39 protein-coding genes are annotated in these 42,067 nt (G+C 41.3%); 20 read left to right on the forward strand and 19 right to left on the reverse strand.

From position 1 onward, the window contains the following. Nucleotides 1-166 precede the first annotated feature (166 nt). The gene (locus AACW06_RS14610) at nt 167-631 is read left to right on the forward strand and encodes a hypothetical protein (protein ID WP_192075625.1); all 465 of its coding nucleotides are present in this window, start codon (nt 167-169) and stop codon (nt 629-631) included. Nucleotides 632-738: 107 nt separating this feature from the next. On the opposite strand, the gene focA is transcribed toward AACW06_RS14610, so the two are convergent. Next, on the reverse strand, nt 739-2,190 hold the full coding sequence (gene focA / locus AACW06_RS14615; RefSeq protein WP_192075626.1) for a formate transporter FocA: 1,452 nt from the start codon (nt 2,188-2,190) through the stop codon (nt 739-741). Nucleotides 2,191-2,440: 250 nt separating this feature from the next. Between focA and AACW06_RS14620 the strand changes: the two genes are divergently transcribed. Together AACW06_RS14620 and AACW06_RS14625 are read left to right on the forward strand one after the other, a co-directional pair. Beyond that, nucleotides 2,441-3,346 (forward strand): LysR substrate-binding domain-containing protein, encoded by a 906-nt coding sequence (locus tag AACW06_RS14620; protein ID WP_192075627.1) that lies wholly within the window; start codon nt 2,441-2,443, stop codon nt 3,344-3,346. Between the two features lie 222 nt (nt 3,347-3,568). Then, complete coding sequence (locus tag AACW06_RS14625) at nt 3,569-4,060, forward strand: DUF1097 domain-containing protein (protein ID WP_192075628.1); 492 nt, start codon at nt 3,569-3,571, stop codon at nt 4,058-4,060. Between the two features lie 165 nt (nt 4,061-4,225). Here the strand turns inward: AACW06_RS14625 and AACW06_RS14630 are convergent, their stop codons facing one another. After that, nucleotides 4,226-5,863, reverse strand: coding sequence for an ATP-dependent endonuclease (locus AACW06_RS14630; protein ID WP_192075629.1), 1,638 nt, complete (start codon nt 5,861-5,863; stop codon nt 4,226-4,228). A 257-nt stretch (nt 5,864-6,120) separates the two neighbouring features. Between AACW06_RS14630 and AACW06_RS14635 the strand changes: the two genes are divergently transcribed. From AACW06_RS14635 to AACW06_RS14645, 3 genes are all read left to right on the forward strand, one after another. Next, nucleotides 6,121-7,863 carry a bifunctional metallophosphatase/5'-nucleotidase gene (locus tag AACW06_RS14635; RefSeq protein ID WP_192075630.1) on the forward strand — a complete coding sequence of 581 codons (1,743 nt, stop codon included), beginning with the start codon at nt 6,121-6,123 and terminating at the stop codon, nt 7,861-7,863. Between the two features lie 522 nt (nt 7,864-8,385). Next, nucleotides 8,386-9,333: a TerC/Alx family metal homeostasis membrane protein gene (locus AACW06_RS14640; protein WP_192075631.1), complete on the forward strand. Its 948-nt coding sequence runs from the start codon at nt 8,386-8,388 to the stop codon at nt 9,331-9,333. A 381-nt stretch (nt 9,334-9,714) separates the two neighbouring features. Further along, entirely contained in the window at nt 9,715-9,906 is a 192-nt protein-coding gene (locus tag AACW06_RS14645; RefSeq protein ID WP_053312113.1) for a hypothetical protein, read from the forward strand. Nucleotides 9,907-10,038: 132 nt separating this feature from the next. Here AACW06_RS14645 and AACW06_RS14650 read toward each other — a convergent pair whose 3' ends face one another. Next, nucleotides 10,039-10,605 carry a PhnA domain-containing protein gene (locus AACW06_RS14650; RefSeq protein ID WP_192075632.1) on the reverse strand — a complete coding sequence of 189 codons (567 nt, stop codon included), beginning with the start codon at nt 10,603-10,605 and terminating at the stop codon, nt 10,039-10,041. Nucleotides 10,606-10,808: 203 nt separating this feature from the next. On the opposite strand from AACW06_RS14650, the gene AACW06_RS14655 reads away from it, so the two are divergent. After that, nucleotides 10,809-11,891, forward strand: a complete 1,083-nt coding sequence (locus AACW06_RS14655; protein ID WP_192075633.1) for a site-2 protease family protein — start codon at nt 10,809-10,811, stop codon at nt 11,889-11,891. A 101-nt stretch (nt 11,892-11,992) separates the two neighbouring features. Here AACW06_RS14655 and AACW06_RS14660 read toward each other — a convergent pair whose 3' ends face one another. Further along, on the reverse strand, nt 11,993-12,781 hold the full coding sequence (locus AACW06_RS14660; RefSeq protein WP_192075634.1) for a M48 family metallopeptidase: 789 nt from the start codon (nt 12,779-12,781) through the stop codon (nt 11,993-11,995). A 204-nt stretch (nt 12,782-12,985) separates the two neighbouring features. Between AACW06_RS14660 and AACW06_RS14665 the strand changes: the two genes are divergently transcribed. The 3 genes from AACW06_RS14665 to AACW06_RS14675 all read left to right on the forward strand — a co-directional run bounded on the left by AACW06_RS14665 (nt 12,986) and on the right by AACW06_RS14675 (nt 15,443). Beyond that, a complete protein-coding gene (locus tag AACW06_RS14665) occupies nt 12,986-13,438 on the forward strand; it encodes a hotdog fold thioesterase (RefSeq protein ID WP_192075635.1) in 453 nt (150 codons plus the stop codon). After that, the gene (locus AACW06_RS14670; protein WP_168524650.1) at nt 13,439-13,672 is read left to right on the forward strand and encodes a DUF3389 domain-containing protein; all 234 of its coding nucleotides are present in this window, start codon (nt 13,439-13,441) and stop codon (nt 13,670-13,672) included. A gap of 82 nt (nt 13,673-13,754) precedes the next feature. After that, nucleotides 13,755-15,443, forward strand: coding sequence for an SgrR family transcriptional regulator (locus AACW06_RS14675; protein ID WP_192075636.1), 1,689 nt, complete (start codon nt 13,755-13,757; stop codon nt 15,441-15,443). A gap of 176 nt (nt 15,444-15,619) precedes the next feature. Here the strand turns inward: AACW06_RS14675 and AACW06_RS14680 are convergent, their stop codons facing one another. Beyond that, the gene (locus tag AACW06_RS14680) at nt 15,620-15,790 is read right to left on the reverse strand and encodes a hypothetical protein (protein ID WP_192075637.1); all 171 of its coding nucleotides are present in this window, start codon (nt 15,788-15,790) and stop codon (nt 15,620-15,622) included. A 127-nt stretch (nt 15,791-15,917) separates the two neighbouring features. Between AACW06_RS14680 and AACW06_RS14685 the strand changes: the two genes are divergently transcribed. Continuing rightward, nucleotides 15,918-16,805, forward strand: a complete 888-nt coding sequence (locus AACW06_RS14685; RefSeq protein WP_192075638.1) for a LysR family transcriptional regulator — start codon at nt 15,918-15,920, stop codon at nt 16,803-16,805. A gap of 78 nt (nt 16,806-16,883) precedes the next feature. Here the strand turns inward: AACW06_RS14685 and AACW06_RS14690 are convergent, their stop codons facing one another. Beyond that, nucleotides 16,884-19,571 carry a bifunctional acetate--CoA ligase family protein/GNAT family N-acetyltransferase gene (locus tag AACW06_RS14690; RefSeq protein WP_192075639.1) on the reverse strand — a complete coding sequence of 896 codons (2,688 nt, stop codon included), beginning with the start codon at nt 19,569-19,571 and terminating at the stop codon, nt 16,884-16,886. 219 nt (nt 19,572-19,790) lie between these two features. Here AACW06_RS14690 and AACW06_RS14695 point away from each other — a divergent pair, with 219 nt between their 5' ends. Both AACW06_RS14695 and AACW06_RS14700 read left to right on the forward strand, forming a co-directional pair. Then, nucleotides 19,791-20,360 carry an SPOR domain-containing protein gene (locus AACW06_RS14695; RefSeq protein WP_053312104.1) on the forward strand — a complete coding sequence of 190 codons (570 nt, stop codon included), beginning with the start codon at nt 19,791-19,793 and terminating at the stop codon, nt 20,358-20,360. Nucleotides 20,361-20,537: 177 nt separating this feature from the next. Next, nucleotides 20,538-21,539 (forward strand): D-alanine--D-alanine ligase, encoded by a 1,002-nt coding sequence (locus AACW06_RS14700; RefSeq protein ID WP_192075640.1) that lies wholly within the window; start codon nt 20,538-20,540, stop codon nt 21,537-21,539. Here AACW06_RS14700 and AACW06_RS14705 read toward each other — a convergent pair. Beyond that, on the reverse strand, nt 21,523-22,485 hold the full coding sequence (locus AACW06_RS14705) for a tyrosine-type recombinase/integrase (protein WP_192075641.1): 963 nt from the start codon (nt 22,483-22,485) through the stop codon (nt 21,523-21,525). The genes AACW06_RS14700 and AACW06_RS14705 overlap by 17 nt on opposite strands. 101 nt (nt 22,486-22,586) lie before the next feature. On the opposite strand from AACW06_RS14705, the gene AACW06_RS14710 reads away from it, so the two are divergent. The 4 genes from AACW06_RS14710 (at nt 22,587) to AACW06_RS14725 (ending at nt 27,916) form a co-directional block, all read left to right on the forward strand. Then, nucleotides 22,587-22,958, forward strand: a complete 372-nt coding sequence (locus tag AACW06_RS14710; RefSeq protein ID WP_192075642.1) for a DUF3319 domain-containing protein — start codon at nt 22,587-22,589, stop codon at nt 22,956-22,958. A 6-nt stretch (nt 22,959-22,964) separates the two neighbouring features. Beyond that, entirely contained in the window at nt 22,965-23,276 is a 312-nt protein-coding gene (gene yciH / locus AACW06_RS14715) for a stress response translation initiation inhibitor YciH (RefSeq protein WP_192075643.1), read from the forward strand. Nucleotides 23,277-23,623: 347 nt separating this feature from the next. Next, a complete protein-coding gene (locus tag AACW06_RS14720; protein WP_192075644.1) occupies nt 23,624-24,751 on the forward strand; it encodes an efflux RND transporter periplasmic adaptor subunit in 1,128 nt (375 codons plus the stop codon). A gap of 9 nt (nt 24,752-24,760) precedes the next feature. Beyond that, complete coding sequence (locus AACW06_RS14725) at nt 24,761-27,916, forward strand: efflux RND transporter permease subunit (RefSeq protein WP_192075645.1); 3,156 nt, start codon at nt 24,761-24,763, stop codon at nt 27,914-27,916. Nucleotides 27,917-28,276: 360 nt separating this feature from the next. Here the strand turns inward: AACW06_RS14725 and AACW06_RS14730 are convergent, their stop codons facing one another. The 10 genes from AACW06_RS14730 to AACW06_RS14775 all read right to left on the reverse strand — a co-directional run bounded on the left by AACW06_RS14730 (nt 28,277) and on the right by AACW06_RS14775 (nt 37,257). Continuing rightward, nucleotides 28,277-28,552: a hypothetical protein gene (locus AACW06_RS14730; protein ID WP_192075646.1), complete on the reverse strand. Its 276-nt coding sequence runs from the start codon at nt 28,550-28,552 to the stop codon at nt 28,277-28,279. Nucleotides 28,553-28,711: 159 nt separating this feature from the next. Continuing rightward, a complete protein-coding gene (locus AACW06_RS14735) occupies nt 28,712-28,867 on the reverse strand; it encodes a YoaH family protein (protein ID WP_168524669.1) in 156 nt (51 codons plus the stop codon). 44 nt (nt 28,868-28,911) lie between these two features. After that, nucleotides 28,912-30,072, reverse strand: a complete 1,161-nt coding sequence (locus tag AACW06_RS14740) for a conjugal transfer protein TraF (RefSeq protein WP_192075647.1) — start codon at nt 30,070-30,072, stop codon at nt 28,912-28,914. A 60-nt stretch (nt 30,073-30,132) separates the two neighbouring features. Continuing rightward, nucleotides 30,133-31,014, reverse strand: a complete 882-nt coding sequence (locus tag AACW06_RS14745) for a DUF2861 family protein (protein ID WP_192075648.1) — start codon at nt 31,012-31,014, stop codon at nt 30,133-30,135. Then, nucleotides 31,014-31,673, reverse strand: coding sequence for a response regulator transcription factor VxrB (gene vxrB, locus AACW06_RS14750; RefSeq protein WP_192075649.1), 660 nt, complete (start codon nt 31,671-31,673; stop codon nt 31,014-31,016). The genes AACW06_RS14745 and vxrB overlap by 1 nt, the downstream gene beginning before the upstream one ends. Next, the gene (gene vxrA, locus AACW06_RS14755) at nt 31,648-33,102 is read right to left on the reverse strand and encodes a sensor histidine kinase VxrA (protein ID WP_337923491.1); all 1,455 of its coding nucleotides are present in this window, start codon (nt 33,100-33,102) and stop codon (nt 31,648-31,650) included. Before vxrA ends, vxrB begins: the two co-directional genes overlap by 26 nt. A 147-nt stretch (nt 33,103-33,249) precedes the next feature. After that, nucleotides 33,250-34,626, reverse strand: coding sequence for a Re/Si-specific NAD(P)(+) transhydrogenase subunit beta (pntB, locus tag AACW06_RS14760; RefSeq protein ID WP_053312095.1), 1,377 nt, complete (start codon nt 34,624-34,626; stop codon nt 33,250-33,252). Nucleotides 34,627-34,637: 11 nt separating this feature from the next. Next, complete coding sequence (locus AACW06_RS14765) at nt 34,638-36,191, reverse strand: Re/Si-specific NAD(P)(+) transhydrogenase subunit alpha (protein WP_192075650.1); 1,554 nt, start codon at nt 36,189-36,191, stop codon at nt 34,638-34,640. Nucleotides 36,192-36,596: 405 nt separating this feature from the next. Continuing rightward, nucleotides 36,597-36,878, reverse strand: coding sequence for an HlyU family transcriptional regulator (locus AACW06_RS14770; RefSeq protein WP_192075651.1), 282 nt, complete (start codon nt 36,876-36,878; stop codon nt 36,597-36,599). 10 nt (nt 36,879-36,888) lie between these two features. Continuing rightward, a complete protein-coding gene (locus AACW06_RS14775; protein WP_192075652.1) occupies nt 36,889-37,257 on the reverse strand; it encodes a late competence development ComFB family protein in 369 nt (122 codons plus the stop codon). 243 nt (nt 37,258-37,500) lie between these two features. Here AACW06_RS14775 and AACW06_RS14780 point away from each other — a divergent pair, with 243 nt between their 5' ends. Then, nucleotides 37,501-38,736 (forward strand): GGDEF domain-containing protein, encoded by a 1,236-nt coding sequence (locus AACW06_RS14780; RefSeq protein WP_053312091.1) that lies wholly within the window; start codon nt 37,501-37,503, stop codon nt 38,734-38,736. Nucleotides 38,737-38,921: 185 nt separating this feature from the next. Then, nucleotides 38,922-39,134, forward strand: coding sequence for a transcription antiterminator/RNA stability regulator CspE (gene cspE / locus AACW06_RS14785; RefSeq protein WP_053312090.1), 213 nt, complete (start codon nt 38,922-38,924; stop codon nt 39,132-39,134). Nucleotides 39,135-39,333: 199 nt separating this feature from the next. Here cspE and AACW06_RS14790 read toward each other — a convergent pair whose 3' ends face one another. Then, nucleotides 39,334-40,260: a GGDEF domain-containing protein gene (locus AACW06_RS14790; RefSeq protein ID WP_192075653.1), complete on the reverse strand. Its 927-nt coding sequence runs from the start codon at nt 40,258-40,260 to the stop codon at nt 39,334-39,336. A gap of 365 nt (nt 40,261-40,625) precedes the next feature. Here AACW06_RS14790 and AACW06_RS14795 point away from each other — a divergent pair, with 365 nt between their 5' ends. Beyond that, nucleotides 40,626-41,894 (forward strand): O-acetylhomoserine aminocarboxypropyltransferase/cysteine synthase family protein, encoded by a 1,269-nt coding sequence (locus tag AACW06_RS14795; RefSeq protein WP_192075654.1) that lies wholly within the window; start codon nt 40,626-40,628, stop codon nt 41,892-41,894. Nucleotides 41,895-41,944: 50 nt separating this feature from the next. Here AACW06_RS14795 and AACW06_RS14800 read toward each other — a convergent pair. Further along, nucleotides 41,945-42,067, reverse strand: a 123-nt coding sequence (locus AACW06_RS14800) for a transposase (RefSeq protein ID WP_192074488.1), incomplete at its 5' end; no start/stop codon positions are given.

The raw sequence follows: 42,067 nt of genomic DNA on the forward strand, positions 1-42,067 counted from the left end.
CCCATCGTTTATCAGTTAGCATTGTCCTTGGCATGGTGAACTCAGTTGTGATTTGTTTTTGGCGAAATGATTATAACCTTCACCATGCCGTTCAAAAAATCATCACGAAAGATCAACAGACCCTAGTGATTATCACCTCCAGCGTATTTTTGAAATACAACAGTTGATGGATGAACAAGGTCTTCTTGGAACTCTAAAAAAACGCTGTGAGCAGTCTGGCCTAACTGTATTGGTCGATTATGACATCAGCCGACACTTTGTTGCTCAATATCCCTATCAACATTTAGAAGCTCAATTGTTTCTACTATGCGATGAACTGACAACGTATCGCGTTTATCTTGAAGGTGTTGTAAGGCATTCTTTTGCGAGAGATTTAGAGTCAGTAAGGTATGAACCATACCGTATTGGGAATTCTGCGTTAAATCGTATGAATGCACTTATCCAACAAAACGAGAAGTGGTCTTTTTTGGTATCGAGTATAGAGCTGCTCAGAGAGTGTATTGAGGCCACGCATTGCGAGCAATCACCACAGATGATCGAGTCATATTTAATCATTTTTGACACTCACTTAGCGCTATTAAATCGTTGGTTTGATCCCGAGCAATCACATGCGGGGCGATGGTGGCGCTAGCTACTACAAACTACTATTCGTTACGACCTACTACCAATAGATAGACCCCGCAAGCGGGGTCTTTTTGCTTTTAGTCAAGCGACTTATTTCCTGACCAAAATTGAGGGCTAAGCGATTTCTAAAGAGCGTTCTTCCACAACCGTTAAGCGTTCACCATAAATAGGACGTAATGCTTGAAGTACGTGATTACGAGTCAGCATTCCGACAAATTTACCATTGTCTAGAACGGGCAGGTTTTGCGGCTTGCTGACTTTCATGCTTTTTGCGCGCTCCTCTAGTGATAGTGAGCTAAAGCGAGTGGCAATACCCATGCTTGTCGTTGGGTATAGCTGCTCTTTATCAATACATAAGAATTCTGCAATATCGATTAGACGGTCAGAAGCATCGATAGCCACAACGTCACGACTCATCAAATCAACCACTTTTTGGTCTGCTGTTGGAATGTAATCTTGGCACCATAAGTCGACCATCACATCGTGAGCGGAGAAAAATCCTACTAAGCGACCTTCCACATCGACAACTGGAGCACTATCAAGCTGGTTATCTAAAAGCATATCAACCGCAACAGCCGTTGGCATTTCAACGCTCAGAGAGATTGGTTGGGTATTCATGATGTCTTGGACCATTGTTGTTTTGTTCATTTTAGTTTCCTTAACTGACGTGATTGTTGCAGTTTTTGTAATAGATTGGATGTTGGCAGCTTTGAGTTGTGGACGTCGGAAAATACTCCAGTTGGCTAAACCAACCAGCACCGCTCCGCCAACGATATTGCCTAACGTTACAGGGATTAGATTTGCGGTAATAAAGTGATAGATGTTGAGATCGGCATAGTGACTTGCATTCACCCCAATTTGTTGCCAGAAACTGTCTGGAGCAAAGTTTTGAATCACAATACCTAAAGGCACCATAAACATGTTAGCGACACAGTGTTCAAATCCACTGGATACGAACATCGCGACAGGCATGATGGTCATCGCTGCTTTTGTCATGGCATTGGCAGAGCTGAAAGTGAGCCAAATTGCAAGACAAACCAGTAAGTTACAGAGAATTCCTAATGAAAATGCTTGAATTATGGTGTGATGCAACTTGTGTTGTGCAATATTGAGCGCATTTAGTCCCCATTGCCCACCATCCATTTGATAAAGGCCTGCACCAATAACTAAAACCAGTAATAACATGGCACCAATGAAGTTGCCGACGTAAACTTTGCCCCAAATAGACAACATTTTGCCGAAGCTGATTTGCTTGTTTGCCCAAGAAATGCTCGATAACACGGAACTTGTGAACAGTTCACCACCGCAAATCACAATTAAGATAAGCCCCATACTGAAGGCCAAACCACCAGCTAATCGACTTAATCCCCAACCAGCATTGGCACTACCCGTTGTGACCGTAATGTAAAACAAAAAGGCTAAGCCAATAAATGCGCCAGCCATAATAGCCAAGCTTAAAGTCATACCGCTGGATTTCTTAGCTTTACTTAAAGCGAATTTTTCCGCTTCAACCATCATCTCAACAGGTGAGAACAGTTGTTTATTTTCAGAGTAGGCCGCTGACATAGTGTCTCCCAAAACTCATTTTCATATTTACCTCCTAGTTAATGTAAGAGTAAAAACAATGCATCATGCTTTGCTTCCTAAACAGACTAACCAGTTGAGTATGTAGTGGTAAAATTGATAATTTTTAAAATCATTATCAAATAATTTGATATGCATAAATGAAGGTGTAAAATGAAACCGCTTGCGCACATATCACCTTAAAAACTAAGGTTAAATACGCAGAAGAAAATGAAACTAAATAGGATTAGCAGTGCGGTATTCACTCAAACAATTAGCAGTATTTGACGCCGTTGCCGATAGTGGTAGCGTCAGCCAAGCTGCAGACAAATTAGCGCTAACACAATCAGCGACCAGTATGTCGCTTGCACAACTGGAAAAAATGTTAGGGCGACCTTTGTTTGAAAGGCAGGGAAAGCAAATGGCATTGACCCATTGGGGAATGTGGTTGAGACCCAAAGCAAAGCGTTTATTGCAAGACGCTCAGCAAATCGAAATGGGGTTTTATGAACAACATTTACTTAGTGGGGAAATTCGATTAGGGGCCAGTCAAACTCCAGCCGAACACCTAGTCCCAGACCTCATCAGCATTCTTGATAACGACTTTCCAGAGATGCGAATTGACCTAGGAGTACAAAGTACGAAGGGGGTGATAGATGGCATACTTGATTACAAATATGACCTTGGTGTTATTGAAGGCCGTTGTGACGATAATCGAATTCACCAAGATGTATGGTGTCGAGATCACCTGACCGTGGTTGCATCAGCACATCACCCGTTTGCAAAGCGTGAAACGGTGAGTCTTGCGCAACTTGAGCAAGCAAAGTGGGTACTTCGAGAACATGGATCCGGCACGAGAAAAGTATTTGATAGTACCGTTCACAAACTCATTGCAGATTTAGACGTGTGGCGGGAATACGAACACGTTCCTGTGCTACGCAGCATGGTTGCCAATGGTCCTTATTTGACATGCTTGCCATATCTAGACGTTGAACGCTTTATCAATGCTGGGAACTTAGTGGCTCTCAATGTGCCTGAATTGAATATGGAAAGAACGCTTTCTTTTATTTGGCGTGCCGATATGGCTGAAAACCCTTTGGTTGAATGTATTAAACGTGAAGGGTTAAGAATGATGAAAGGTAAACCAAGCGTCCTTTAACTATTCACATCTTACAAAAAAACATATTTTCTAAATCTGTTGATTTACCGTTTGCGTCTATTTTTTTGTGAGAAATATGGGTTTATTGCAATATTTATGTGATTAAAGTCACTAGATATTGATTGGTTATACTCTAGTATGCCCACTTGATTCACTGATGCCATCGCAGTACTGCACTTTATTTTAATCTCGTGCAGTTTGTTTGGCTCAAATGAGGGTGCTATGAGTACATTATTTGCCATTTCATTGACCACTGGAATTCTTTCCGGTGTTTGGGGTTGGGTTGCCGTTTCATTAGGGCTGCTTTCGTGGGCTGGTTTTCTTGGCTGCACTAGCTATTTCGCCTCTCCAACGGATGGGATAAAAGGGTTAGCAGTAAGTTTGATGACCAATATCAGTGGTGTATTTTGGGCAATGGTGATTATTCATACATCAAGTTCAGTTAGCCTAGATATTTGGGGTTACGTCATCACTGCTATAGTGGCATTTTTAATGTGCATTCAAGCTTCCAAAACATGGCTAAGTTACATCCCCGGTACCTTTATTGGTTCTTGCGCAACATTTGCCGCAGGCGGTGATTGGCAAATCGTGGTTCCTTCTCTTATTTTGGGCGGTGTATTCGGTTACGCAATGAAGGCAAGTGGAATGTGGTTACATCAGCGATCAAAACAGCCGGATCTTAACGACAAAGCCGTTGCCGAAACACAGTCTTAATGGTTTTCCCTATAATGTATTGTGTGGCGTTGGTTTAAGAAAAGGCTACCCCCGACTGATTTGTATCGATTCATCAAAATTGTTGATATTAGTCTTCGGTATTTATTGTCCCTATATAATGCCGAATGAATATGGTACAAGGCACACAGCAATGTGTGCCTTTTTTTAGAATTGAGTATTGCCGTTAGCCATCGTAATGACACGCTTTAGTGTCCAACGTAAAAGTATGGGAATACATTCAATACCTTGTAGTTCACAGTGGGAAACAATAGCTAAAGCTAAGTCTGGCTTCGCGTGTTTCTTCAATACGCGCGTGACCACTTTCTTCGCTGGAATAGGGTGGTCGTACGGAATTTTGATCATATCTTTGAAAAAGTTTTCAAACCCATGAGAATAGAGGAAATGCTCAATATCTCGGTCAGGTAATTCTGTCAGACGATGTCTTTCCTGATCGCCAGATAGCATTCCACGAACAGTTGCCGAATATTTTTTGCCGGCAGGGTCTCCATCCGTGACCACATGCCAATCAATTCCAAAGGCTTTTGCCACTTTAATTAACGATTTCAAGCCTGACTGAGCAAATTCTATAATTTGAACACCCTCAGCGGCTAAGTTGTAGCCACATTGACGTGCTAGTTCACTGAATAGCCATACTTCCGTTTCGCCTTCAACTAATAACCAGCAACGAGCAAACAAGGCTCCAGAACGATGAAAGCGTATATGAAATCCAATTCTACGTAGTTCATCTTGGTTTAAACCTCGAGAAGGCATTGATGTTACAGTGGTGCGATCAGAAGTTCTCACCAAACGGCGAATAGAGTGTAAAGGTACCGAACCCAGCAGCTCACCACTGTTAGTGGTGAGTATTTTTTGCATTGGAAGTAGTTCAAGTAAGCTCCAAGCGCGTGCTAAATGAGTTGGATGCAAACGACCTTCGGGATCTTCCAAAATAAGCAAAGGTCGAGCGCAACGTCTTAAGTCTGTTGGTCCTTTTGCTTGAAGGTAGGCATTGAGCAGCCCCATCAATAAAAGACGAGTTTGTTTATTTTTTGTTTCTTCAACAACCTGACTTATGTTCTTGTCTGTTTTAGGGCTAGAGTAAACTAAACTATCACGTTGTTTCCTCGGATTTTTGCGAGTTTGACTTTTGAATGAAAAATAATGATTGACCAAAATATTCATCGAATTAAGGCTGCTTTTCATCTCACCTTTATTGACATGCCCAGGAATGGCAAGTAAGCGACGACAGGTATTATCGATACGTTTTTCTACCCGTGCATTTTTTCCATTGCCGTTAATGAATGGGCGTTCAAAACGTCTTGAATCTTTTAGGCGGATCACAGGATGAAGGCTCATCAACTCTTGGGCGAGTTTTTCTGAATGATGCAAAGGGAGCGGATTACCCTCAATATCTAAAAAAAGATATTGAGTAGTAACTTGGTGATGATCCAGTGTGCCACTTATCCGATAAAAAATACGCTTGTCACCGTTTTCATCATCGACCCAAAGTGGTCTTAATTTACGATAACGCCCTGATCGAGATTCATTTTTTTCGGTTGAAACAAAACTTAAAATAATTTGTAAATGCTGGGTTTGTTGGTGGGCGATAGAGTAGTCGACATGGAAGTCCTGCATTTCAAATTGATAAGGTACTCCGTTGGCGGGTAAAACGACAGATAATGCGTCTAGTAATGAGGACTTACCCCACGTGTTTTCACCTATTAAGGTAGTGAGTTCATCAAAAGAGAGCGATAAACGTTTAATTCCTCTGAATCCAGAAATTTCAATTCGCTCTAAATGCATAGGCTGACTCCTTTTATAACTCAAAGACTTACTGTATGTTCAGCTTCTTTTTATCAAGCATAATTTAAATTTTTGAGATAAGTAGCTTGTTGGCTCACATATCAAATGTTTATGTGAACGCTACAGGCAGAAATAATGTTAGGGAAAGGTGATGCAACACGCTTTGTGTAAATTAGTTTTCAAAGCCGTTTCATAAAAGTCACGATTCTGTCATGATTTGTAGGCTAGGATGGAGTGGAAAAAGAAGAGATAGATAAATGATGCATAAAAAGAACAGACCAGCATCAATTATGCTGGCACATATAAATGACACTCACTCATATTTTGAACCTACGTCGTTACAGCTTTCATTGAATATAAAACAACAGACGTTGACTCCCTATGTCAGTGCGGGCGGCTTTGCTCGGATAGCGACCAGAGTGGCTCAATTGAAAGATGATGCCGCGCGCATGAAGCTCCAATTTCTGTTTTTGCATGCAGGAGATTGTTTTCAAGGTACTTTGTATTTTTCCTTATTCAAAGGAAAAGCCAACGCCGACATGCTTAATGCGCTTCATATTGATGCGATGGCTTTGGGTAATCATGAACTGGATATGGGCAACGAGCCGGTTGCGCATTTCGTTGAGCGAATTCAATTTCCATTACTTGCGGGTAACTGGGATTTATCTAGTGAAAGAAAAGACAAACCTTACCCTATAGCATCAAGTCCACAAGTCATCAGCTACGATTCTCAAGGCCAGTATGCACAATGGATAGAAAAACAAGTAGGTGAGGAAACTATTGCTATCTTCGGTTTATCACTCGATAAAATGACCGATATTGCTAACCCTGATCCAGATACGCCTTTTGCCAATGCCATTGAAACGGCGAGAAACACAATTAAGCAACTGCATCGTAAAGGCATCAACAAAATCATTTTGCTCAGTCACTTGGGTTATGAAGCTGATATTGAACTGGCACAGCAGGTTGATGGTATTGGTATTATTGTTGGCGGGCATAGCCATCGCTTACAAGGGGATTTTAGTGCATTAGGCTTAAAGAAAGACGATGACTATGGCTTAAGAATTAATGATACCTATGTCGTACAAGCTGGATACTACGCATTAAGTTTGGGACATTGCCAAGTGGATTTCTCTACTGAAGGAAAAGTCGTTGGGTTTTGCGGAGGAAATGAGCTATTACTTGGCCGCCGTTTATTTTTAGATGCGAGCATGAATGAAGCCGGAACGGATGAAAGTCATCTAAGCGCCTGCGAGTTTCTCAACAATCATCCCAATGTTGTGGTGTGTAAGAAAGACCCTCTGGTTCAAGGTATCTTGATCGATAAATACATGCCAAGAGTGCGCCAGTTACAACAGAATATCATTGCCCATGCTGATCGCTCGCTAAGGCATGTTCGTATCCCTGATGAAATGGGAGCGAGTGAACTAGCCCCGTTAGTGGCAAAATCTTTTATGTATGCGATGAAAAAGCGCGGGCACCCAGTACAGTTTGCAATTCATAATGCAGGTGGAGTGCGTAATTCACTCAATGCGGGTAAGGTATCCATTGCCGATATTGCCGGAAACTTGCTGCCATTTGCCGTTCCTATCGGTGTGTATCACATTCAAGGAAAAGTGATTGCGCAAGTTGTCGAAGGTGCAATAAATAACGCATTAGGTAATGGTGTCAACGGCACTGGATCAGGCAGTTATCCATACACGCATAATTTATCATTTGTCTATCATCACGATTGGCCAATTGGAAACCGAGTGACTGATGTAAAACTGTTTGATGAGAAATTAGGTTGGCAACTAATTGATTCTGAAAAATATTATTGTGGTTCTTCTTCTGCCTATACGATGAAAGGCAAAGAAGGTTACGATGCATTACTGCAAATGCAAGGTGAAGGCATTGTTTCGAATGTTTCAATGGCCGATGCATTTATTGAACTGCTTACCGCCCACCCAGAGACGTTAAATACTCTTGAATCGTCGCGAAGACATAACAGTACTGTGTAGTATTACTGTTGTGGCATAGAGTTTGCTCAGTAGTTATTAGTCTTAGAGCATCTTCAACCTTTGAAGGTGCGTGGAGATGCTAAGGGGAGAACTATGTGGAGTAGAGATTGGGCTGACATCGTCATTGTTGTTGCTTGGGTTGGCATTTGGTCAGCATTAGTTTACTTACTGCCATTTGCAGGTGTTTAGACGTGAGCTCCGTTGAAGATCTTTGAAATTATTAAGGAGCAATATATTGCTCCTTTTTTTGATTTAATCTATGGACGTTGTACGATGACAAGCCTAAAATCTATGCCGATTGGGGAGTAGTCGCCTTATGTTTATTTATCGTCATCTCGTTAAGCATTCGCTTATCCGGTAAGTATAAGTTAGTGTTTTTTTTGTAAAACAGAAAAACGGCAACTTCGACGAGACCAACGCATACAACACTGTTCATTATGACCAGTGGTTACTTGTCTGCGGAAGGTTTCGAACAGCGCGATTGCCTTGTGAACCTTCTGTACATTGGAGGACGCACATATCATGACCCCAGAAATCTACGTTTGTTTCGGTTTACTCACTATACTACTTATCTCCGTTGATATTTGGCAAACCCGTAGTGGTCGAGTATCAATCACTAAAGCGGCTATCTGGAGTGCTGTATGGTTGATATTAGCCTTTGTATTTGCAGCAACTATCTATTTTTATTGGGATCTTTACGCTCCAACCAGTACCTATTCTGCTAATAAGGCAATGATTTCATTCATCACGGGTTATTTGCTAGAGAAATCACTCAGTGTTGATAACTTGTTTGTTTTTGCGATTGTTTTTCACCAATACGCCGTACCAGAACATCTTCGCCCTCGCGCATTGCTATGGGGAGTGATTGGGGCGCTTATTCTGCGAGCGGTAATGATCATTGTCGGTGCTCAATTATTAGAGCAATATCATTGGTTGCTATATGTGTTCGCATTATTTCTTATGTGGACCGGGATACAACTTGCGCGTGAAAAAGGCGATGGGCAGCTAAATCCAACGCCAGAGAAATTCATTCGACGCTGGTTTAAAGTCACTGACAGTTATGAAGGTAACACGTTGATTGTTAAACGTGATACACAGTGGCTTGTGACTCCGATGCTAATTGTTATTGGGGTGCTTGCGTTTATGGATGTGATGTTTGCTTTGGATTCAATACCTGCCATTTTTGCAGTGACACGAGAACCTTTTTTGGTGCTAGCCGCGAATGTTTTTGCACTACTCGGCCTTCGTTCATTATATTTTGTTCTGCAGGGAATGATGGACAAGTTTACTTATCTCAAACCTGCGCTGTCATTCATTATGGTGTTTATTGGTATTAAGATGACATTGGTTGGCTCAGAGTGGGAAATACCGACACAACTCTCTGTGAGTGTTTTGCTTATCACTATGTCGGTTGCCATTATTGCTTCAATTTATAAGCAGAAGCATTCACCGTTGTTAATCCCAAAATAGGTGTAAGGCGTGAGAGAGTAATTACCAGTACTTGCGACATAGAGTTGTTTGGATATGGCATGCTCTCTGTATACACTTCACCCACTGTGAAGGCCTGCCGTTATTTTAGTTTAACTACGACAAAAAGAGATAAAAAGATAAGTGTAAACGACTTGTGAATGCCGGTGGGAGGCGTCAAAAATTAAGATTAAAATTCACACAAATAACGCCATTCTGCATATAAAACTAAAAATTATGAATATAAAAAACCACCACTGTTAATATGTTGTTTCATTAGAATAACTAATCTGAACTTGGAACTTTTGTCATTTTTTAACCAGATAAATATCACCTAGAATTCATTTCAACAAAGTAAGTTACCGAATATAAAGAGAGGCTATCATGGCACAAGCAATGAATCTGGGTACTATCACTGCACCTACCTCTATGGACAAAAAAACCTACACGGTTAACTTCAAAGGATTGATCAAACATTTAGTTGATATACTTTTTGTAGACAGCAGCGCCCCTCGTAGTTACTACGAGAATGACTTGTCTGGTCACATGCAAAAAGATATCGGTTTATACCGTTAATTAGCTATTTATTAGAATTAAAAAAGCCGTCCCCGAAAGAGACGGTTTTTTCGTATATAGCGATAACTAATTGGTAGAAAAAAGAAAAGCGTAAGCGCTAAAGTTGTCGTTACGCTTTGTTGTTATCTGCAATTATTTTTTACGGCAATATTCTGCAATGATGTACATCGATTGACCGTTAGCTTTACCTGAAATCAGTTTCGGGTCATCACCTAAGCTAATACCACGAACCACGGTACCTTGCTTGATCACCTGACTAGAACCTTTGATGGGTAAGTCTTTAATGATAGTGACGTCGTCACCTTTTTTAAGTTCAACACCGTTTACATCACGCGGCTTTTCGGCATCATCATCCATGCCAATTTCAGCCCATTTTGTTGTTTCTTCTTCAAGGTACATCATGTCAAGTAGGTCTTGAGCCCAACCTTCAGTGACGGCAAGTTGCTTGAGTTGACGCCAAGCCATCACTTGAACCGGCTGCTCTTGGCTCCACATGCTGTCATTAAGACAACGCCAGTGGTTCACATCTACTGTTTCTGGGTTCTCGATTTGACCTTTACAGGTATCACACAGCATAACAGCATGGTCAACAGTAACCATAGTATGTGGCGCTACCACAAATGGTGATAATGGAGATTCTGATGAACAAAGCTCACATTTTGATTGGCAGCGTTCAAGTAAAGTTGCTTCAGTAGACATAGTACCCACCTTGTAAAAATATGTAAGCGCGTATTATCCACTTTGCGCCTAGAAATAAAAGGGGTATTACTGAAAAGCGCTCTTTTTGAAGGGAATTGCACTGAATATGTCATCAATAGTCAGTAGTTCTGTTTCGTGCTTTACGCTGTTATTGCTCAAAGGCATAATACGCGTAGTTTTTATATTCATAGTTAGGTATCGGTTTGGAACTGCTAGCAACGCCATTTTTAGGAAAATCTCTGCGCCTTGAGGGATCATTGTCAGGTTGGCAACAACTGTTTTGGGATAATCATTTGGTCGCTCAATGTGATGCTTCAAGTGAAGCTGGCCCGACAACTATCCATCAATTTCAGTTGCTCAATGGCGAAACACTAAACCATTGTGAATTAAAGGTGGAACTGACTTGGCAGCCATTTTCTTTACACTACCAAGCCTCTGTTAATGGTGACGTTGTCACGCAAGGTGAGCGTGTTGAGAAAGATATAGAGGCTCAAACTCCTTATAGTGCACCGAAAGTAGAAAAACGATTTAGTTTGATTGGGCTAGTTTCGTTAGGGATGAAAGCTTTAAAAAGTGCCAAGTTAATTAAAATAGTCTTTGCATCAGCCAGTTTAGCCGCTTACTCGTGGCTCTTTTCGTTTCAATTTGCGCTTGCGCTGATCGCCTGCTTGATGTTTCACGAATACGGACATATTCGCGCCATGAAGTATTTTGGCATGAAAACTAAAGGTATTTATCTAATCCCATTTTTAGGTGGCCTTGCACTGAGTGATGATAAGATCAACACTCGCTGGCAAGATGTCGTTATATCAATCATGGGACCATTTTTTGGCTTAATTCTCTCACTCATTTTAGTTGTATGTTATTGGGTGACTGGCGAGATGTTTTTTGCTGGATTGGCGGTTTTTAATGCGTTTCTGAATTTGTTCAACCTGTTGCCAATTCTTCCTCTGGATGGTGGACACATTTTAAAAAGCGTTAGCTTTTCAATGAACAGCAAACTCGGTATCGCCTTATGTGCCTTAGCTGCTGTGGGCGGTGTTGTGTTAAGTTATTCACTTGGATTGACTTTATTTGGTTTTTTGTTGGCAATGGGAACGCTAGAAATTGTCATGGAATGGCGACAACGGCATCAGAGCCATTTGCTACCATTGAATCGTTATGGGCAGATATTTTCTGCGCTGTGGTATATCGGACTAGTGGTTTCGCTAACGACCATTATTTGGAGTTTTGCCAACACGGGCGATGCAATGCTGCAACTCCCTCTGCTCATTCTTGGTACTTAAGCTGTTATAAAAAATAGACACCTTCAGAAGGTAAAGAAAAGGAGCATGCAGTGCTCCTTTTTTACATCAATAATTTCGAACATTTATTGTGATTAATAGCATTACCCACATTTAGGACGCGTAGCTGACGAAACTGGTAAGGCTTTAATCTTCTCTTCTAAATCATGGATTCGCGTACTATGCGAAGGGTGGGTTGATAGCAATTCAGGAGGCTGGCTTCCACCTGATACCTTTGCCATATTTTGCCATAAAGAAACACTCTCTTTAGGGTTAAAACCTGCTTTAGCCATCAGTTCAAGCCCTACAATATCGGCTTCTGATTCTTGTGTACGCCCATAAGGCAAAATGACGCCATATTGCACGCCAACGCCCAGCGCAGCCATTGTTGCTTCCTTATACTGGGCATACTCCGAAGCACCAATCGCTACCTGTGTAATTTGTAACCCTGCATTTGCAATTTGAGACTGAGACAAACGCTCGTTACTGTGGTTGGCTAAAACGTGTGCGACTTCGTGGCCAATCACCGTAGCCAACTGATCTTGATTAGTTGCTACCTTGAGTAAACCTGTATAGACACCAATTTTCCCACCAGGCAGTGCAAATGCATTGACCTGATCACTTTCAAATACCACGACTTCCCAGCTGTCAAAACTTGGTTGTTTAGGGACATAATCTGTCACCGTTTTCGCGACACACTGAACATAAGCATTGGTTTTAGCATCGTTATTGATCGGGATCTCTTTCTTCATTTGTTCAAAAGATTGATCACCTAAGCTGCTCATATCTTGATCAGAAAATAGGATTAACTGGTTTCGACCAGTGGGCGAAGAACTACAAGCAGCAAGTGCCATGCAGCTTAATAGCACTGAAATTTTGAGGCTGTTTCCCATAAGATAGTTTCCTTTTAGATGAACGATTACTCATCTCATAACTCATTACATTTTAAAAGAATCATATCATCGAGAAGCTAGTTTGTAAGTCGGCAGTTTTTATATTGTGCAAATTTATTTAACGCTCTTCATCTAAGTGTCGAATGCTTTTTTCTTGGTTTTAGGTATAAAATGAACGTCTTTAAAAATAGATGAGATAGACACATGGCCATTTGGAAGAAGCCGATTGATCTAGAAACCTTGAACGCGACCTCTAAAAACACATTGATAGAGCATCTCAATATTATTTATAGCGATTACACCGACAATTCTTTATCTGCGACGATGCCCGTTTGTCATTTTACTCATCAGCCACTTGGTATGCTACACGGTGGAGCTTCGGTTGTGCTCGCGGAAACATTAGGTTCATTGGCGGCAAATTTTTGTGTCGATCAAGACCACTACTGTGTTGGGCTGGATATCAATGCCAATCATGTTAGAGCGATGAGAGAAGGCCATGTTATCGGTACGGCAACGCCAATTCATTTAGGTGTTTCCACACAAGTGTGGCAAATCAATATTACTGATGAACGTGAGCGCTTGGTTTGTAGTAGCCGTTTAACTATAGCCGTAAAGAAAGTACGTCATCCGACCAAAACAGAAAAGGTAGACCATTAAATGGTGATTGATTTTTCAGGTGGAAAACTTATTGCCACGGCGCATGAGCTGGTGGTTCGTTTGAACGGTGATCATAAAGTGACACTGCAAGCACAAACGGACGCCATTCAACTTATTGGCCAAGGAGCCAATGTGGTTTCAGTCAATTGTTCAGAGGCTAAGTGGTCCATTAAATTAGATAATGAGCAGCAAATTAAGCAACTGTCTCAACAGCTAGGATGTGATATCGCTTAAAGAATGCTTTGAGCCCCTTGCATCGTAAACACAAAATGAGGAAACTACCTCAGTTTTATAAAAACTGAGATTTCCTCTTTATATGAGTAGCCCGCGACTTCGAGTTCAATTTGAATCATTATTTGAACACTTTAATGGCCAAGATGTTGGTGTTCAATTAGAAGATATTACCGATATTCTATTCTGCACACGTCGTAACGCCCGTATCGTTCTGAACAAAATGGAAGAACAGGGTTGGATCGAATGGCACCCCGCAGCTGGTCGCGGAAAATTGTCTGACCTGAAATTCAAACGTAGTCGCAGCGATGTTAGCGAAAACCTTGCTCGCCGGTATCTGGATGAAGGTAAAATAAGTCAAGCCTTCTCTGTTTTGGATCAAGATGCAGCAAAACTGACCCAAGTTATTCAAAGTTACTTGGGGGTTCAGCATCAAGAAGGGCTGCAAGTGGTACGCCTACCGTACTATCGACCACTTTCGATACTCAATCCTTTAAAGCCGATGCGTCGTTCAGAGCAGCACATCGCGATGCAAATCTTCAGCGGCTTAACCCAGCTTGATGAAAATGAGCAATTACAACCCGACCTTGCGCATACGTGGGAAGCCATTTCTGCAACGCATTGGCGTTTTTATCTACGCCCAGGGGTTAGGTTCCATAATGGCGATTTACTGACCACAGAATGTGTTGTAAAAAGTCTTTGGGAATTAAGATTTCTGAACCTGTTTTCTCATTTAGAACGTATTGATTCGCCTTCAAATTGGGTGATAGACATCTTTTTACAGAAACCGGATAGCCGTCTTCCTCTGCTGCTTGCAGAGTCTTGTGCCAAAGTTTTACTGGCTGAATCAAATCGTAGTGAAAATTTTGACTTAATGCCTGTTGGAACTGGACCGTATAAAGTGGTGCTTAATGACGAAAAGCGCCTAGTATTACAAGCCTTCGACGGTTACTTTGGCTTTCGTCCATTGTTAGATAGAGTCGAAGTGTGGGTCATTGATGAAGCGTATTCATCGATGGTTTTTCCAAGTCTATCGCACCCAATTAAAACTAAGCGTGGTTCCTTTACGGAGGACGTAGACCTAGACCCCGGCTGTACTTATTTACTGTTAAATAGAAAAAATGGGGTCGCTGCGGATGATGTATGGGCAAACTACTTAACCAATAAGCTCAGTACATTAAACTTATTTCGACAATTACCAGAAGAGAAGGTTGTCGAGCTGGGTGTGCTGCCAGCGTACGGATTGAAACCGGGTTGGTATCACCAGACCTCAAGTGATACTTCCATAAAACCACCCAACGAGCGTTCAATTACCGTCGCGTACCATGCTCATCACCCTATGTTTCCTAGCTTGGTTAAAACCATACAGCAACTACTCAAAGATGATGGGATTAACGTAGAGTTGATCAAATATGACTTAACTGTTGAAGACACAAGTTTGGTTGATATCTGGGTAAAGCCGATGGGCATTGCCAATCATCGAGAAGATGCACTTGCAGGATGGTTGTTGGATTATAGTGATATAGAACATTTAAGCCGTGCAGAGGATTTTTCTTACTGGGCGGGGTTGGTTGATTTATGGCGCGCAGATAAACACGCCGCTTTCCCTGCGAAAGAGATTGGTAAGTCATTAGTTGAGAAATATCAAGTGATCCCAATGTTCCACTGTTGGTTAGGTATCAGCAAAGATCAGTGTGGTTCTCTACAAAATGCAAAATGTAACGCATTAGGTTGGTTTGATTTTAGTAATGTTTGGGTGAAACCTGAGTGGTAATTTAAGACGATGAAAGTGATGATTTTGCGATGTCCATCCATTTTTTGATCTGGGTCGATAAAAAGGTAATAAATTGGTTAAATACTATCTTAATCTTGTAAAGATGCTAGACTTTATTTGTCCTTATTTTATTCCGTAAATTTACATTTTTATTGAGGTTATGTATGGAACTTGGGTTAATCATCGCTTTTATCGTTGCAGCTGCTGTAATGGTTAAAAAAGAGATGGCCGACAATAAATAAACAATTCATTTTTACTTTTAATCCCATTTTTTGAATGAATTTGTCTAAGGCCAGTGTAAAGCTGGCTTTTTTATATCTTTTCTCTGAAGTAGTATTTTCGCTCATCCATTACCTCTATAATTTTTCACTTTTATTCAACGCGGTGAATACCACTACATAAGCAAATAGGGCATACTTCTTAGCAGTTATAGCCAAACAACTAATTGCTGATTTCATGGAAGGGTGACTTATTTTGCAAAGTCCAATTACTTTAGAAGCACTTCATATTCTAGATGCTATCGATAGACGTGGCAGCTTTGCGGCTGCGGCAAATGAACTCAACCGAGCACCTTCATCGCTCAGTTATCAAATACAAAAACTTGAACAAGATTTAGATATCATGATCTTTGATCGCTCAGGACATAAAGCCGCATTTACCGAGTCTGGATTGCTTATTTTAGAGCGAGGGCGTGCCATTCTTACTGCTACAGAAAAATTAGTTAATGACGCGACACTACTTGCCAATGGTTGGGAGTTAGATCTGACGGTTGCCTTTGATGGGATCATACCGATCAATAATTTCTTTTCTATGGTGGAAGCCTTAGGTAACGTAAGTAAAACTAGAGTACGGCTTCAAGAAGAAATTTTAGCGGGTTGCTGGGAATCTTTGTCAACTGGTCGCTCTGATCTACTGATTTGCCCAAGAATAGAAACTTTGCCACAAGACGTTAAAGCCGAAACGATTGGTTCTATGTCGATGATTTGGGTAGCTGCAAGTTCGCACTATGTCCATAAACGAAACGGGGCATTTGATGAAGTAGCACGCGAAAAATATCGAGTTATAGCGATTGCTGATACCGCTCGTGAGCAACCAGCGATGAGCGTTAATATTTTGCAGAAACAACCAAGACTAACTGTGACAAATTTTAGTGCCAAATGTGAAGCACTGATCAACGGGTTAGGAATAGGAACACTACCGAAGCAAATAGCTTTACCTCTAATAGCGGAAGGCAAACTAAAAATCATAGATGGTTCTCCAGAATCTCCTGTTGAAATTATTATGGCGTGGCGTCGAAATAAAATGGGTGAGGCCAAATCGTGGTGCGTACAGTACCTTAAGAAAAACTGGTCGTTAGGCTAATCGGAGCGCTTATTTCTCAGCTCGTGGGCAAATGATCATATGAAGGCGGGAAGATCAAGGTCGATCTTCCCTTGTGACTCAGACCTTATTTAATACTAACACCATGTCAGCTGTGCCATCTTCAAAATGAATGTCGACTTCAAAGCCCAATTTTTGAGCAAGCGTCAGCATTCCTCGGTTTGTCGGCATGGTCATCCCTGATATTTGTACAGTACCTTTTAAACGACAGTAATCGATGACTTTTTGCAACAAAATTTTTCCTAGGCCGTTTCCTTTAAGATCGGTGCGGATCAAAATAGCAAATTCAGCATCGGTATTTTCTGGGTTAATTAGTGCTCGAGAAACCCCAATAATCTTGCCTTCACCATCATTATTGTCAACGGCAACAAAAGCCATCTCTCTGTCGTAATCAATTTGGGTAAAGTTGGCTAATGCCTCGTGGTTGAACTCGCCAACATCAGAGAAAAAGCGCTTGTATAAATCTTCTTTCGAGACGTTATGAATAAATTCTGCGTGCTGTGGTTCATCTTCCGGCAAGATAGGCCGTAACATCACAACAGAATTGTCTCGTAGCGTCACCCGTTCCTCTAGTTCACTTGGATAAGGACGAATCGCCAGCCTACTGTGTCCATCACCTTGAAATGGTTTTAATACTAAATCAGCATCAAGGATCGTAAATTGGCTTCCATTAGCAAGTACTGGATGTATATCCAGCTCGTGAATTTGTGGACAATCTATTATCATTTGCGAAATTCGCACCAGAAATTCAGACAAGCCATTAACATTCATCGGTTCTGGTAATTTTTGTAGCCTAATTTTGCCTCCACGAATTGCCCTTACAATCAAATAACGGGCTAATGTCATATTGAGTGGCGGCAAAGCGGCTGCAGCGTCAATGGCTTCATCCCATTCTGATCCACCTTGCCCTAGCAAGATCACCGGGCCAAAGGTCGCATCTGTTTTAACCTTAATACGTAACTCTTCTCCGCCAGCGAGTTTAGCCATTCCTTGAACCAATAAGCCATGAATATTAGCAGATGGATAGGAGAGCTGCGTTCGGTCTAAGATTGCTTGAGCGGCGTTTGCCACTTCATGGCTATTGCGCAAGTTAAGCATCACGCCTTGAACATCGGACTTATGGGCAATATCTGGTGATCTCAATTTCACTGCGACAGGGTAACCAATTTGTTCCGCAATATGGACTGCTTCACTCGCATCAGAAGCTATCCATGTCGGCAACACATCAAAATTAAAGCATTTAAACAGCGTGCCTATTTGATGAGTATCTAAATGCAAAATGGATTGCTCGCCAAGCTGCTTATTAATCCACTGTTGTGCGGTGTGGATTTCTGAAACATGAACGGGCTCTGCAGTAGTTGGGGTTTCCATCAACTGTTTCTGATTGCGCCTGTATTCAACTAGATGCATAAAAGCGACCACGGCACTTTCTGGAGTACGATACGTTGGAATACCTGCCTGAGTGAATATTTGTCTAGCAGGACGAGCTGTTAATTCGCCAGACCAATTAGTTAAGATATTGAAATGTTTATGCCTTGGATGCGCTCTAATCGCATCAACAACGGCTTGTGCCGTCTGCTCTGATTGCGCAATAGCTGAAGGACTATGCATGATAAGAATTGCATCGGCTTCATCACTATCTAGCAGTGCATTAAGCGTATTGACGTACCTTGTGTGATCCGCATCGCCAACCATATCGATAGGATTACTATGTGACCAGCTATCAGGTAAACATTGATTCAATTTCTCAAAAATATGTTCTTCAAGCTCCGCCAGCTTTCCACCGCGCTCAAGCAAAGTATCCACCGCCATAATCGCAGGGCCGCCACCATTTGTAATGATGGCCAATCGTTCACCTCTAAGTGGTACTGAGTGGGTAAGAGTCTCTACCGCGGCAAATAATTCATGGGTATTATTGACTCGTAGCATACCAGTTCGCTTAATCGCGGAGTCATAAATAATGTCTAGAGTATCATCACCCCCGGTATGAACTTGCGCTGCTTTACGACCCGCCAGAGTACGGCCGCCTTTGAGCACCAATATTCTTCGATTGCGTGAAGCCGCTCGTGCAGCGGACATAAAACGCCTTGCATCTTTTATTGTGTCAACATACAGAAGGATCGCGTCGGTATGCCTATCTGTACTAAGGCAATCAAGTAGATCGGCAAAGTCAATGTCACTGGCGTTGCCTAACGAAATAAATGCGGAAAATCCAATTTGTTTATCGTTAGCCCAATCCAAAATTGTGGTACAAACGGCAGCGGATTGAGAAATAAACGCGATATTGCCTTTCAATGCCGTTACTGGAGAAAACGAGGCGTTGAAATTAAGCCAAGGCAAAATCAAACCTAAACTGTTGGGGCCGAGTACACGAATTGCTGCTGATTTGGCGATTTCTGAGCACTGTTTTTGGATCTCAATGCCCTGATCGTCAAGTTTGTACATATCAGACGAAAGTACAATGACAGATGAAATTCCTTTTGCCGCTAATTGCTTAAAAATGGTTACGTTTCTTGTCGCATGGGTACAGAGGATTGCGATGTCAGGAACGATAGGTAATGCATCAATAGTTTTGTAAGCTAAAACACCACAAACTGACGGGTAATAGGGGGTAACAGGCATGATTGCGCCATCGAATCCACCTTGCAGTAAATTCTTCATAACAATGTTGCCTGCGCGAAAAGGCCTGACGGACGCACCAATGACTGCGATTGATTTCGGTTTTAAAAATGGGTTTAAATTATTCATGTAGCTACACCATTCATTAGTGAACTGCTGCTAGCTTAACCAACAAATGGTGAACTTATTGGCGATATTCGTTTGAATGTGATCGTTTTGGCAGCGGACATATGCGACTTTGTGCCACAAATCACAGTGTAAGGATATATAATTAAAAAGCGCACTTGATTCTGGGCGTCGCTATCGGCATGATTTATAGTAATTTCTACTTAAGGCGTTGAACATTTCATGAAAAAAATAGCAATTGTCGGTTTATCCGTCCTTTTGGCTGCTTGTGCTTCAGATACTTACATTACTGATGTGACATCTGAAAGTCACCGCGAAGAGTACAAAGTCGCCTCTGTACAGCAACCAGTAATGACTCAAGATGGTATGGCGAATGGGATTTCTGAAAGCAACGTTGAACCAAACGTTGTAAAAATGCCGCCAAAAGCTGTAGAAAAACAAGTCGCTCAAACTAAACCTGCGGTTGCTATTATTCCACCAACCGCCAAACAAAAAGCAATGAACCCACGTTTTGGCTACACGATTCAGGTGGTTGCTGTTGGTTCACAAACCAAAGTTGATCAATTCGCGAGCAAATTGCCGACTGCTGACAATCAACCGATTTGGGAAAACTACAAAGTCGTAAATGGCACTAAGTGGTATACCGTTCTTTATGGGGATTATGCAACACGTTCGGATGCACTAGAAGCTATCAATACGCTTCCCGCTGAATTCCAGGCAATGAAGCCGTTCGCGAAAAGCATCGATGCTATTAAGAATTCTGAGTTTCCAACGCTCAACAAGTTAAATTAACCTCTGTTGAATTATACCGACTACTGATGTTAAAGAGGGGCGAAAGCCCCTTAATTGTTTGGTATTTAAGCAGTTAAGTCCAAAAATAACATTTGCTTAGCTAAAATTGTGTAACTTCTTGCTGAATTGATTATGATGTTTAATTAGCTTATCTAGTAACATCACGGACAGATTTTAATGACAACAACAATTCTTCTACTGTGTGGTGGCGGTTCTTCTGAGCATGAAGTATCGCTTGTTTCTGCTAACTACTTACAAGCTCAACTTGAGATGACAAAGAGTTTCAATGTTATTCGGGTTGAAATGAAAGATGATGGTTGGTACAGCGAGCAAGGTGAGTTGAGTTATTTAGATACCAATGCTGCAACGTTAAACACTAGCAGTAGTTCGACAACAATCGACTTTGTCGTGCCATGTATCCATGGATTTCCAGGGGAAACTGGCGATATTCAATCCATGCTTGAATTAGCTGGCATTCCTTATCTAGGCTGTGGTCCTGAAGCCAGCTCTAACAGCTTTAATAAAATCACTTCCAAGCTGTGGTATGACGCTCTGGGCATCCCAAATACGCCTTATTTATTTTTGACTGACAACAATGCCCAAGCTTATCAGCAATGCGAAAAAGCATTATCAGAGTGGGGCGCCATATTTGTAAAAGCTGCACGGCAAGGCTCATCGGTTGGGTGTTACAAGGTCACAAATGTTCAGCAGTTAGCTACAGCGATTGATTCTGCATTCAGTTATTCAGAGCAGGTGCTGGTTGAAAAGGCGCTCAAACCACGTGAACTAGAAGTTGCGGCTTACCAAATTGATGATGTTCTGTATTTATCTAAACCAGGAGAAGTGATTGCTCCAGAAGGTGCGTTTTATACTTATGAAGAAAAATACAGTGCAGACAGCCATTCAATGACGGAAATTGAAGCAAAAAATCTTACGGATCAGCAGTTAGCATCGATAAGGCATTGTGCAGAAAAAGTGTTTACGCATATGAAGTTAAGACACTTATCTCGAATTGATTTCTTTTTAACGGCCGATGGTGCAATTTATCTAAATGAAGTCAATACCTTCCCAGGCATGACTCCGATTTCAATGTTCCCGAAAATGCTAGAACATAACGGCCATTGTTTTCATGAATTTCTTGCAAACTGCGTGACAACGTCACTTAAGACCAAGGTTTAATCGTTTTAAATTTCATTTTCTCCTGTTCTGCGGTGTGAGTTTTACCAATATATTGGGCTGGCATCGCAGGGCTTAACCACCGTCCAAATTGTTGAATATCTCTCATCTTATAACCTTGCTTCGCTAATTCTTGCGCCGCTCCTATCCGTGTCGATTGGCCTGAAAATTTTAGATTCATCAGACCTAGCTGTTTACCTGCATTACGCAAAATACGAAAAATCGACGCATCATTGAGCGATATTGAAGAAATATTACCGTGACGATCTATAGAGCAAAACACAATACCTTCATTTCTGTTAACAATGGTCAGCCAACGATGAAGCGCTAATGAAGCCCTATCGGAAAGGGAGTACTTTGCTTCCCCAACATGTACTGTTATCGCTAACTCATTATCTATACTGATTTGTTTACGCTCGAAGAATTTAAGTTCTCCTCGTTTTAGCACGCATTCAAACATCACGTAATAAATAGCGAGATCTCGGATGTCTTTTTTATATTCAGAACGTGAGAGTCGCTCATCCAAGGCGAATAGATGCTCTTGGGTAAATGGCATTGCTTGTTTTGCGTCATCTAACTTCTCTAGTCTGAGGTTGGCAAGTGACATTTGAACTTTACGATTTGTGGTTGGATCATTTAAAGAGAGTAATGAGTGTATGACACCAATGGTGACAGCGTAACGCCTTATGGTCGAGTATTTGTGAGTTCTTGCTTCATATTCAATAAATTGCCTAACCGCTGCCACTGACGCTGGCAAAGAAGATACATGCTTGGAAATACAGAAAGAAACAAAGTGATTCCAATCTTTTGTCATTGCGAGTAAAGAATTTCTGGAATATTGATTTTGTACTAGTTGCTGGAACTGCTCTAAACTAATGGGTGAAGAAAATTCACTAAGCTTTTGTTTTAAAATAATAGGATCTGTGATGACGGGAATGTTTTTTCTCATCTTAATGCACTATAACAACAAAAATTATCAATAAATATACTTGATAACGGCGTAGATACAATTATTATTTAATTAACCACAATTAAAAGACCAGATAAAATATGGCTATTTCGATATATCGAGGTTTTAACCTTAAATCGGCTCCTAATTCCACTGAAATATGGCAAGTGAAAATTAAAAACCATGTTTTGACTGGAAACCTTGCTGCGGTGAAAAAAAGCATAGACTGGTGGTGTGATACAGCATCTATTATTGATCCGCGTGAATTCAATTCTGTTGGACAAAAACGGAATGTAACCTCTGTGCACCAAGAACAATTTGGTGGATTTACTCTTAAAAACGATACCGGTGAAGCTAATGCTTGGTATTGTATTTTTAATGGTCGCTTAATTAAAGGTTCTAAAGTGGCTATTCAAAAACATATCGAAGCTTTTTTGCTAGCAAAGCAAAAAGCAGAACAAATGAAGAAGTAATAATTTATGACGCTTGTATATTCAACTGATTTAGGTCGCATTAAATCAGAACCTGAGAAAGTAGAACGGCCGAAAGGTGATGGTATTGTCAGAATTCATCGCCAAACCAAAGGCCGAAAAGGTAAAGGCGTGAGCATAATTACCGGACTAGACTTAGATGATGCACCATTAAAATTATTGGCAGCAGAATTGAAAAAAGTATGTGGATGTGGCGGTTCAGTGAAAAATGGCGACATCGAAATACAAGGTGATGTGCGAGATAAGGTGAAGGTTCACCTCGAAAAGAAAGGTTTAATCGTTAAGCTATCTGGTGGTTGATGCTTAAATAGTACAATAGCCCTCATGAATATGATAAACAATGTGATTGGGGGAATATTCAAGCTCATCCTCTCACTAGCTAGAACTTGATTGTCATTTCTAAATGATGATCCCTCTTATTTTCTTAGCGCTCACTGTTTGAACTCCATGTATCTCTCGTGTGAGTAAATTATCGAGAGCGAAACAACAAAGCAACATTTACCGTGCTTTTATCACGATGTTTTCTTATATTTTCATCGAGTTACAGTTTGAAACACTTCCTTTTTATCTTCTTTAATTTTTCTGACAAATCAAGCGGTATGTTTGCTGTATTTTTAACGGATCCTGTTCTAATAAGATTATAAATAATGCAAAAGAAACCACTTGCGGCACTTATTGCTACAACACTCATCTTAGTTGGGTGCGGTGAAACGGAAAACATTCAAACCCAAACACCATTGCCACTTGTTGAAACACAACGGGTTATCCTTGTCGAACATCAACAAAGTAAATCTTATATTGGCCGTATCGAAGCGATAGAAGACACAAATATTACTGCTCACGTTTCTGGTTACTTACAGGCCCGTCATTTCAAAGAAGGACAACTGGTCGAAAAGGGTGATTTGTTGTACACCATTGAGCCATCGTCATTCGAAGCTCAGCTAGCAAGTGCAAAAGCGGCCGTAGCGCAAGCTAATGCCGTACTTAAAAAAGCACAGCTTGACCATGTGAGAGGCAATGAACTCCTTCCGCGTGGTAGCATTTCTCAATCTGAATTTGATGCATTAACGGCGGCATTACATGGTGGGCGAGCTGAATTAGAAGCGGCAAAAGCAAAGCTAAAGCTCGCTGAAGTTAATCTTTCATACACTCAAATACGGGCCCCTTTTAATGGCCGTATTAGTGATAGTAAAGTTAGTTCTGGTGATTTAGTTTCTCCATCAACGGGTATTTTGGCTACGCTTGTGAGCTTAGATCCTATCAATACGGCTTTTAGTGTTAGTGAACGAGAGCGTATTGCTTTAAGTATAGATAAAATTAAAGGTGATGGCGCAACGCAAGCGAATGGTGTTGAAGTGCTACTTGAACTCGAGAATGGCGAGCAATATCCTTATTTAGGTCAGCTAAATTACTTAGGCAATCGAATCAATCTAGATACTGGCACTATTGATATGCGTGCCGTTATTCCCAACCCCGAGCAGCGACTTCTTCCCGGCCAACACATCAAAATCAACCTTCGTGAAAGCGTTGCTAAAAATGTTATCGTTATCCCACGTCGTGCAGTCCAAACAGACTTAGAGGGTGATTTTGTTATGGTGATGTCAGACGATAATATTGCAGAACGTCGCAATGTCGACTTGGGGCCTCAAGTTGAGCAAGGTATTAGCATCAATCAAGGCCTATCACTTAATGATGTGGTGATCACCCAAGGTCTACAACGTGTCCGCAATGGTGTTGAAGTTCGTACTCAAACGCCAACAACGACCAATCAATAAGGAGGCGAAATGTTAAGTCGTTTCTTTATTCAAAGACCTAAGTTTGCATTGGTCATATCTATTATTCTTACTTTAGCAGGGGCGATATCCCTGGCTATTTTACCCGTCGCTGAATATCCGAAGATCAGCCCGCCATCTGTTAGCGTGACGGCGTTTTATACTGGTGCAAGTGCCGAAGTTGTCGAACAAGCTATTGCTGACCCCATAGAGACGTCAGTAAACGGTGTCGAGAACATGATCTACATGTCCTCGAAAAGTGCCAATGATGGCTCGTACAGCCTAAACGTGACATTCGATGTTGGTACTGACCCTGATATGGCACAAGTTAACGTCCAAAACCGTGTTGCTCAGATCGAATCCAAGCTTCCACAAGAAGTGAGAATGGCTGGCGTCACCGTGAAAAAACGTTCGCCAGATCTGTTAATGGTACTCAATTTCTATTCACCGGATGGAAAATATGACGACCAATTTCTGATTAACTACATCAACCTTAACGTTAAAGACCAACTCGCACGTGTAAAAGGTATTAGTGAGGTTAATGTCATTGGTGGGGGCGAATATGCAATGCGTATTTGGCTTAACCCAGAAAAAATGGCTAATTTAAAATTAACAACGTCCGATATTCAATCCGCTTTAACTGAGCAGAATGTACAAGTTGCAGCGGGGCGTATTGGCGCTGCTCCATATAGTAGTGCTCAAGAGGTGCAGTTTAATCTGGTAACAAAAGGGCGTTTGGAAAGTGTCGGTGAGTTTGAAAATGTTATTTTGCGTTCGAATTCTGATGGCTCTACGGTTTACTTGAAGGACGTCGCACGGGTTGAATTAGGCAAAAAATTCTATGATGGTAACGGTACATTCCGAGGCCAAGAAGCATCGATCGTTGCATTATCATTACAATCAGACGCCAACGCGTTGGAAAGCGGTAAAGCCGTTATGGCGTTGTTACAACAACTTAGCCATAATTTTCCAGATGGCATGGCCTTTGAAACCAGTTATGACACAACCGTGTTTGTTGCTGAATCTATCAAAGGTGTGGTTAAAACGCTGATCGAAGCGATATTACTGGTTATTGCCGTCACTTACTTATTTTTGGGTAGCGCACGCGCAACCCTGATTCCCGTTTTTGCCATTCCAGTCTCATTGATTGGTACATTTGCCGTTATGCAAACTACCGGCTTCACGATTAATACTGTGACTTTGTTTGGTCTTATTTTAGCCATTGGTATTGTTGTTGATGACGCTATTTTGGTGATTGAAAACGTAGATACAACAATGGCTAAAGATCCAACGATGTCTCCGCGTAAGGCAACGCTTATCGCAATGAAGGAGGTAACAGGCCCAATTATCACTTCAACGCTTGTATTACTTGCGGTATTTCTTCCTGTCGCCATGCTACCCGGTATCACAGGTATCATGTATCGACAGTTCGCATTAACTATCTGTATTTCAGTTGTTATTTCATCGATTAATGCACTAACTCTGTCTCCTGCGCTGTGTTCACTGGTTCTGAAACAAGGCGGTGAAAATACGGCAAGTTGGTTTAAGGCTTTTAACCGAGGCTTAGATAAAGTGACACAAGGCTACGGTCAAATTGCAGGTTTCTTGGTTAAAAAATCTTTACTTCTGATTACTTTCTTCCTACTTGCACTTGCTGCTGTCACGTTCTTTGCTAAAAATACTTCAACTGCTTTCGTTCCACAGGAAGATAAGGGAATATTATTAGTCAATGTTCAATTACCTGACTCTGCTTCTTTATCTCGAACGGAAGAAGTGACTTCACAACTGATGCAAATTCTTGAAGAAGAGCAGGGGGTTGATGGCGTTACCGTTGCCAATGGCTATTCATTCATGACTGGTGCCGCTGCATCAAACGGAGCATCTCTGTTTGTTAAATTACACAGTTGGGATATGCGCAACAGCCTAGCTGGCGATCATTCAGCAGCTGCAATTTCGTCGCGGATTAATGGCCGTGCCGCTTTGGAAATACCACATGCGGTTGTATTTGCAATGGGGCCTCCTGCAGTGCCTGGCATGGGAGCCGCTTCCGGATTTGAATTTGTACTGGAAGATACATTGGGTCGTAGCCGTACCGATTTAGCGATGGTAATGGGTGAAATGCTTCAGGCTGCTAATCAACAACCTGAAATTGCTTATACATTTAGTACATTCCGAGCCAACGTTCCTCACTATTATGTGGATATTGACCGTGAAAAGGCAAAACAGTTAGGTATTCCTTTATCCTCAATATTCCAAACGCTACAGGGTAACTTAGGGTCGGTTTACGTTAATGACTTTACTATGTTTGGTAAAAATTTCCGTGTGACAATGCAAGCTGATAGTGAACATCGTAATAGCATGGAAAACCTTGAGCAGTTCCATGTACGCTCTGCTAATGGAACAATGATTCCGTTAAGTACACTAGTTAGTCATACACAAGTGTTTGAACCGGATGTGGCATGGCGCTATAACATGTACCGCAGCGCGATTATCCAAGGTCAACCTGCTCCGGGTTACTCCAGTGGTGATGCTATTGCTGCGATGGAGCGAGTTGCCGCTCAAGTATTGCCGCAAGGTTACCAATACGAATGGACAGGTATGGCTTATCAGGAAGTTCTCGCGGGCAACCAAGCCATTTTTGCTTTTGCGCTTGCGCTCATTTTCATCTATTTGTTTATGGTGGCACAATACGAAAGTTGGAGTATTCCGTTAGCCATCATTTTAGTTGTGCCGATTGCAACCTTAGGTTCATTCTTAGCACTTAATTTGATGGGAATGCCATTGAATTTGTATGCCCAAATCGGTCTAGTCTTGCTGATAGCATTAGCTGCAAAGAATGCGATCTTAATAGTAGAGTTCGCAAAAATGGAGCGAGAAGAGAACGATATTGCTATTGATGAAGCCGCGGTTCATGGTGGTAAATTACGTTTTCGTGCCGTGAATATGACATCGTGGTCATTTATCTTAGGTCTTTTCCCTCTAATTTTTGCTTCGGGGGCTGGGCATATCAGTCAGAACTCTCTCGGTATATCACTTATCGGTGGACTGCTATGTGTACTTCTTGCGGGAACATGCTTGATCCCTGGTTTCTATGCATTAATCCAAAAACAACGAGAGAAGTATCATGGTGGCAACACAAAACTTGTACCATTAGATGATGAAGACTGACTAAATAACTCAAATCCCAAAGTCAGACTTTGGGATTTTTGATGTTGGGTCTTTTCAGATTAATAGTCATATAGTTAAAACGGTAACTATATGACTATTAAGTATTTTATGGTAAATCAGAATACTGTTAAATATGCATACTCTTATGAACCTAACAAAAACCTAGAAACACCAACACATGAAGTTAGCGTAGACCTATAACTCACAATAGGCAAGTGATTGGAAAGTAGGGTAAGTGATTGAAACAGAACTACTTATGAACTTAACTAAAAATCCTACATATTTAACATAACACATATAATGCGCACTTCGTAGTGGTTCGATAACGCCCGTAATTACTTCAAAGTCTTTACTGGTTATTTATTTGATTTTCGTTTCGTATAGAAGCTGATCTGCACGGTGCAGAATGTTGTCAATATTATCATCATCAACCTTAAGTGACGTAACCCCAACACTTAAGGTCAACTTATCACTCTCTAGCGTACTGAGTTCAGTATATACCCAAATAACTTGAAGTTGATTGCTTGCTTTACTTTTAAAGTGACAGTGTCTCAATGTGGCATTATCCACTACCTCACAATTAACCAGAATGACGGAAGAGCTTGCTTCTGTAATTTTATTACACCTATCAATCATCAGAATAACTCGCTGGTGTTTTATTCTCTATTAACCCATTGTTTTTATTTATCAAATGGTCATTTAAAGTAGATTGTATTGATTTTTTAGATAGGGGTTTTTCTGAGGTGGATTTGAGATAGGCGCAAAAAAAGGCACTAAATAAGTGCCCTGTTATCGTTATTCTTTATTTTCTGCCGCTTTTTCTGCTCTGATTTCAGTAGCAACAATTTTTATCGCTTCTGCGGTACTGATACCTTGGGTCATTAACTGCTGGATTTTTTCAACGGCTTCTTGCTGCTCTTGATGGGATAACGTAGGGAGATCGTCAAACATAAAAAAGGCTCCTGATGTTGAGGAGCCTGACTATAAAGACTGCGTTAATAACTAGCAAGGAAATTTATGTATGCACCCATAGCATTTTCATTAGTGTAACTTGCACCCAAATCTAACTGAAAAAGGTTTAAAGGCGATATTCTTATACCTGCGGTAATGGTGCCATCCAAATTGTCGTATGCTAAATTCTTGTTGTACCCTGCCCTTAGTTTTAATTGACGTAAAATGTCAATTTCACCACCAATGCGGATCATTTGCGTGTTATCTTCAAAGTTTGTATAACGTTTTTCTTCATTAAGATCGTAATCAACACTTAATGTTGCATAATCGGCAACTAGGCCAATACCAACGGTATACAATGGGCGCATTTGGTATGCGTAGCCAAGATTAATGTCTCTTGTTTGTCCGGAAGTCTTACTTGTCAGTGTTTTAGTATACGACTGTGTATTGATATCACGCTTAATAAGGTTGGTTGCCGAGAAACCAACGCGAAGTGGTCCATAAAACCATAATGCACCTGCATCAAGGTTGAATATGGTTTCACCTTGGCTACTGTCTCTTACATCTTTAATATCATAATCAGTCACACTTGCTGAATATACATAAGTGTAGATTCGTTGTAGTTTTGGCGTCACACCAAATGCAATGTGTTGACCTAAAAATGTTTGATATTTGGCTAACGATAACCCAATTTCAGTTACCCCAACAGACACCGCATTTACAGCGCTTAATTCTGCGTTTTCGACAGAGGTACTACCACCGGTATAGATATCAGAAGTAACAAAAGTTTCAGTGTATGCTTTCGCAAACAGATTAGCTGCTATAAATTGATTCGGAATGGCAAACGCAACAACACCACCAATTTCAGCTTTTAAACTGTCACCTGCTAAATTGTCTAAGGTTTTCTGAAGATCTTGATAGTTTTTATTATCTAGCATACTAGAGATGCTATCTAAATCATCCACCATTTTGTCTTCATCATTGTAGGAAATACCAATGCTTGGAAGTATCATCCCAAAATCATCGTTACGGCGATAAATGGCTACCAAAGCTGGGTTATAAAAAGGGGCGGTTAGAAAATTAGCAGATACAACCCCAACGCCACCCATCGCATCGCCTCTGGCTTCAATGGCATAATTTGCCGCTACTGCTAAAGAAGGTGTCAGCGCGATTGTTAATGGCAGTATTTTGATGAATTTTTTCATAGTGTTATAAACGTATTAATTCCTTTAAGTCTATAACGACCTATTGTCTATTATCTTTAGTTATTCATCTACAGAAACATCATATGTTTTACTGATAACTTGAGATTGCTCAATTGTGATCGGACCTTGCCAACGCTGACTAGTCATTGTTACCGCCAATACATATCTATCGGAGGACAAATTCGTCACCTCTAAAGAGTTTGGATATTCAGACACGTAACTTTTGCTCCACAACTTAGAATACTGTCCATCGACATAATCATAGAGTGATACATTCAGCTCAGGTAATGGGCAGTATGGATTTAGTAGCGCTTTTTTTTCAATTTGCCACTCATCTTTTGAAGCCCAGCGGACGACTTGTCTTGCTTTAGGCTCACCTATAATAACCCATGCACTCCAAGACTGTTGATCACTGGCGGTTATATCAAGGCGGTATAGACCCATACTGAGTTTGCTGTTTAGATCGTAGCGTTTAACATAGTGAAGCTCTTTCCTATCCTTGCCATTGTTATATGAATCAACTGAATTGACATTGGAAATAGGTTTATCCACCCATTCTGTTAGTTCGACGCTATCAAGAGTGTTGATTGATGTAACATCAACGGCGACACGATATGCATCTCGGCCAGGGCTTTGAATATCTTGGCGATTTATAGTGATAGATTTGAGCCATTCAGGTAGTGGGCGCTTGTCTAAACCTTTACCACAATCAGTAGTTAATGATTGGATTAATAGATCATTAAGATGGCTCTTGATGTTGCGATTTTGTTCGAGTTGCCAAACTTCGACCAAAGAATCAAACATGGCTTGTAAGTCATTGTTCAGCAAGTGCTGGTGTGCTTGGGTGAGTGGTGTGTTTTTATCAAACCACTCATCACTTTGCACTGTTATTGGCACACTAAAAGCTAGTGTGCCAAGTAAAACGGTTCGTAATTGAAACATTACGCTTTCATCTTATAACCGACGCCACGTAGTGTTTCAATTTCTAAGCCGGGAAGCTTTTGTCTTAATTGCAATACATGCGTATCCACGGTTCGTGTGGTAGGGAAATGATTATATCCCCAAACGTGATCAAGTAATTCGTCGCGGGTGAATACACGCCCTAAATTACTGGCCAAAAATAACAACAGATCAAATTCAGTGCGAGTTAAGGTTATCGATTCATCTTTATAAAAGACTTCGCGAGTTGACTTATCGATAACTAAATTTGGGGTGACAACTTTAACATCATCTTGCCCTTCACCTTCAGGAGATCTAAGTTGTGCGCGGATGCGAGCAAACAGCTCGGCTTCAGCAAACGGTTTGGTTAGATAATCATTTGCTCCTGCATCGAGTCCTGCCACTTTATCTTTCACAGTAACCAAGGCGGTTAACAAAATGACGGGAACCTCTTTAATCTTTTTCCATTCCGGCAGTGATTGAACAGAGTCGCCATCCGGTAGCTGTCTATCTAAAATAACCAGATCAGCACTATCCCAATGCTGCTTAACTTCTGCAATCGTTTCTGCATGTAAACAGTCATACCCAGCTTGCTCAAGGCTAACCAGTAAACCGTCAGCTAGGTTTTTATCATCTTCAACGAGAAGCAATGTCTGTTTCACAGGGGATCTCCAATATAAATGTGGTTGGTGGTCCAATAAGCTTCATTTTACCACCCATCCGACCAACCATGGATTCTACAATCGTGAGGCCTAAACCAAGGCCACTTTTACTCACAAATGGTTTACGTACACTTCGCCAGTCTTTATTGGTCAGTTGACCTTGGTCAGTGACTTTTATCGTAATGGAACTTTTATTTGTTATAACCTGCAATTTAATCGGTGCAACACCATATTTTATGGCATTTCGGATCAAATTATCGATACAGGTCCCCAGCCAATACACATTCAGTTTAGCTGCTATATCTTTGTTTATCTCGAGTTCAATCACTTCTTTGAACTCTTCTTCAGCTTTATATTGTAACCACTCTTCTACAGAAAGAACCCAATCTGTTGCAAGAGGTTTGTTATCGGACTGCAAATAATCTTTACTTGCTTCGGCTAATTGCCTCAAACGTCTTGAATCTTCACAAAGTCGCCTAAATTCATCATAAACAGAAGCGGGTAACTGTTCAAATTCTCGTCGAAAACCTTCAACCGTTAGTGACAAACTAGCAATAGGAGTGCGCAGCTCATGAGTTAGAATCTGTAGCACTAACATGCGACTTTTCATTTCTTGCCGTTTTGAATTCCAGCGATAAGCCGACCACCCCAAAACGAGCATAATATTGGCGATAACAAGCACCACCATGCTTATACGTAAAATGTTAGAGTGATCTTCTACATCCCAACAGATATTCCCTCTTTGCACAAAGCAGGTAGAACTTTGTGAGGACATGGCATAGCTAAGGCCGGCCTTACTAGCATTATTTAACCATATATCTTCATCGAAAATGTAATATTCATCACCTTTTCGCAGCCAGAGATCTTTGTTCTCTACAAACATGGTCGAGCCAGCAATAAGTGCGGTAATGGTCTCTTCATTCATGCTTTGCAAACGACCAAGTAGAGTGTCATGGCTAGCTTTTGGTCGTTCTTGAATATGCATATATTTCTGCAAATCGGCAGTACTATCAGGGTGTTTACCAATATAACGTGCTGCATAACTCCCCCCGCCAGGATGAATTAAAGCACTGCGGGCAAACCACCTTTGCGTCAATTTTGTGCCTTTGCAAAGCGCTCGAGTAAAAACTAAAGGTTCAGTAATCAATGGGCTAAGAGGTAATTTACCAGTACAACTTTGTGATAATTTATATAACAGTTGAATATCTTTTAATGGGTATTCAGCGGTTTGGGGCAGCATAGATTCTGGTGTTAAAAGGCGCGTCGGGTATTCTGCTTGCAAGATCCGAATGTCATAACTAACACTGGCAGAATCGTAGCCAAAAAGCGATACAAACAGGTCGATCCGTTCAGGCAACGAATCTGCATAAGTATAAATTGGCAACAGGGCGAAGATGCCCCATAAAAATTGATTGATCGCTTTAAACAAGTTGTATATTCATCAAATGGTTGAATGGTAAAATTGTAGGTCATTATCTGCTAGCAATACATTAGATATGTTATATCAATGTCAGTAATTATAATGGTTAAATAAAAGAAGCCAGCAATATGCTGGCTTCTTTTGCATCGTTAAAGATTACAACGCTTTAGATATCGCGTCTACGCTCTCTTTAGCATCACCAAAGAGCATGTGCGTATTCTCTTTAAAGAATAGTGGGTTTTGCACACCAGCATAGCCAGTGTTCATTGAACGTTTAAAGACAATGACGTTTTGTGCATTCCATACTTCTAATACTGGCATACCTGCGATAGGACTGTTTGGATCTTCTAACGCTGCAGGGTTAACTGTATCGTTTGCACCTATCACCAGTACCGTGTCGGTTTCGGCAAAGTCATCATTAATTTCATCCATTTCAAGAACGATATCATAAGGCACTTTTGCTTCAGCAAGTAACACGTTCATGTGGCCAGGTAAACGCCCCGCGACTGGGTGAATACCAAAACGAACTTTAATACCTTGAGCGCGAAGTTTTTCAGTAATTTCATGAACTGGATATTGTGCTTGAGCAACCGCCATGCCATACCCTGGAGTGATAATAACTGACTTAGAATTTTTGAGCATTTCAGCAACATCTTCCGCACTCGCTTCACGGTGTTCGCCGTATTCGACGTCAGCACTTACCACGACATCTTGACCAAAACCACCAGCAATAACGCTAATAAATGAGCGATTCATTGCTTTACACATAATGTAAGAAAGAATGGCACCAGACGAGCCAACCAACGCACCTGTTACGATCAATAGATCATTCGCTAACATAAAGCCTGCTGCTGCTGCTGCCCAACCAGAGTATGAGTTCAACATAGAAACCACAACTGGCATATCTGCGCCACCAATCGATGCAACTAAATGGTAACCAAAGGCAAAAGCAATCAAGGTCATTAGCAATAGTGCAAACATACTGCCGTCTTGCTTAACAAAGTAGACCATTAGCAACGCCGAAATAACGATGGCAGCTAAATTCAACTTATGTTTATGAGGTAAATTAAGTGAAGATGATGAAATGATTCCACGAAGTTTACCAAACGCAACAATTGAACCTGTAAAAGTTACTGCACCGATAAATACCCCGAGGAAAACTTCAACCAAGTGGATAACATGCTCAGCGTGATCAAGCACTACTGGCGCATCGATATAACTGTTGTAACCAACCAGTACTGCGGCCATACCGACAAAGCTATGTAATATGGCCACTAGCTCAGGCATTTCGGTCATTTCTACTTTCTTAGCGAAATGAATACCAATACCACCACCAATAACCATAGCAAGTATCACCCAAGCGAAACCTTCCGCTCCAGGGCTGAAGATAGTCGCAATTAGCGCGATCGCCATACCAGTAATACCATAGTAGTTACCAGCTCTTGCCGATTCCTGCTTGGATAAACCAGCTAAACTCATGATGAAAAATATAGCAGCAATAATATATGCGGCTTGTACTAATCCTGCAGACATATATTACTCCCTTAGTCTTTACGGAACATTTCAAGCATACGTTTGGTTACTGTAAAGCCACCAAAAATGTTAATACTTGCAATTAGAACGGCGATAAATGACAAGAAAGTAACAACGCCACTGCCCTGACCTATCTGTAACAATGCACCGACAACAATGATGCCTGAAATGGCATTGGTTACCGACATTAATGGCGTATGCAGAGAGTGAGTTACGTTCCATACCACATAATAACCGACAACACAGGCTAAGACGAAAACGGTAAAATGGCTTAGAAACGCAGCAGGCGCCACTGAAGCTATCCACGCAAACGCCCCAACCCCAGCCGCAAGCGCTACGACTTTCTTAAGTGGTGATGTTGGCTCTTCTTTTTTCGGTTCTGGTTTAACTGCAGCAGTTGGTTTTGCTTGAGGTTGTACAGAAACTTGAATAGGTGGCGCTGGCCAGGTAATTTCACCCTCTTTTACTACCGTAACACCACGAAGTACAACATCGTCAAAATCAATGTTGATGGTGCCATCTTTTTCTTTGCATAGTAGCTTGAGTAAGTTGACCAAGTTAGTGGAATAGAGCTGAGAAGACTGGGTTGGTAAGCGACCGACCATATCGGTATAACCAACAACTTTCACACCATTTGCCGTAGTAATCACTTGTTCTGCAACGGTGTATTCGCAGTTACCACCATTGGCTGCCGCAAGGTCAACAATAACGCTACCTGCTTTCATGCTATCAACCATTTCTTTGGTGATTAACTTAGGAGCTGGGCGACCAGGGATTAATGCGGTAGTAATGATGATGTCAACGTCTTTAGCTTGTGCTGCGTAAAGTTCTGCCGCTTTCTTATTGAACTCGTCAGACATTTCTTTCGCGTAGCCATCACCTGAGCCAGACGTTTCTTGGAAATCGACTTCCAAAAATTCAGCACCCATTGACTGCACTTGCTCTTTCACTTCTGGACGAACATCGAATGAACGGACAATAGCACCAAGACTACCAGCAGCCCCAATGGCAGCCAAACCAGCCACACCGGCACCCGCTACCAATACTTTTGCAGGTGGTACCTTACCAGCTGCCGTAATTTGACCTGTAAAGAAACGGCCAAATTCATGTGCAGCCTCTACCACTGCTCGGTAACCAGCAATGTTTGCCATTGATGATAGTGCGTCTAACGCCTGAGCCCTAGAGATACGTGGCACGGAGTCCATCGCAAGCACATTGATCTTCTTGCTGGATAATTGCTCCATCAATTCAGGGTGTTGCGCAGGCCAGATAAAACTGATCAAACTGGTCCCTTCTTTGAGTAATGCAATTTCATCAATGCCTTTCTCAGCATCAACAATAGGGGCATTTACTTTGAGAATAAGATCTGAATTCCAAACATCTTGTGCTGATACAATGCTTGCTCCTGCCGCTTCAAAAGCAGCGTCATCGAAACTGGCTAAAGCACCAGCTTGTGTTTCGATGGAGACATCAAACCCTAACTTTATTAACTGCGCTACCGAACTCGGCGAAGCAGCAACTCGCGTTTCACCCGCAAGTGTTTCTTTTGGTACACCAATTTGCATAGTTATTCCTTGACTATTGGCACAATGATTATTCTGTTTTTATCTAACCGCTCGCCTAACTGCAAGCTTTTTGTAATAAATAAACAAAGTGTTATTACATATAACTGTGAGAAACCACTGATTGTCGTAGTTAAGCTACCAAAAAACAATGGAACTTCAACAAAGCAGAGGTCAAACCACCTGTTACAAATTTCTATGAAAACAGTAGATTAGCCATGCTTCTCATAAATAAAGAGCCATAAGAATATCGACTTATAGCTCTAATGATTATGATTTTTATCAAATTGCGTACTGTTGATCGGAGATTTATACCCAAACTACTTGAGTTGCAGGTAAGCGGCAAGTGGTTGGTGTGAGCGAACGTAGCCAACACCGCTGCAACTTCAAATAGGAAGGGTATACCCGTTAAGAAAAAATTTTGTCACCCATTTGATCAATAAACATTTGTGATTTTTTCAACATTAGCTCATCAGCATCATTGCGATTAGAAAGTACATCTGAACGAATAAATCGGTGGCTATGCAATTCCCCGCAGATTTCTTTCTCAATTCTACCAGCTACACGATACTGCCCAGATTCTGCAATAGCCGCTTGATAAATTAAAAAACCTTTATATTCGATTGGCTCTGCCGCTGTTTCAACGGCTTGTTTTTTGGAACTACCAAATAAACGCGATAAAAAACCCACATCTACTCCTCTATCGTTTGTTCGATTCAATAAGTGGCTTCTCGAACCATTCTAATTCAATATCGTTATCAAATCTCAATTGACCTACAATAACGGGAATATCATCTTCACGATGTTGACGTCTGTCATTGATGATTAAGCTTTGCGCAGATTCAACAGCAATCCGAGCATTATCCTTAAGGGTGACTAACCTTTCTTCAGGCAGTGCGGATAAAAAATCAATATCGTGTCTTATATAAACTGGTCGTAATTGACCTAAGGCCAAGCATGCTAAGTCTGCTAATTGCTCATTGCTAAAATGTTCAATATAAAAGTCTTCCGCAAGCACTCTCCCTACTAGCGTTTCCATGTAGTTATGAACATCGACACTTATCTGCATCGTTACGCCCCTTAAATTTTTTTACTGGTTAAGTTTTGCCTTAATTGTTGTAGTACCAATAACTTAGTCTACGATGACTCTTTTATCCAACAGATCGTATATTTCAGCATGTAAAGTTTGCTCAGGCACTCGCTTTTATCACCTAAGTTTAGCAAAAAGCTTGGCAATTCATTAAATAAAAGTATGCTACTCACTTTGTTATCAGTTCTTATTCTGCCTTATAAGCTAGCATCGTATTATTAAATGTCATCGAGTTTAGTGTCATCTCATTGGTTTCGTTTTGGTTTCCCAATCGTTTTATTGACGATGGTCTCTTTGGGAATGGAAAATGTCATCCTTGTCACCCAGGCGAATAGCGGTTTTGCCGAAAACTTACCATACATATTATTTGCGGTAGCGATAGCATTAGGACATATATTTAAGCAAGGACGTTTAGCCATGGTTTCCATGGCGATGCTAGTGGGTTACGCAATCATACAGTGGCGTTTACAGATGCCATTATCTTCAGGAACCACGTTTCTTGAGCTATCACTGCTCAGTATTTTACTGCCGATATCATGCTTTATTCCACACGCGCTTGGCAGTAATGCGACCGTTTTAAGTAAAACATTCGGGCTATATATCGTAATATTGGCACTGTTTATCCTTTGGGTCAGTATCATCTTGCTTTACGTGAGTGATGGTGGATTTAAAAATTTCAGCGATGCCTTTCTTGTTGCGATACCACAAGTATCGAAGTTACCAATCCTATTGGTTTTATATCTTGCCGCTTTAATTGGAATTTCAGCAATTTTGGTGCTGACACGAAACCGTATTCTGGATGTAAGTATATACGCCAGTATTCTGCTTTGCGCGGTTACCTTCATCTTTTTTGACATCAACTATATATCAAGCACTTTATTTTCGCTGGCCGGTATCTTATTGATTTTATACCTTATTTCAGCCGGACATCAGATGGCGTTCATTGATCGCTTAACCAATATTCCAGGTCGGCATGCTTTGGATCTTGATTTGAAATATTTGGGACGTAAATACGCAATTGCGATGCTTGATGTTGATCACTTCAAACAGTTTAACGACCGTTATGGGCATGATACTGGCGATGATGTTTTAAAATTGGTTGCCAGTCGTCTATTGCTTGTACAGGGTAAAGCTCGTGTATACCGTTACGGTGGTGAAGAATTCACGGTCATCTTTAAAGGCAAAGATAGCCAACAAGCCTACGAATACTTAGAAGCGTTACGTCATGACATCGAACAATATCAAATGTCGATACGCGATACGGATGCCAGACCGAAAGATGATAAAACCGGTTTAAAAAGACGGGCGAAGAAAACCTCATCAAATATAGTCTCGATTACCATCAGTATTGGTGTGGCTGATAATCAGTCAGCGAACAAGCCAGAAGAAGTTATCAAAATGGCAGACAAAGTGCTCTATAAAGCGAAAAAAAATGGGCGTAATCGAACTGAAATGTAACAGTGTCACTTTTCAATAAACAATATCTCCAACATTCTATTTACCAAGCAAACACATAAAATGTGATATACAACCATGCGAGCATCACATTCACAGAAACTTCATTAGCTTGTCTATGACACTTTCGCTAATTTGTTTACGTTGCAATTGGTTAGCAACCTTCAAACTAAAGCAAGAGTAAGATTATGAGTGATAAAGTAAACGGAACGGTAAAGTGGTTCAATCAAGATAAAGGATTTGGTTTCATTACACCGGAGGATGGAGGCAAGGATGTATTCGTACATTTTTCCGCTATTGTTGGTGAAGGTCACCGCAACCTAACTGACGGTCAACGTGTAAGCTTTACAGTTACCGTTGGTCAAAAAGGACCACAAGCGGAAAACGTCAGTCCCGTTTAAGTTTCTAATATAAAGATAAGGGATCTAAGCATCTGCACTTAGATCCTTTTTAGTTTTAAGTATGTGCCTTAAACTTCCAACCGCTATTATTACTCCTTAACCGTGATATGTTGACGCGTATAACGATTTTTCTATAGTATCGACGATTACCCTACTCCCCGTATAAAACCATCGGCAATAGCTCAACACACCTATACGGTCAACGAACACACATTTGGTTTTTACCTAGCGATTTCGCTTTGTACAGCAAATTATCAGCTTCATTAATCATTTCCAACAATGTTTGGCCGGTATAACAACTGACCCCACCACTGATGGTGATCGTTACTTTACCGCTGTACATTGGCAAAGGGTGGTTTTCTATAACACTACGGTAGTGCTCAGCGATTGCTGCCATATTATCGACGCAATGACTTGCATCGGACAACTTAACCAGTATGAGAAACTCTTCCCCGCCCCAGCGTATGATGATATCTGAATCGTGTTTGTGCGTTTGAAATGTGCTTGCTATATGACGTAGTGCCTCGTCACCGCTTAAATGACCGAAGGTGTCGTTTATGCGTTTGAAATGGTCAACGTCGATCATAATTATCGCAACTTGCTGATCTTCTTCGATTTGGGAGAGCAGTTTTTCCGCTACAGCGTAACCTTGGCAACGGTTATAAAGACCCGTTAATTCATCATAAGCTGCTTTATTAAGCAGCTTTTCTTCGAGTGCTTTTTGCTCGGTAATGTCAAATATCACCCCAATAAGCCCGGCAACATTCCCTTGTCCATCATTAAAGCTGGTCTTGTGAAATTTAACAAAAATATCGTTACCTTCAAAAGTGCGAATCTTTTTCTCATAAACTTGTATACCAGGGTGGTTGAACAATTCGATATCCGCTTTTTGGTAAACATCAGCCAAATCTTTATCAAAAAGCTCATAAACATTGCGCCCCACCAACTGCTGCCTTTCGATTTTAATAAATTCTTCAAAGGCGCGATTACACCCTAAATAGACGCCGTGAGTATCTTTGTAAAAGATGGGAACCGGCAAAACATCAATGGTTAGCTGCAATAGCTCATTCTCTCCTGAAAAGAAATGTAACAGGTCTGCTCCATCTATCGAAGAAATTAGCGGCATATATACAGTCCCTAATTGGATTTTGCTATGTATCTATTATAGGGATGGTTTTATCAGTTAGCCTAATGTTGATTTAAAATCTCCTAAACAGGTTTAAATATTTTACAAGCAGCTTTTCCTCTATTACTGAATAAATACAGTACTGAGATTTCACTTTGCTTGACAATAACTGCCGTTTCTTTTGTTATATGACAACAACTTGAAGTTGCGCTGTAGCTGTACGACAAGTAAGCTCACCATCATTATCACTGATAAAGCGTGTGATTGAGGTGAGCAACGTAGCCAACCGCAGCAGCTTCAAGTAGCAAAGGAATAACGACTTCTGGTGATAAAACATTCACTATTCAATGGCTCAAGGACGATACATGAAAGACGAAACACTCTCGATACATTTTGGTTATGAAACCGATCCAACCACTAAGTCAGTCGCAACGCCAATCTACCAAACTGTTGCCTATGAGTTTGATAATGCACAGCATGGCGCTGATTTATTTAACCTTGCCGTCCCTGGTAATATTTACACGCGGATCATGAACCCAACCAATGATGTGTTGGAAAAACGTATGGCGGCATTAGAAGGTGGTATTGCAGGCCTAGCCGTCAGTGCGGGTAGTGCAGCGATAAATTATGCCATTTTAACGTTGGCGCAAGCTGGCGATAATATTGTATCGACTCCGCAATTATATGGTGGCACGTATACCCTATTTGCTCACATGCTACCAAACCAAGGCATAGAAGTGCGTTTCGCCAAAGACGATCAGCCAGAGAGTTTAGCTGCACTGATTGATGAAAATACTAAAGCCGTTTATTGCGAAAGTATCGGTAACCCTGCGGGTAATATCATTGATTTAGAGCGTGTTGCAGAACTTGCTCACGTGCAAGGCGTGCCAGTGATTGTTGATAACACCGTAGCAACTCCAGCCTTATGCAAGCCGATTTCATTTGGTGCAGACATCGTGGTGCACTCTTTAACCAAGTATGTCGGTGGGCATGGTACTACGCTCGGTGGCATGATTATCGATTCAGGTAAATTTCCTTGGGTGCAGCATAAAGATCGTTTCCCTGTGTTTAATCAACCCGAACCTTCTTACCATGGCGTGGTTTATACCGAAGCTTTTGGCGACGCGGCTTTTATTGGGCGAGCACGCACCGTTCCTTTAAGAAATACTGGCGCAACCTTGTCACCAATGAATGCTTTTATGTTGATGCAAGGGTTAGAAACCCTATCACTTCGCATGGAACGACACACAGAAAATGCACTGAAAGTAGCCCAATTTCTTGAGCAACATGACAAAGTTAGCTGGGTTAACTACGCCGCTCTTCCACAGTCAGAACACTATGCTCTTGCGCAAAAGTATATGGAAGGTAAGCCTTCGGCCATCCTCTCATTTGGTTTAAAAGCGGGCTATGATGCTGGCGTTCGTTTTTATGATGCATTGCAGATATTTAAACGCCTGGTCAATATTGGCGATGCTAAATCTCTCGCTTGTCACCCTGCATCAACCACACACCGACAGCTCAATGAGCAAGAACAAAAACAAGCTGGTGTGTCACCAGAGATGATTCGACTTTCTGTGGGGATTGAGCATATTGATGACATTCTTGCCGATTTAGAGCAAGCGCTTAACGCATAGCCTTATTCCCAGTAATAACGAGCCAGCCGATACGCTGGCTTTTTTATGGTTCATCGCGGCTTTCCGGGGAAAGCCGCTTTTATCTTCAAGAAGAAGTAGTCTGTATCTCGATACCCATAACCCATTCGCTTGATTAGCTTTATCTTGTTGTTCATCCCTTCCAGTGTGCAGGT

The organism is Vibrio sp. S12_S33, from assembly GCF_963889785.1.
In the GTDB taxonomy this organism is placed as follows: domain Bacteria; phylum Pseudomonadota; class Gammaproteobacteria; order Enterobacterales; family Vibrionaceae; genus Vibrio; species Vibrio aestuarianus.

Coding starts and splice junctions, on each gene's coding strand:
- AACW06_RS14610 (WP_192075625.1), top strand. CDS start 167: ATGGATGAACAAGGTCTTCTTGGAACTCTAAAAAAACGCTGTGAGCAG.
- focA (WP_192075626.1), bottom strand. CDS start 2,190: ATGTCAGCGGCCTACTCTGAAAATAAACAACTGTTCTCACCTGTTGAG.
- AACW06_RS14625 (WP_192075628.1), top strand. CDS start 3,569: ATGAGTACATTATTTGCCATTTCATTGACCACTGGAATTCTTTCCGGT.
- AACW06_RS14630 (WP_192075629.1), bottom strand. CDS start 5,863: ATGCATTTAGAGCGAATTGAAATTTCTGGATTCAGAGGAATTAAACGT.
- AACW06_RS14635 (WP_192075630.1), top strand. CDS start 6,121: ATGATGCATAAAAAGAACAGACCAGCATCAATTATGCTGGCACATATA.
- AACW06_RS14640 (WP_192075631.1), top strand. CDS start 8,386: ATGACCCCAGAAATCTACGTTTGTTTCGGTTTACTCACTATACTACTT.
- AACW06_RS14645 (WP_053312113.1), top strand. CDS start 9,715: ATGGCACAAGCAATGAATCTGGGTACTATCACTGCACCTACCTCTATG.
- AACW06_RS14650 (WP_192075632.1), bottom strand. CDS start 10,605: ATGTCTACTGAAGCAACTTTACTTGAACGCTGCCAATCAAAATGTGAG.
- AACW06_RS14660 (WP_192075634.1), bottom strand. CDS start 12,781: ATGGGAAACAGCCTCAAAATTTCAGTGCTATTAAGCTGCATGGCACTT.
- AACW06_RS14665 (WP_192075635.1), top strand. CDS start 12,986: ATGGCCATTTGGAAGAAGCCGATTGATCTAGAAACCTTGAACGCGACC.
- AACW06_RS14670 (WP_168524650.1), top strand. CDS start 13,439: ATGGTGATTGATTTTTCAGGTGGAAAACTTATTGCCACGGCGCATGAG.
- AACW06_RS14675 (WP_192075636.1), top strand. CDS start 13,755: ATGAGTAGCCCGCGACTTCGAGTTCAATTTGAATCATTATTTGAACAC.
- AACW06_RS14680 (WP_192075637.1), bottom strand. CDS start 15,790: ATGAGCGAAAATACTACTTCAGAGAAAAGATATAAAAAAGCCAGCTTT.
- AACW06_RS14690 (WP_192075639.1), bottom strand. CDS start 19,571: ATGAATAATTTAAACCCATTTTTAAAACCGAAATCAATCGCAGTCATT.
- AACW06_RS14695 (WP_053312104.1), top strand. CDS start 19,791: ATGAAAAAAATAGCAATTGTCGGTTTATCCGTCCTTTTGGCTGCTTGT.
- AACW06_RS14700 (WP_192075640.1), top strand. CDS start 20,538: ATGACAACAACAATTCTTCTACTGTGTGGTGGCGGTTCTTCTGAGCAT.
- AACW06_RS14705 (WP_192075641.1), bottom strand. CDS start 22,485: ATGAGAAAAAACATTCCCGTCATCACAGATCCTATTATTTTAAAACAA.
- AACW06_RS14710 (WP_192075642.1), top strand. CDS start 22,587: ATGGCTATTTCGATATATCGAGGTTTTAACCTTAAATCGGCTCCTAAT.
- yciH (WP_192075643.1), top strand. CDS start 22,965: ATGACGCTTGTATATTCAACTGATTTAGGTCGCATTAAATCAGAACCT.
- AACW06_RS14720 (WP_192075644.1), top strand. CDS start 23,624: ATGCAAAAGAAACCACTTGCGGCACTTATTGCTACAACACTCATCTTA.
- AACW06_RS14725 (WP_192075645.1), top strand. CDS start 24,761: ATGTTAAGTCGTTTCTTTATTCAAAGACCTAAGTTTGCATTGGTCATA.
- AACW06_RS14730 (WP_192075646.1), bottom strand. CDS start 28,552: ATGATTGATAGGTGTAATAAAATTACAGAAGCAAGCTCTTCCGTCATT.
- AACW06_RS14735 (WP_168524669.1), bottom strand. CDS start 28,867: ATGTTTGACGATCTCCCTACGTTATCCCATCAAGAGCAGCAAGAAGCC.
- AACW06_RS14740 (WP_192075647.1), bottom strand. CDS start 30,072: ATGAAAAAATTCATCAAAATACTGCCATTAACAATCGCGCTGACACCT.
- AACW06_RS14745 (WP_192075648.1), bottom strand. CDS start 31,014: ATGTTTCAATTACGAACCGTTTTACTTGGCACACTAGCTTTTAGTGTG.
- pntB (WP_053312095.1), bottom strand. CDS start 34,626: ATGTCTGCAGGATTAGTACAAGCCGCATATATTATTGCTGCTATATTT.
- AACW06_RS14765 (WP_192075650.1), bottom strand. CDS start 36,191: ATGCAAATTGGTGTACCAAAAGAAACACTTGCGGGTGAAACGCGAGTT.
- AACW06_RS14775 (WP_192075652.1), bottom strand. CDS start 37,257: ATGCAGATAAGTGTCGATGTTCATAACTACATGGAAACGCTAGTAGGG.
- AACW06_RS14780 (WP_053312091.1), top strand. CDS start 37,501: ATGTCATCGAGTTTAGTGTCATCTCATTGGTTTCGTTTTGGTTTCCCA.
- cspE (WP_053312090.1), top strand. CDS start 38,922: ATGAGTGATAAAGTAAACGGAACGGTAAAGTGGTTCAATCAAGATAAA.
- AACW06_RS14790 (WP_192075653.1), bottom strand. CDS start 40,260: ATGCCGCTAATTTCTTCGATAGATGGAGCAGACCTGTTACATTTCTTT.
- AACW06_RS14795 (WP_192075654.1), top strand. CDS start 40,626: ATGAAAGACGAAACACTCTCGATACATTTTGGTTATGAAACCGATCCA.